Genomic DNA, 57,671 nt, shown 5'->3' on the forward strand with positions numbered 1-57,671 from the left:
CAGCGTTCGTCCTGAGCCAGGATCAAACTCTCCAATAAAGTATTGAAAAGAGCGATAAGCTCATTTTGAATCTGACGATTCATTGTGAATCAAAAGTTACTATCCATTTGTTCAGTTTTCAAGGAACTTGTATGTCCGTTTATGTTGACGTTTGTCAACCGGACAGGAATCTTATCATATCATGTTAACTAACTTACTGTCAACACTTTGTTTTCGTCATCTTTCAAATGATTATGACAATCATTCGTTTGAAGCGACAAGAAATAATATATCACGTAGTGATTTATTTAGCAAGCATTTTTAATCAACCTTCTGATATCATGATATCTTCATCTACGGTGTCTTGTTTCCAACCTGTATTCGACAGATTAGCACATGCTCTGAACAAGTGAAAGGCTACCCTTAAAGTGCATTACATATAAAAGAAATAACTCATTTCTATAAATACTCCCTTTTATAACCACAAGTAATAATGATCTAGATGAGTTTTAGTTAGAGTACCGATCGGGATAACGATCCCTGCCCTTCTGATGGTTTGAAGAAAGTGATCCAAAAACTCTATAATAAGGTATATAGATATAGAGATAAGGTTAAGCAGTCAAGTGTACTACTTTCATAAGTAGCCTATGAACAATCGTATATCCATCTCGCATTGCACCTTTACACAGATCACGTACTCCATTCACAGCTAGCTAGTACATATCAAAGTTCTGAATAAACTCATTACTAACCTATATGGGGTGATCGCACTTGAAGCAATGGTTAAAGAACAGACGGAAAGGTTACGGCAAAAAGTTGGTTTCCATCCATGCGTGGAATGCCTGGATTGTTGTGATCCTTGCTATAACAGGTCTTATGCTGGTAGGCGGCTTTTGGCGCGAGATACTCGGAATTGGACGTGTCTGGTTAAAATGGCTACATATCATCGTTGGGCTAGCTATGCTGGCACCCGTAGTATATTACTTGATTTTGGCCGGAAAGCACTGGAAACAGCTTCGTAATAGACCCTGGCAAAAGGTGAACACCATCTTTGTTCTTGCGCTGCTGGTAGGCTGGCTACTCTCGGGTATTGTATTATGGCAGTTCAAGCTAGCTGGACCTCGATGGTCGAATGCTGCACTTTTGATCCATGACCTGCTGACTTGGGTGGGCTTACCTTATATTATCTATCACTCCATCACTCGGACCAAATGGTTAAAGGACCCTGCACGTCGTGCGGTTAAAACCACTACAACTTCAACACGAACTCAAAATACAGCTGATCCATCTGATTCAATATCGGATGAAAAAGAAACTCCGGCTGCTATATCTTCTTCCCAGTTTGATCGCAGTTCCCAGAGAGATCCCCTCAAATCAGAGGAGCGACCTCAACCGTTGTATACACGACGAGCTTTCATCCGTTCTGCTGTGGGGGTTGGTCTCGCCGTGACTCTTGGTCCTACTTTTATATCCTGGGTAGGTCGAAATCTCAAGATCGATAATAGTATTGATAGCATGCTGGAGAACGATCCTAACCGTATGGTTCCTCTGCCACAACCGCTGTCTGCCTCTTCACCTCCCATTGGAGGCGGAGCTGAAGGTCATTTCCGCGTATATACGGTTACGCCTATACCGTCCTTCTCCAATGCTAACTGGTCTTTCCGAATCGATGGACTGGTTGAACGGGCACAGGTCTGGAATTGGGAACAATTCGTGAAGCTGGCGCGCACCGTACAGGTTAGTGATTTCCACTGTGTAACGGGCTGGTCTGTATATAAGAATACCTGGGAAGGCATTTCTCTTGCACAGCTTTTGAAACAAGCCGGGGTCAAACCGGAAGCTCACAGCGTGAAGTTTTATTCCGGTGATGGTGTGTATACGGATGCCATTACGATGGATCAAGCACAAATGGAAGATATTATGGTCGCTGTCATGCATGATGGCAAACCTATCCCTGCTGATCTTGGCGGTCCGGTACGGCTCGTCATTCCTCAGATGTATGCCTATAAATCAGTAAAATGGTTGAATCGCATTGAACTCATCGACAGCGAACATATCGGTTACTGGGAAGAACGAGGATATGATAAGGATGCATGGCTTACAGGGGCATCTCAGCGCATCCCTAACAATTTAAGTGGATCATGATGAGATAAGATAAGATTGGTGAGCGTTCTTTCGTTGTAAAAATAATTCAATAAACAGCAAAAGCCCCCGATCACATATTCGTGTCTTCGGGGGCTTTTTTCTTTTTCCTCATTATGAACTCTCTGATTACACTTTAACCCTGTGGGTTCAAAAGACGTACAAGTTCGTCCTCATCCTCAATCGTAGGAATGCCAAGATCATGGGCTTTGGTTAGCTTACTACCTGCCTTCTCTCCGGCAATAACCAAATCTGTCTTTTTCGACACACTGCCAGTCACCTTCGCTCCGAGCGCTTCCAGTCTTTGCGTTGCCTCTTCCCGCGTCAATTGGTGCAGCGTTCCGGTCAAGACGACCGTTTTACCACTGAAGAAGGAATCTTCCACAACAGCAACGGCTGGTGCCTCAGGTGCCTGAGCTTTCACGCCCAAGTTAAGCATTTTCTCAATTGCAGCCTGTGTAAACGGATCTGCAAAAAAGTTTACGATGCTCTCTGCCACAATACCACCCACGTCGGGTAGTTCAACCAGTTCTTCCACGGTTGCATTCATAATGGCGTGCAGATCTCGATAATGATCAGCGAGCATGCGCGTTGTCGATTTACCTGTGTTCGGAATACCCAGTGAGTATAAGAAGGAAGCCAAGTCTCTATCTTTACTAAGCTCAAGCGCAGCGATAAGGTTGTTCGCTTTCTTTTCCCCAAACCGCTCCAGCTTCACCAGATCATCAAACTGTAACGTATACAGGTCGGCAGGCTCACGTACGTTCAATTCATCATACAACTGAATCGCTGTTTTCTCACTGAACGTCTCGATGTCCATAGCATCACGGGAAGCAAAATGGGAAATACGTGCCACCGTTTGTGGTTTACACGCAAGTCTATTGTTACAGAACAGATGCGCTCCGCGTTGCTCCAGTGGGAATCCACATGCAGGACAATGCTCAGGGAAGACGATCTCCTCACCATCACTCTCCTCCGTCACTTTACCCAGAATCTCAGGAATGACGTCGTTGGAGCGACGGATAAAGACCCGTGTGCCCAGAGCAAACTTCAGATTTTTGCGCTCAATATCGCCGACATTGTTCAGAGTACAGTTCTGTACCGTTACCCCGGCAAGTTCAACCGGTTCTACGCGTGCCAGCGGAGTTACTTTGCCAGTACGGCCCACATTCCATACCACAGCGTTAAGAACCGTTGTAGTCTCTTCAGCCTCGAATTTATATGCCACCGCCCAGCGAGGGAACTTATCGGTATAACCCAACACTTCGCGGGTGCGCATGTCCGTAATTTTGATAACAGCTCCATCGATCAGATAGTCTAGCTGCCCTCGGTTCTCCTGAATCGCGGCCAGTTGTTCCATCACATCATCAAACTCATGGAAATAAGTAATCGATGGATTAACTTTGAAGCGGTTCTCACGCAGGAAATCCATCATCTGATGATGATTGGCAAACTGAATGTCATCCGAATAACCTACATTATAAAAATAAGCATTCAACCGACGCTCAGCCGTCGCCTTCGGATTCAGGTTGCGGAGCGCTCCTGCTGCTGCATTACGCGCATTCTTGAGTGGCTCTGCCGCTGTCTCATTGTATCGGTCCAAGACAGACAGATTCATGATGCCTTCACCCTGTACTTCAATCGTACCGCTTGTGTAAGGAATTTTGAGTGGAACGGATCGGATCGTTCTTACCTGTGCCAAAATACCTTCACCTACGGTACCGTTCCCTCGTGTAGAGGCTTGCACCAACTCACCGTTGGTGTATGTCAGGTTCAGCGTCAATCCGTCAAACTTCAACTCAATGACATAACCTGGTTCCGGTAAAGGCGTATCGGGATTTTTACTGTTATAGTCATTAATCAGTTTTAGTACACGGGTATTCCAGCTCCGAAGCTGCTCAATATTCTGTGCTTTGTCCAGACTCCATAAGGAGGATAAGTGGCGATGCGGGGTAAACCCCTTTAGCAGTTCGCCACCCACACGCTGTGTTGGAGAATCAGGCAGAACCATGCCGCTTTCCTGTTCCAGCGTAACCAGTTCATCGTACAGAAGATCATACTCCTTATCGCTGATCTGTGGCTGATCCATCGTGTAGTACTGATAATTATGCTGGTTCAGCTCGGTAACGAGTTGCTCCATCCGGTGCATCGGGTCCATACAGGGCCATCCCTCCGTTAATTTGATCTATGTAGAACGAACACTCCTATTGCACGTGAACTCCGATAACAGAATAACTTTCTGATCGCTGTTATCCCCGGATTTCTTTTAATCCATTTTAAAAGGTGGAAATCCGGGGATAAAGGCGAACGCTATGCTTCTTCAAGTTATTTCTGTTCTCTCTGTTATCGTACAAAAGGGGGTTTCGTTCTTATTCTACTTTTGTAATTGGGGCAAATCCGGCAAGCAAACGTTTCACACCCACCGGAGCCGGGAAGGCAATCTGCAGTTCGGTATCATTACCTGTCCCTTTGACCGCAACAATGGTGCCTGTCCCCCATTTGCCATGCTGCACTTTATCTCCTGCCTTGAATCCTGCTTCACCATCAGAAGCTACCGGCTTGGAAGCAGAGGATGGCGTAGAATATGTTGGGCGGGAGACACTTGTGGTCACACGCGAAGTTGGCGTGGATGAGGTAGCAGATGAACCGCTTTTACTTTGGTGATCGAACAGCTTGGTGCCACCACCGAAGTTACTTCCTCCACTAGAGCCTAACCCACGTCCACCATATGAGCCTCCTCCGCTACTGCCACGGCGGTAACGATCACGAGCCATGGAGGTGTCTTCCTTCAGCTCATCCGGAATTTCATCCAGGAAGCGGGAAGGCGGGTTCGCAGTTGTACGTCCAAACAACGTCCGCATCTGTGCACAAGACAGGAACAGTTGCTCTTCCGCACGGGTGATCCCTACATAAGCAAGTCGGCGTTCTTCTTCCAATTCTTCATTGTCCATAAAGGCACGGCTATGCGGGAAGACCCCTTCCTCCATACCCACGATAAAGACAACCGGGAACTCCAGACCTTTGGCGCTGTGCATGGTCATCAGGGTAACCGCGTCGCTCTGATCCTCTTCATCATCGTTCATGCTGTCGATGTCAGCAATCAATGCAAGATCGGTGAGGAACGACACGAGCGTTTTGTCTTCATTATTTTTCTCAAATTCCATCGTTACCGACAGGAACTCTTCAATGTTCTCCAGCCGTGCACGGGATTCGAGTGTGTTTTCATTTTGCATCTCAAGACGGTATTGGCTCATCTCAAGAATCTTCTCGGTCAGTTCAGTTACAGACAGATACTCTACCATCTGATGCAACGCAGCGATCATGTCATAGAACTCCACCAGCGCATTCCGCGTACGACCAGCAAAACCAAGATCATCTACGACCTGAAGCACACGGAAAATAGAAATTCCACGCTCTCCTGCCGCAGCCGCGAGCTTCGCTACTGTTGTATCACCAATGCTACGTTTTGGTACATTAATGATCCGTGTAAGACTGATATCATCGTCGGGGTTGGATAACAGGCGCAGATACGCCAGAATGTCCTTGATCTCTTTACGATCATAGAACTTGATGCCGCCGACAATCTGATACGGAATATCAGACTTGATCAGAATTTCCTCTATAACCCGGGACTGAGCGTTGGTACGGTACAAAATGGCATGGTTCTGATAGGATTTGCCGTTCTTCACATTTTTACTAATCTCAGAGGTAACAAAATACCCCTCATCATGCTCGGAATCCGCACGGTACACCTTGATCTTCGAACCACCCTCTTTGTCCGTCCACAGTTTCTTCGGTTTACGCCCTGTATTCAGGCCGATCACTTCATTCGCTGCATTCAGGATATTGGAAGTAGAACGGTAGTTCTGCTCGAGCAAAATCGTGTTTGCTTCAGGGTAATCTTTCTCAAAGTTCAGGATATTGCTGATATCCGCCCCACGCCAGCGATAGATCGACTGGTCACTATCCCCTACAACGCAGATGTGGTGGTGGCTGTCAGCAAGCATGCGGCACAGCATGTACTGTGCACGGTTCGTATCCTGATACTCGTCCACGTGAATGTATTGGAATTTCTTTTGGTAAAAGTCGAGGACTTCCGGCACTTCCTTGAACAGTTGAATGGTCTGCATAATGAGATCGTCGAAATCAAGTGAATTGTTGGCTCTTAACCGTTTCTGGTACATCTTATATACCTTCGCCACAATACCCTCGAAATAGTCTCCCGACTGCTTCTCATATTGCTCCGGACTGATCAGTTCATTCTTGGCCGTGCTCATCATGGATTGAACTGCTTTGGGCTCGAATTTCTTGGTATCAATATTCTGGTCTTTCATACAGCTGCGAATAACAGATAATTGGTCCGATGAGTCCAAAATACTGAAGTTGGAGGTAAAGCCAATACGTTCAATATCACGACGCAAAATACGCACGCACATGGAGTGGAACGTGGATACCCATATGTCGCGGCCTTGGGAGCCACCAACTAGTTGGGATACACGATCTTGCATCTCACGGGCGGCTTTGTTCGTAAATGTAATCGCTAAAATGCCCCACGGGGGTGCCTTCCGTGTTGCAATGAGGTAGGCAATCCGGTGTGTCAGCACCCGGGTCTTGCCGGAGCCGGCTCCGGCCATAATCAGCAGCGGGCCATCCGTCGCCTCGACGGCTTGCCGTTGAGGGGTGTTAAGCCGTGCAACGGCATCATGTATATTTACAGGTTGCATGCATGCATGCTCCTTTCGTTGGTTGGTTGGTCGGTATACCTGATCTATCCATTACACTTGGACTTCGATTGCAGCAGCATCTTCCGATCGTCGTTATCCCCAAATTTTTTGATTCCCTTTAATAAAGGGAAAATCCGGTGATAAATACGAACACTTCGTTTCTTCAGATTGCTTCTGCACTCTCCGTTTCCGTGTAAACATAATCCTGTATACGAATTATTGGTAAGAGGTTAAAAACCGGAAATAAAGGCGAATGCTTCGCTTCTCCAGCTTATTTCTGTCCTCTACGTTCTCGTGTAAAATTTAGTTTAGCTTATATTTAAGGGTAGTGAAATCACAAGAGAGAACACTGCGTTTCTTCAGATTGCTTCTGCACTCTCCGTTTTCGTGTAAACATAGTCCCTGTATACAAATTTCTTAGAAAAAAAGAACAAAATCAGGTAATAGAAGTATGCTTAGGATTTAGCTTTCTTACAGAAAGCTTTTAACGAGCATTTCGTTTCTCCAACTCACTTCTCTCCTCATCGTTCTCGTGTAAAAGACATTACGCTCATATAACTTCTTAAAATTAGTAAGGGCAAAGTTCTATTTTAACAGATCATAAGGGGAAAATGGGGGAATGGTAAACTAAACCGATTAATTGGTTCCTTTTACAGCCAACACTGTCTCAAGTGCCTTAGTCAAATCGCTGTACACAATGTTACCTACCACGACGGTGTCTGCCACCTGGGCAGCTTGCGTGGCTTTCTCCGGATCATCAATTCCGCCGCCGTAGATGAGGTGTGCCCGCTCCAATTGTCTGTGTGTCTCACCAACAAGTTCCATATCTCCGAACGTTCCGCTGTACTCCATATATACAATGGGAAGATTGAGCAGACGCTCCGCAGCCTGGGCATATGCCACCGCAGCTCCTGTCGTCAGATCCGTATCTGCACCAGTCAACCGCGCTACCGTGGAGTTTGCATTAAGCACAATATAACCCTCGGCAATCAGCAGATCCCAAGGGATAAGATAACCATAACGCTCTATGGCCTGCTGGTGGTGCCCAATCATCCATTTGCTGTCCGTTGCATTTAGGACCATCGGGATCAGATATCCGTCAAACCCGGGAACAACGGCCTCTAGATCGGATACTTCAAGCACACAAGGCAACTCATAGCGACGCACACGGGACATCAGGTCTACCGTGTTATCATAAGTAATTCCGGAAGATCCGCCGACGATAATTGCATCGGTCCCCGACATGCAGACCAGATCGAGTTCTTCGTCTGTAATTTCCCGGTCCGGGTCAAGCTTAAATACATGTCTCCACTGCTTAATCATGTCTATCAACGAACATTCCTCCAGAGGTTCTTCTGCATCCTAGAAAGCTTGTAAACTAAGTCTAAGTCAGCAGACAGTGAGTGTCAATGTTCGTATAAAAAGGGGAACAGGAAAACATGAATTTTTACGGTTTCCAGGCAAAACGTGTATTCATCTCATCCAGTTCTTGCTCTGTCAGCACGTCCGAGTAGACCCCGTACACGCCCCATTTCTCATAATTAGCCACTTGTTCAGTGTCATTGATGGTATGCACGTATGTGACTGAGCCTGCACTATTCAGCTTGGCCACGAAATTCTGGTTTACTTTATATTCCGGCATAGTCACGGCATCAATATCATTCTTTTGCACAAAATCAACAACCTGAGCTTCTGTATCCTGTGTGGCATATAACGTATAGATAATGGAAGGGAATGCATAGACTTCTTTCACCGTTTCGAGCATCGGTTCGTTATAGATCTGTACAACCACCCGGTCCAGCACGGATGGGTCATGTTCTTTGGCTGCATCCACGAGGGATCTTAACACCTGCTGAATATCCTCATCCTTCTGTTCCTTGGTGTCGGTTACGATATACATATCCGGATACTTGGCCAGTACATCTATAATGCCATCAGCATCCATGGGTTGATACATGCCTAAAATAGGCGTATTCATAAATTCATCATGTGTCAGTGCCCCGGCTTGTCTATCCTCCGGAAGCTCTTCGTCTTGTCCTAGCATTTTGCTCATATTAGCGGTCCATTCATGTCTGGCTACGGCTTTGCGATCCGAGGTTAACATAAAGTCGATCTCAAATACACGTGTGCCTTTCTCGTAATTGGCAATCATCGCTTCATAGGCGTTGGTATATGGTTGATCACGAATGCTGCCCATCGCATGGGCGATTAATCTATAAGCGGTAAATCCGTCCCGTTGTTCCTCACTCTCGCTTTCATAGGCGAAAAAGAGTGTGCCCACGGTAACGATCAGTAGTATTAACACGGCGGCAATGCGTTTCATATCACATTCACATCCTCAGTACCTTTTTGTTAGCTATCTACCCGAATTGATGAGGTGTAAAACAAAATAGCCGCCCGAGGCGGCTGTTAAATGGTGGGTGTAGTTTGGAAATAAAGCACGGACCCTCCACATGCTCAGTCCTTTTGCTGTACACTCAACTCTTTCAAAAACGCAATCAGCGCCTCACGCCAAGGTCTCAGAGGTTCCAGTCCGTTCGTTCGAATTGCCAAATGATCCATCACCGAGTATGCAGGACGAGGGGCTGGACGCGGAAACTGATCGGTTGTGCATGGCGTAAGTTCGGCTGTAGGCTCGAACCCACTCTGCTTATTGGCTTCTTCTTTTATTGCCTCTGCAAACTCGTACCATGTGCAAGTTCCTGAATTGGAGGCATGATAGATACCATATTTTTCACTTATGGAAAGGATATGAATGAATCGGGCAAGATCCACCGTATAGGTAGGCGAACCTTGTTGGTCATGAACAACTTGCAGTTGTGGACGTTTCTCCATAAGTTCCAGCATGGTTTTGACAAAATTACTGCCATACACGCCATACACCCATGATGTTCGAATGATAAACCATTGCGTACAAAAACTTTGAACCAGCCGTTCCCCGGCAAGCTTCGACTTGCCGTATACACTCTGCGGATTCGTTACATCGTACTCGCGGTAAGGTGTACTCCCGCTCCCATCAAATACATAATCGGTACTGATATATACCAGTTTTGCTTTCACTTTCTCGGCGGCAACCGCGATATTTCTAGTACCTGATGCATTAATTGCGTATGCTGTATCCTCATCTACCTCAGCCTGATCGACCGCCGTGTAAGCAGCGCAGTGAATAATGATGTGAGGCCGGAAGGTTGTAATCATATCTGTGCACTGCTGTTGATCGGTAATATCCATCTGGTTTTTGTCACAGGCCAATACCTGATGACCCTCTGCTTGAAAGGTCTTCACCACATCATAACCCAGCTGTCCTGCCGCGCCAGTCACCATAACTCTATAGTTCATTTGGACGAATCACCCATCCGCTTACCGTACTGAAGCTGAACATAGTCCTGATATGTGCCTGATTGAATTCTCGTCCACCAATCTTGATGTTTCAGATACCACTCGATCGTCTCCTTGATCCCTGTCTCAAAATTGTGTGCAGGTTGCCATCCGAGCTCTGTACGTATCTTGGTAGGATCTATACCATAACGTCGGTCATGTCCCAATCGATCCTGTACATATTGAATCAAACTCGCTGGTTTACCCAGTTGTTCCAATACGCTCTCCACAATGTAAATATTAGTACGTTCATTATTACCACCAATATTGTATACCTCTCCAGATTGTCCATTATGAATCACCAAATCAATCGCGCTACAGTGATCCTCGACATAAAGCCAGTCACGAATATTGAGGCCGTCACCATATACTGGAATGGCTTCATCATTTAATGCCCGGGATATAATCAGCGGAATCAGTTTCTCTGGAAATTGAAAAGGCCCGTAGTTATTAGAGCAACGTGTAATATTTACAGGAAGTCCAAAGGTTTCGTGATAAGCTCTTACGAGTAGATCCCCGCCAGCTTTACTTGCAGAGTACGGACTGTTTGGCATCAGAGGTGTATCTTCAGTAAATAAACCTGTTGCACCCAATGATCCATATACCTCATCCGTCGATACCTGAACAAATTTGGTGACCTGATACTTCTTTGCCGCATCCAGCAGAACCTGAGTCCCCATCACATTGGTACGCACAAAGATATCCGGGGACAGAATACTTCGATCCACATGAGACTCGGCAGCGAAATTCACAACCACATCGATGCCTTGAGAAAAAACAGCTTCCATCTGCTGTACATCTGCAATATCTGCCTTGATGAAGGTATATCGGGGATTGGACTCTACCGTATGCAAGTTCTCCAAGTTCCCTGCATACGTTAATGCATCCACATTGATAATTTCATAACTCGGATGTTCACGAAGCATATATAACACAAAGTTGCTGCCGATAAATCCGGCCCCACCTGTAACCAGTAGTTTCATGCTGTCTCTCTCCCTCTGCCTCCAGATACAGAAGTATCTGAAAAGTCTGATTAATTAGTCGAAATTCAGTTCAGCATCTTTCAGTAAAGGATGCTTCTGATCCTTCTCCGATAATATAGGTTTCGTCACAGGCCAATCAATGGCGAGCGCCGGATCGTTCCACAGAATTCCACGATCATGTTCAGGTGAATAATAGGCATCTACCTTATAAGTTACCCGGGAATTAGGCACCAAGGTACAGAATCCATGAGCAAATCCTTGAGGAACAAGCAGTTGCCGCTGGTTGTACTCACTTAGAATGACACTTTTCCATCGGCCAAAAGTAGGGGATGAGGTGCGGACATCCACAATCACATCATATATAGCCCCAGATATAACCCTCACCAATTTAGTCTGTGCTTTGGGCTGAAGTTGATAATGAAGCCCACGCAGAACACCTGCTTCAGCCGACAAGGATTGATTGTCCTGAATAAAGACGTGCTGTATCCCCTGTTCATGCAGAACCTGCTCATTATAACTCTCCATAAAATATCCACGGTGATCACCATAAACCTTGGGTTCCAATATGGCAGCACCATCCATAAACAGCGGAAGTACCTTCATGACATCCCTCCGTTTTGCTGTTGACATCATTTCTTCATATTGACTATGTATATGTACAGTGTCGGGTATGTGTTTGTTCATTGGCCTGTATAACCCTCATATTTACTCTTCCATAAAATAAATTAAAGCCCAGCCGCGATATCATTCTTCGGCTGGACTTCAAGGGCATGCGGAAAACCATTTATTGATTCTTTACGACCTGTTCCAAATACTTCAAGAGATCTTTCCGTAGATCCGGGCGTTGCAATGCGTAGTGAATCGATGTCTCAATAAAGCCCAACTTCTCACCAACATCATGACGCAATCCATCAAAGTGATATGCGAGAATCTGCCGCTGTTCATTCAATCGGGACAAGGCATCCGTAAGCTGAATTTCTCCCCCGACACCAGCAGATTGTTGACCTAGTATCTCAAAGATATCCGGTGTAAGAATATAACGTCCCATAATAGCAAGGTTCGAAGGGGAATCTTCGGTCTTTGGTTTCTCAATTAAGCGGCGGGCCCGAAAGACACGATCATCGGTAGGGGTCAGCAACTCTCCGTCCACTATCCCATAGCGGGATACCTCGCTCCAATCAACAGGCTGTACACCAACAATCGGAGATTGCAGTTCATCGTAGACATCGATCATCTGCTTCAGGCAGGGATGTTCCGCTTCCACAATATCATCCCCTAACAGGACGGCAAAAGGCTCGTTGCCGATAAACTTGCGGGCACACCAAATGGCGTGACCAAGTCCCTTCGGTTCCTTTTGACGGATATAATGGATATCTGCCATCTCGGAGGGTTTGCGTACTTCGTTAAGCAAGTCCCACTTCTGTTTATCCGCCAGATTCTGCTCCAGCTCAAAAGAGTAGTCGAAGTGATCTTCAATGGCGCGCTTCCCTTTACCTGTCACAATAATGATATCTTCAATGCCTGAAGCTACGGCTTCTTCAATAATGTACTGGATCGTTGGCTTGTCCACGATGGGCAGCATTTCCTTAGGCATCGCCTTGGTGGCAGGCAGAAACCGGGTACCCAGCCCTGCGGCTGGAATAATCGCTTTGCGAATACGCACACGAACCCACTCCTTTTGCTAAACAAGTTGAACTAAAGATTATTTACACTGACACTACGATGACAGAACAACCTTCCGATCGCTGTTATCCCCAGATTTTTTAATTCACTTTTACAAAGGTGAAATCTGGTGATAAAGGCGAACGCTACGCTTCTCCAGCTTTTTTTTGTCCTCTACGTTTCTCGTGTAAATGATTAGTTCAACTTGTATAGATTCATATATTTAATGATTCTTATTGCTACGATGCTTGGACTCCATTATACCATCAACAATTCGCGGATATCCTGTTCGGATAAGGTCGTCGATACTCCGTCTCCCGGTTCGATAACTTCGGCAATCAAGTCCTTCTTCCGCTGCTGGAGTTCCAAAATCTTCTCTTCGATCGTACCTTCGGTAACCAGACGGATAACTTGCACGACTTGTTTCTGTCCCATGCGATGGGCTCGCCCAATGGCCTGTTCTTCCACGGCAGGATTCCACCACAGATCATATAATATAACGGTATCTGCCCCTGTTAAGTTTAATCCGGTACCTCCAGCTTTCAGGGAGATTAAGAACAGTTCAGCTTCGCCCTCATTAAATCTGTGGCACATCTCAACCCGGCTCTGTGCAGGTGTCTGACCATCGAGGTAGAACAGATTCCTTCCCTGTGCCGCAAGGGTCTGACGAATCAAGTTCAACATGCTCGCAAATTGGGAGAAGATGAGAATTCGTTTCCCTGAAGCCAAACAATCCTCGACCGTTTCTAGCAACTGTTCCATTTTCCCGGAATCTCCTTGATATCCTTCCACAAAGAGGGCCGGATGACAACACAACTGACGCAAGCGCGTGATGCCAGCCAAAATTTTGATGCGATTCTTCTGGAATCCGTTATCCTCCATGTCCTTCGATGCTTCATCCTGAAGCTGGGAAAGGTATGCGGCGTACAGTTTCTTCTGTTCAACCGTAAGCTCTGACCGCTGTACCGTTTCAATTCGATCAGGCAATTCTTCCAACACATCCTTCTTCAGACGGCGCAGAATAAACGGACGGACCATCCGCGAGATCCGTTCCGGAGGAAGGTCGCGGAATCTTCTGTAACTTGGAAACAATCCAGGGAATACCGCTTCAAAAATGGACCACAATTCATCCAGTGAGTTCTCTACAGGCGTTCCTGTGAGTGCAAAACGACGCGGAGCTTGAATCTGTTTGACTGCCTGCGCGGTCTGAGAAGAAGCATTTTTAATTGCCTGAGCTTCATCCAGAATGAGCGTATGAAAGGTTCGGCCCAGGTAGGTATCCAAATCCCGTCTCAACAGAGGATACGACGTCACAATCACATCTGCCTCATCCATTCCAGAAAGCATATTGGCTCGCTCTTCTTTCTGACCGGCTGCGATCAGGACTTTCAGATGCGGGGCAAACCGTGCAAACTCATTAGCCCAGTTATAGGTTAGCGAGGCAGGCGCCACGACAAGTACCGGGGGATGAATGACCCTCGTTCGGATTGTCAGTCCATCCTGCTGCATCGTGGACCATAGGCCATCCGTATTCTCTGAATCCATCTTATCCAATGGGAGCCCAGTTTCGGAATCAATGTTGGAAGTCGCCAACGTTTCACCGCCCCGTAATGATCCGCTCTCCCGGTATTTATCAACGCCCGTATTGTCCATATTGTAGTCGGGCTTCTCCTGAAGAACCGCTGTGATATAGGCGATACTTTGCAACGTTTTGCCAAGTCCCATATCATCCGCCAGAATGCCGCCAAAACGATAATAAGCGAGGGTACGCAGCCACTGGTATCCACTGTTCTGATAATCCCGCAGGATGGGGGTCAGTGTCTCTGGCAATGCAAAATCCATCCGTTCGGGATCTCGCAGATCATCAAGGAAACGTTTCAGGGAGCCTCCCCACTTCACATGACCGGAAACTTCATCCCTGCCTGGCAATTGTAACGCCCGAACAGCTGGCAGCCGGATATGGCTGCTCTTGATGTCATCTGCTCCAAGTCCCAGTGAATCGGCCATATGAGCGAAACTGTCTGCACCTTCATTTTCAAGCGACAGAAAGATACCGCTCTTGAGACGGAAATACGGTTTCTTTTCCACAATGCGACGCATGAGTTCTTGAAGCTCCTGCTCGTCCACACCTTCCATCTCGAATGAAATCTCAAGCCAGTCCAGTCCTCTCCCCAAATCTGCTCGTACTTTCGGCGGTGTTGGATAGGATTGCACCATGGCCTTCACGGCGTTTGGCATATAGATGTCTACCTGTTTTTCAAGCTCAGGCAACAGATGATACATAACATCATAGATGGCATCTTCCCGTTCGCTCGCCCAGACACTACCATCACGTTCCAGGAAAGAACGATCGAGCCGTTCAATGAGATTCCGTTCTTTGTATCGATCACGCACCAAAATAACCTTTTTCTCTTCTTCATCTATTAAATACTCTGCAAGTGGATTAATAACCATGACCTCATAGTCGAATTCCAGACGCGCTGTAATACGTTCACGATAGAAGTCGATGTACAGCTTCGGTGAAAGTTCCGGTTCCGCGATCTGTTCACGCACCTGTGAATCAATGGACAGATGTCCAAGCGTACGCAGTTCTGGCACGACATGCTGTACGAATTCATCCACCTGCTGAGTCGAAATATCGATGCTTTCCTTGATTCCATACGACGTGAGCGCCCCACTCAAGTCCTCCAGACTTCGCATCTGCATCGGCTCCAACATGTGCAACTGCCCTTCCACCACAGCGGCATCATAAGCAGGGAGAAGAATCAGCTCACGCAGTCCGGAAATTTCAAGCTGATATCCTTCATTCACTCCCTGGGCGATCCGGTAAAATAAAGGAAGTACCCCCTCACCCAGTGTGAGTGGTCCATTGGCAAATCCCGTGCCCTCCATCCGGCTGTCGGCCTGTAGTAGTAATTCCAGCAATGGCTTCCATACGAGCGGAGCAATCAGTATATCCCGTCCGTCCGAAGCTCCCAGATAACCGGAGATGGATTGGCGATAGGCCTCCTCACTCTGTCTCATTCGAATAAGCATCGAGAGAATGGCCTGATCCTGCGGAGTGAAAACATGCATCAATGGATCATAGTGGAACAGTTTGGTAAATGACATGGGCTCGCCCTTCTCGATACAGTTCAGGAATTGCTTCACTTTCTGCACCACATACAGACGTTTGTTACCCACTTTCAATTCAAGAGCAAGTTTCCCACCACCCTTGTGAACCTGTATCAGCTTACATATAAACTGAACCTGCAATTCTTCCCGCAGGGAGGAACGGCTGACAGGGGCAGTGTATTTACGATCATTTCCATGCAGCGGTCTCCGATCCTTGGCAAACATGGACAGAATCTGATCCGCCGTACGGTAAGAAGGTTTATCTGCCGAGCGGCCCCACCCCGAAGCTGAGCTTGGACGACCTGCTTGGGCAAAGTGAACGGGCGGACGCTCTGGAGCATCATTCAGTTGCTCTCGTTGTGAAGCAGACTGTGGTCGCTCCCACATGCTCTCTTCGACCAACGTCCCAACTATGGACTTGGAACCTGAGCTGGAACTGGTATTGGCTCCTTGGCCTGTAGCAGGTTGAAGGGGTTTTCCAGAGGCAATCGTGGCATTACGCTCCTGCTGCTCACCCCATTCGTGAATAGCCAACAGGACAGCAGCGACATGTTTGCAATAGTCATAATGCCTGCCATCACCCGGACAACTGCAGCCTGCTACAACCTCACGCGTTCCATCTATATCCACGGTCACCTGATAGCGCTCCGATCCACGTACCTGAGCTTCATAATGAAGCTTGTCCTCACCGACCACCAGATTGGTCACCCTGCCAGATTGGTTATAATCTTCTCCGCGCTTGAATGCCGTGACCCCGCACAGCAATTTGATATCCATAATTGTGAATGGCGCCACGCTTCTTCGCCTCCTGTACATGATGTAAAAAAACCCCAAGAGCTCCGTAAAGCAGAGATTGGGGTTGCTTCATGCTTGATTGTAAATGTTGATGTAACATACAATCTGTTTATTTCACCAATTGACCACGTGTAACTCCCAGTTGGTTTGTTGCTTTGAGTGTTTTCCAAACTTGTGTACCACTGATCTCGCCGCGCAGTGCGCGGTTGTACAGATCGATAACTTCGCGTACCTGCTCCGGTGTCTCTTCCAGGAATTCCACACGGTAACGGGATACACCCAGATCCATAAAGTTGGTCAGATACTCGGCACCTGACTGTTCCACTGCATTGTACACGGTATTACGGCAACCTTCATCCACACGTACCGGGTGGGACATGCCAATCCGGTCTTGCAGTGATGCACGCTGTTCCTCACAAGGACGGCCACAGTTCGTGAAGTCCGTACCCTCACTCATGAACGTACAATACACACAGTGCTCGGTGTGGAACATCGGCAGATGCTGATGGATAACCACTTCGGTCTGACTTGTACGGGAGTGACCCAGCAAATCAACCATTTGTTGAATGTTCAGGTCATAGGATGGCGTAATCCAGTCACATCCGGCTTCCAGGAACAATTCTACTGCTTTGTGATTGGCGATGTTCAATGAGAAGTCGCCGATCAATTCCGGGTGCTTCGCATCCGGGTTTTCCATCCGGTGACGCAGGTAGAAGTACAGTGCGCCTGTATTACGTACCAATACCGCATCCGGCTTCAGACGCAAGATGTTGTTGTGATATCCGTTCTCCCCAGGCATGTGAATACGCGGTGTTGCCAGCGCGATCTTGCGACCAGCGGCATGCACAGCTTCCACGGCTGCCGGGAACTGTTTGATAAACTCGAAGTCGGCATAGATCATACCGATTCCTGCTTCAATCGCTGCCTCCACTTGTGGCAGGCTACGGCAGAGTGCGGTCAGTTCTGCTTGACCACGAGCGACTGGTGATGCCGGTTTAACCGAATCGCCGTACACATCTACCGCGCGTTTCACGTAGACGGGCGGTTTAGGACGCTCGCCCGCGAGTTGTTCTACCGCCTGACGACGAATGTTATTCAACTCACGCATCGGGATGATAACGTCACCGTGCAGATTGACGTCCATTCCTTCCAACTGGAACACAGTGCCTCCCAGACGACCGAACTGCTCTTCGAGCAATTCATGTGTCATTGGACGCTTCTGGGCGATGTCCAGTTCCATCTCGGAATCAATACGGACGGTCGTGCCTTTCTGTACGTCTGTCCACCATGTGCTAAGCGGCTGCCCCGGGCTGCCGATGACCTTCACCTTCACTGGGAATACACGGTACGGCTTCTCGGTCTCGAAGCTTTGACGCAGACGTTTGTCCAGCGCCGGGTCATTCGTTTTCCACACTTTGTCGCCAACTTTCACGCGGCGCAGATCTACGTCACTGCGGCCTGGCACAACGTCAACGATCCATCCCTCTTCGGCTTCGCCTTCGAGTTTTACACCTTTGCGACGCACATCGTATACCCGTCCGCCTTCTTCCTTCTGACTCGGGTCTCCGGCGTCAAATACAATTCCGTCTCCACGTTTCACAGGTGCATCCAGTTTCAGGACCACACCATCGCGCAACACTTGATCTACACGACCGAGGTAGACACCACGGCTTTTCGGGAACGTTCCATCCACCAGTTCTTTGTTGTTTGTACCGCTCAGGAAACCATGTGTGAATCCACGGGAGAAGCTTTGCTGCAATTCGCGAACTTCTTCCTTGCTTGGCGGTGTGTTATCTCCATCAAAATAACGGTCAATCGCTTTACGATATTTGCTTACTACGTTTGCTACGTATTCCGGCGTTTTGAGACGTCCTTCAATTTTGAAAGAAGTTACTCCTGCTTCGATCAGTTCCGGCATCAGGTCAATCGCTGCCAGATCCTTTGGAGACAACAGATAGGCTACATCACCCATCGGTTTGTGCACCCCATCCACCATCAGGTCATATGGAAGACGACAAGCTTGTGCGCACTCCCCACGGTTCGCCGAACGTCCTCCCCACATTTCGGAAGTCAGACACTGCCCCGAGTAGGATACACACAGCGCACCATGAACAAATACTTCCATTGGAAGTTTTGCCTGCTCACCGATCTTCTGGATCTGCTTCAGGTTGTTCTCCCGTCCCAGAACGACACGTTCCATATCAAACGGCTTCGTAAACTCAACCGCTTCCGGAGACGTAATTGTCATCTGTGTTGAACCGTGAATCGGGAAATCCGGTGATATCTCGCGGATCATCTTCACCAAACCCAAATCCTGAACAATTACAGCGTCCACACCTGCATCGACACAAGCGTCAATCAGTTCTTTGGCATCCGTCAATTCATTTTCAAAAATCAATATATTAAAGGTCAAAAAACCTTTTACGCCATAACTGTGCAAAAACGCCATTATCTCCGGCAGCTCGTCCATACGGAAATTGTTCGCCCGTGCCCGTGCATTAAACTTTTCGACTCCGAAGAAAATTGCATCTGCACCATTAGCTACCGCCGAACGCATACAATCCCAGTCACCAGCCGGTGCCAGAAGTTCAACGTCTTCTCTTCGTATTGTTGCTGTTTTCATGTAGATCCTCCCCATAACCGGCTATCCGCCGGATTTCATCCCTATATCCTTAAACGCCTGAACATACTAAGCCTAAGACTGCACCTTATCGGGTACACCTGCATTGTCACGGTATTACAATATCTATCTATTATGTCTGTATTGCCTGAACTCCAAGCTTACAGTCATCCTATTCATCAGATCAGTAGTCATAACTCCTGAACTAGTATAGTGTACCACTTCTGCACCGACTCTTCTACGTTTTCCTGAAAAAACCGTTTACCATTTTCATTTCCAGTACAACGAAAAAAACCGAAAGGTCTTTTGACCCTCCGGCATGCATCAATATTATTTAATAAAAGTAAATGAGTTCACTGCTTTTTCCAAGGCTGCCGCCTGAACTTCTGTCTTGTTGGCATCATTCAGCCCACTTGTGATCGTATAGGTTGTTCCGTCCTTTTCAAACACGATCTGACGACCCGCATATGGCACGCCTTTGTCCAGCTCATGATACGTAAAGGAAAATGCAGGCACACCCGCAAACGTCAGCTCTTCACTGCCAAGCAACTTGAAGTTCTTACGGGTTTTGGTGGCTTCGGCATAGGCTTCTCTCAATTGGCTGACCGTCATCTCGATCGACTTGTCTTCGCTCGCCGCAATGGAGAATTCTCCGCCAGTAAAGGTGTACACCACAGGTGAATATTCGAATCGATCACTATACGGCGTCCAGTAACGCGGAATATCTACACTGTATTTATAACGTTTGGACGTACGTGTAAGTGTCTTCGTTTTGTCTGTCAAATACGGATCTTCATCCAGCTGACCGAAATTATCGGCAACCGTATCAAAATCAATCTCCACACTCTTCATAATCCGTTCGAACCATGCCCGATCTGCAACCTGCTCCTCAGGGAACGTATACTCTGCATAATACCGATACCCATTCTTCTGCAAAAGAACATCAAACTCGGTCTGCCAGCCCCCGCCAAAGTTATAACGGAATTCATTCACCTCGGCAGTCTCTCCCGAGATATCCATCGTGTATGAGCCAATTGGCTTGTAACTCTCTGGTGTAAATGTCTCACGCATCCACTTATCCAGTTGGCCGCTCCAGTCTTTTACCGTTGTACCTGCCTTCGCCGAAGTGACACGCCATTGCAGATACGCACCATCCTTGGCTTCATAGATCATCTGATTGTTATCCATCGACCAGCCGGCAGGTATCTTCAATTCAATACCATAGTCATCGTTCCATGCGGAGCGCATGCCGTTATCTACGGTGGACAGATCCTTGATCGTTCGATCCGATTCCGCATAGGTTGGCTGGAATGAATTGAGCAGCGCTGCACGTTTGCCCAGATCTTTATAATTCAGGGCTTCATAATCCGCCAGGTACACATCATATTGACGACCTTCGCTCAGATACTGACGCATCTCCCATAACATGCCGTCTACATCTTTCACGATAATCCGTGCATAAGGCGTTTTGCCTTTCGACACCGCTTCACGATCCAGCACCGTATCTCCCGATTGTTTGGCCTCCTGGACAAGTTGCTGCAACAAATCATCCGCATCCAGAGCCACATCCTGATCGCTGACATACACTTCAAGATAATAACTGTTGTCCGCAGCGCCAAAAGTCATCATGCGCTCCTGCTCACCGGTCTGGAAAACCATAAGGTCTGCCGGGTAGTTAATGGACCAACCGTAAAAACTGTTGCCGATTCTGGTTTTGCCTTCATCCGGATGAATGCCATCCTCATCATCCACCGAATCATCGGTTTGCAACAGACGAATGACCATTTCTCCGGAGCTGGTTGGAGCTAGCGTCGCCCCAATACCGGCAGCAACCGGACGAAGTGGAACCATAAGTACGCCATTCACCATCTTGGGAGCGATACCCATCTCATGTTTTACACCATCCACCCAGGCAATTGAACTGCCAATCGTTAGAGTCACAGTGTGCGGGCCTTCCTTGATTTTGACAACATCATTTTTCTCCAGCCGGATTTCACTGCCAAATGCTTTCTTGAATACACCGACAGGTACCATCGTTACACCCTTGAACTTGTAAGGTTTGGCTATGGCCTGCTTATCGCCGTTAATGTAGGCGCTCGTGCTACCCGCTTTGACACGCAGTTCACTTGTCGTCAGATCAGATGCCCATACAGGCAGTGCCGCGCCAATGGTCAGCATCCCGGTTAATACACCTGTGCTTAGCACACGTATCCATGACTTTTTCATTCCGTTCTTTCGTCCTCTCTCCATCCGGGCTGATCGCCGGGCTTTATTGTTCTTCATCTGCAAGGAACGCCTCATCTTCCTCGTCTACGATGTCTGCGCGATCAGCAAGCACCAACGTACGGGTGACGATATCGCCATCCGATTGCATCAACAGCTTTACCTTTTGCCCAGGCAGATACTTTTTGAGCAACTCATTGATATCCACTACTGAAGAGACACGTGTGCCCGCGACACTGTAAAGGACATCGCCCTCTTTGATTTTGGCTTTCTTGGCTTCTGGAGACAATACGCCCGTAATCGTTAATGGATCATCTGTAGGCAGGCCCACAATCGCAGACCAACTTTCCTCCAGCTGCAGCCCCAGACTTGCACGTTTTATTTTGCCATATTTAAAAAACTGATCGATGATATATTGAACGGTATCCACGGGAATCGAAAACCCCAAACTCTCTACGCCGACCGCAGAAAATTTCATCGAGTTGATACCAACCACTTCACCCTTCAGGTTAACCAGCGGTCCTCCGCTATTTCCAGGGTTAATGGCCGTGTCGGTCTGAATCAACCGGTAGGTCGCCTCAACACCACGATTCAAGCCGCTAATTACCCCTACCGTTGCCGAGTTGCGCAAAGAAAAGGAAATCGGCGTACCCAAGGCAATCACTGTTTCTCCAACAGTGGTTTGTGAAGCTTTGGCAAAGCTCGCCGGTTTGAGTGATTTGGCATTGATTTTGATTAGCGCCAGATCACTGAGTGCATCACTGTATATTTTCGTAATTTTGTATGTATTGCCATCCGTCGTTACGACAACCGGATTCGTTAATCCGTCGACCACATGTGCATTCGTTACAATCCATCCATTGGACCGGATAATGACACCTGTACCATGTGCAAGATTATAACGGTCGTCTGATGTTGCACCGTCCTGCACTTCGGTAGATTTCCCAATAATGCCTACGACCGAAGGAGATACCTTTTCGATCACTTTGGGAATGGCTTCACTTCCCTTGTACGTGTACGTTCCTGATTTGGCATCATATTGTCCACTTCCACCAACTGCCTTGAGCAGATCCTTGGTGTTCACATAGACTTGACCGTCTACCACTTTCGCTTGCATCGCCGCTTTGGATTCAGCTGCACCGGCCGTTGCCGCTACACTAATCGAGAGTACAGCAGCCATCAGTATGGCTATCCCCTTTTTACCCAACACGCTCATATTCTCACCTGACCCTCTCTATACATCCTTCTTGCGCGACTCGACATCGGATTCATCGCTGAATCTATTCTCTTTTTCTCTCATCTGCAATTCCGGTATCCCTCAATGTATCATACAGAATCTGGATATACAATTGTTTTAAGTCCTATTTTAGTAGAGAAGATAGAATCTTGTTCAATCGCTCCATATAAACGAAAAAAAACACCCTCCATGTCTCTCGTGGAAAGTGTTCATCTGTAACTCTTTTGGCTTAAATCCCATTCACTTCATTGGCATTCCTACTGAGCAAACCAACCCGTTATCATCGCATAGTCTGTCATCAGAAATACCAGTAGGCTGACTACTGCAAATCCGATCGCAAACAGATTTTTCTTCGGTGCCCGAAGAAGCCGAACAACTCCGATGAAAATCAGGATCGTAAATAAGATGACAAAAATATCAAATGCATTAAAATTCGATGTACTCGCCGTGGCAGCTTCTGCAAACAGCATGGATAGACAGACCTCCTTACCATAGTTGAACAGCTAACGCATACCCTAATATCTTCCTCTATGTTATCTGTACCCTGCTTGTAATGCAAGCCCTATCATCCATAAAAATGAAAAAAAGCCAATTTGGCCGAATATTCCTGTAATGCTCGTCGCAATGCATATGTAAACACTTTCACGAAATAACCTTAGTCCGAGGGAACACTGTGCATAATTCATAATGAAAAGCCCTTCTTCTCGGAAGCAGAGCACATCAGATCGTAATCCAACGTCTTTACCTTTTCGAAAAGAAGGGCCAATACTGCCACTTCATATTGATATAACTACTGGTTAGAAGACCTTAGTCTACTAATTGCAGTGCCTTGCTCCGCTCGGTATCCCGCTCCAGAACCGGTTTCAAGTACTTGCCAGTATAGGAAGCTTCCACTTTGATGATATCCTCAGGTGTTCCAGTTGCAACAATGGTACCTCCACCGCTACCACCTTCTGGACCCAGATCAACAACATAGTCTGCCGTTTTGATCACATCCAGGTTATGCTCAATCACCAGCACTGATTCCCCGGAATCAACCAGACGGTGTAATACGTTCAGCAAACGGTCGATATCATCGACATGCAAACCGGTAGTCGGCTCATCGAGGATGTAGATGGTTTTCCCTGTACTGCGGCGATACAGCTCGGAAGCGAGCTTCACACGCTGGGCTTCACCACCAGACAATGTGGTTGCAGGTTGTCCCAGATTGATATAACCCAATCCCACATCCATCAGCGTCTGCATTTTGCGATGGATCTTCGGAATGTTCTCGAAGAATTGGGTTGCATCTTCAACCGTCATTTCCAGCACATCGGAAATATTTCTGTTTTTATATTTCACTTCAAGTGTTTCCCGGTTGTATCGTTTGCCTTTGCAGACTTCACAAGGGACATAAACGTCCGGCAAGAAGTGCATCTCGATTTTGATAATACCGTCTCCACGGCAGGCTTCACAACGTCCACCTTTGATATTAAAGCTGAATCGGCCTTTCTTGTATCCACGTACCTTGGCTTCGTTCGTCTGAGCAAACAGATCCCGGATATCATCAAAGACACCTGTATACGTAGCCGGGTTGGAACGTGGTGTCCGCCCGATTGGTGACTGGTCAATATCGATAACTTTATCGATATGCTCCAGACCACGAATCTCTTTATGTTGACCCGGGCGCACCCGAGCACGGTTCAGATCACGTGCCAGCGTTTTGTAGAGGATCTCATTGATCAATGTGGATTTACCTGAGCCAGACACACCCGTTACCGCAGTAAATACACCTACAGGAATCTTCACATTCAGATTCTTCAGGTTATTTTCTTTGGCTCCGCGTACTTCCAGCCAGCGGTCTCCTACACTTCTACGTTCTGCACGAATAGGAATGAATTTGCGACCACTCAGATATTGACCGGTTAATGAGTTCTCATCGTTCATGATCTCCTCCGGTGTACCCTGTGACATAATGGTACCTCCGTGGATACCTGCACCCGGGCCAATATCAATAATATAGTCGGCAGCCATCATCGTGTCCTCATCATGTTCAACCACGATCAATGTGTTACCAATATCCCGCATATGCGCAAGGGTTGAAATCAGACGGTCATTATCCCGTTGATGCAAGCCAATACTTGGCTCATCGAGAATATACAGCACACCCATCAGGCTGGAACCAATCTGTGTGGCCAGTCTGATTCGCTGAGCTTCCCCACCGGACAATGTTCCGGCAGCACGACTCAGTGTAAGATAATCCAGACCAACATTCACCAGGAAGCCGAGACGACTGTTGATTTCTTTCAGAATAAGCTTGGCAATCGTCTGCTCTTTCTCCGACAATTCCAATGAATCGAAGAATCGGCCAGCTTCACCAATGGACAAACTAGTCACATACGCCATGTTGTGATCATTAATCGTAACTGCGAGACTTTCCCGTTTCAGACGCTGACCTTTACATGTACCACAAGGCTTCGCACTCATGTAACCCTCAATAAACTCACGGATGCCTTCAGATGCTGTATCCCGGTAACGACGCTCCAGATTATTCACAATACCTTCAAAGGTAACCAGTGCTTCCTTCCGTTGTCCAAAATCATTCTCATACCGGAAACGGATTTTCTCCGTACCTGTACCCTGTAACAACTTGTTCATCTGCTCAGCTGGCAGATCTTCGACAGGTACATTTTGCGGAATGTTGAAGTGCTCACATACTGACTTCAGGAACTGAGGATAATAGGTGGATGTGCCACCTGTCCAAGCATCAAAAGCTCCATCTTCGATGGTCTTAGTCCGATCCGGTACGAGAAGATCAGGGTCAACAATCATTTTGACACCCAACCCATCACAATCCGGGCAAGCCCCGAAAGGGCTGTTAAATGAGAACATCCGTGGTGCCAGCTCTTCAATACTGAATCCGCACACCGGGCAGGCAAAGTTGGAACTAAAGCGCAGCTCTTCTTCGCCCATAATGTCCACCAGGAGTTGTCCACCGGACAAATTAAGTGCCGTTTCAATGGAGTCCGCCAGACGCGCCTGTACATCATCCTTAACAACGATCCGGTCAACGACCACTTCAATCGTATGCTTTTTATTTTTCTCCAATTGAATATCTTCTGAGAGGTCACGCAGTTCCCCGTTCACCCGTACACGGACAAAGCCCTGCTTGGACACATCGGCAAATACACTTTTGTGCTCACCCTTACGACCAGAGATAATGGGTGCCAATATTTGTAGCCGGGTACGCTCCGGGTATTGCATAATGCGGTCAACCATTTGTTCTACGGTTTGGGAACTGATCTCTACGCCGTGGTCTGGGCAATGCGGATGACCCACACGTGCAAATAATAGACGCAGGTAATCATAAATTTCGGTCACGGTTCCTACTGTGGAACGCGGGTTACGGCTTGTTGTTTTCTGATCTATTGAAATGGCAGGAGATAATCCTTCGATGGAATCCACATCCGGTTTCTCCATCTGTCCCAGAAACTGCCGTGCGTAAGCTGACAATGATTCTACATAACGCCGCTGTCCTTCGGCATAGATGGTGTCAAAAGCCAGCGAGGACTTGCCTGAGCCACTCAGGCCGGTCAATACAACAAAGCGGTCACGCGGGATGGTAATGTCGATATTTTTCAGGTTATGCGCTCGTGCGCCTTTAATGACAATGTTATCGCTCGCCAATAGTATTCATCCTCTCAGTGTGTTAATCCAAACCTTTAAAGCTTTTCGATCCCTCCCAAACCCTCCCTTCCAAGGGAGGGCCCCAGAGGGCGCAGCCCTCTGGACACCCGAAACAAGCGGTGCAACGGTGAGGGGTCGGGTCTTGCTATGTGAAGGGTTGTCGTGTGCCCGCGGCTCCACATAAGGTTCCGGCTCATTGCCGGAACCTTATGTGGCCGCTCTACTGCGAGGTGACGCTCTCGGCTTCGCCCTGGTCGCGACAGGGTCGCCATTGCCTTTGGCTCGGCTCCGAGGTCAACACTGGGGCACTCTCGACTCCCAATTGCTTTCCTATAAACCTTTTAACCAATTTCAACATTTCTATCAGTATAGACCTGAATTCAAGATTTCAACATCTCTTATTATCGGTAGATATCAACGATTTCCTTACTCAACAAGAGAACGGCCAATTGGCCGTTCTCTTGTTACAGATCCATCTTTACCGGAGCATATGAATGAGCTGTATCTTATTCAGCGCGAAGTTCCAGCAACGCATCGCGAAGCTCGGCAGCACGCTCAAACTGCAGGTTTTTGGCTGCATCTTTCATCTCTACCTCTAGGCGCTGAATAAGCGCCTGGCGATCTTTCTTCGACATCTTCTCGGCTGCGCCTGTAAGATAGTCTTTCTTGGATTCGGCAACTTTGGTTGCCTCAATCACATCACGCACTTTTTTGCGAATCGTCTGTGGTGTAATTCCATGTTTCTCGTTGTACTCGATCTGAATTGCGCGGCGACGCTCTGTTTCCTTTATCGCTTTATCCATCGAATCCGTTACTTTGTCACCGTATAGAATAACGCGACCCTCGCTGTTCCGTGCCGCACGACCAATCGTTTGGATCAGTGAGCGTTCGGAACGCAGGAATCCTTCCTTATCGGCATCCAATATAGCGACGAGGGAAACTTCGGGCAGATCGAGACCTTCCCGGAGCAAGTTAATTCCGATCAGGACATGGAAAACGCCCAACCTTAAATCACGTAAAATCGCCATCCGTTCCAACGTTTTGATCTCGGAGTGCAGATAACGAACTTTGATTCCAACTTCCTTCAGATAATCCGTCAGGTCCTCCGACATCTTCTTCGTTAATGTTGTAATCAACACACGCTCGTCTTTGGCAATCCGGTCGTTAATCTCACCAATCAAGTCATCGATCTGCCCCTTTGTTGGACGCAGTTCAATGATTGGATCAAGCAGTCCGGTTGGACGGATAATCTGTTGCACCATCGTATCGGTATGCTCGATCTCATACGGGCCTGGTGTGGCCGATACATAGATGATCTGATCCATCTTACCTTCGAACTCATCGAATTTCAGTGGACGATTATCCAGCGCTGACGGGAGACGGAAACCATGTTCAACCAATACCGTCTTCCGCGCCTGGTCACCATTGTACATCGCACGGATCTGTGGCAGAGTCACGTGAGACTCATCGACCACGATCAACATGTCATCCGGGAAGTAATCCATCAATGTATACGGGGTATCGCCGCGTTCGCGGAAAGTCAGTGGACCGGAATAGTTCTCAATCCCCGAACAGAATCCGACTTCCTTCATCATCTCGATATCATACCGTGTGCGCTGCTCCAGTCGCTGAGCCTCCAGCAGTTTTCCCTGTTCACGCAACACTTCAAGACGCTCCTCCAGTTCACGCTCAATGTTCACCAGCGCAACCTTCATTGTCTCTTCTTGCGTTACGAAGTGAGACGCCGGGAAGATGGCAATATGTTCACGTTCACCAATCAGTTCTCCGGTTAACACATCAATCTCCGTAATTTTCTCGATCTCATCACCAAACAATTCAACCCGAATTGCATGTTCACCCTTGGAAGCAGGGAAAATCTCAACAACATCCCCACGAACACGGAATGTACCCCGCACAAAGTTAATATCGTTCCGCTGATACTGGATCTCTACCAGACGAGACAAAATCTGATTGCGCGGTTTCTCCATGCCTACCCGAAGTGAGAGCAACATGCTTGAATACGAGTGCGGTGAACCCAAACCATAAATGCAGGAAACACTCGCTACAATGATGACGTCCCTGCGCTCAAACAACGAACTTGTCGCTGCGTGCCGCAGTTTGTCGATCTCTTCATTAATACTTGAATCCTTCTCGATATACGTATCGGAGGACGGGATATATGCTTCTGGCTGAAAATAATCGTAATAACTGACGAAATACTCAACCATGTTATTAGGAAAAAAATCTTTGAACTCACTTGCAAGCTGCGCTGCCAACGTTTTGTTGTGTGCAATAATCAGCGTCGGACGTTGCAGTTGGGCTATCGTCTGGGCTATCGTAAACGTCTTACCCGTACCCGTTGCACCCAGCAGTGTCTGGTACCTCTTCCCCTCCTGAACACCCTTCACCAATTCTATAATGGCTGCAGGCTGATCACCTTGGGGAGAAAACTCTGATTCGATTTCGAACGTTTTGTCGCTCATTATAATATCGCTCATTGCCGTATCTCACCCTATCGTCTAAAATAATAGTCACTATATATTGTAGAAGTTCCCCGAATTTTCATATGGGAAAACTTATAGTAATAGGAATATTTGTTCCCGTTTAATTATACCTCGTTCGTTTTAGTGATGCAAACGTGAAATGAAGATAGGAGTGGGTTAATTTATGGATATTGCGACACTTATCGGTATTATTGCCGGAATTGCCGCAGTCATTAGCGGTTTTTTGTGGGAAGGCGGCCAATTGTCTGGTCTCCTGCAAAAAACGGCTGCTTTAATTGTATTCGGTGGAACGATTGCTGCTGTGGTTGCCAGTTTCCCGGCGCATCGCCTTCGTACGATTCCAGCTGCCCTGCGTATGGCTTTTGGACGTAACAATAATGATTCAGGCTTGTGGGTTGAAGAACTGGTGGAGATGTCTTCAATCGCACGCCGCTCAGGTGTACTTGCATTGGAACGCAAGGTTATGGATCATCCACATCCATTTTTGCAAGACGGTATCCAGATGGTTGTTGATGGTACCGATCAGGATGTGGTTCGCCAGATCCTGGAGATGGAGATTGATTCCATTGAACAAAAACATGAGGGTTACGCCAAAATATTCGAATCCGCTGGTGGGTACGCTCCAACCATGGGGATCATCGGAACCGTGATGGGACTTATTCAGGTACTTGGCAGTTTGACCGATCCAACCGGACTCGGACCTGCCATTGCTGTTGCCTTTACCGCAACCCTGTATGGGGTCGCCAGTGCCAATCTTATCTTTTTGCCCATTGCCTCCAAGATCAAATCCAGAGGTGCCGATGAAGTGCAGACCATGGAAATGCTTCTCGAAGGTGTACTTGCCATTCAGAACGGTGAGAATCCCCAGCTTGTACGCAAAAGACTGGAGTCCTTCACCCTTACGCATCGTCAGCATATACGCCCCCTAGCAAAGGAGGGATTGGATGAGTCGGCGCAGTAAACGGCGCGGAAAACGTGAAACTATCGATCATCGGGATCGCTGGATGATTACTTATGCCGATCTCATAACGCTGCTTTTGATCTTTTTTGTCATCATGTACGCCATGAGCAATCTGGATTCAGGTAAATATGACGTCGTTACTCAATCGTTACAAAATACATTTAATGCGTCCGACTCTATCCTTGAGCTTGGTGAGGGACTCGGCGAGAAACCCGGTCAAACGATTACAGAGACTCCACCATCCGAGGTTCAGGGTGAGGATCCTTCAAAAGGTGAAGAAAATCCTTCCGATTCCGGGACTGCAACGCCTGACGATGACAACAAGCCCCTCACAGAACGGGAAGAACAGTTCAGATCACAGGAGCAGGAATTGCAAAATCTGTTCAATGTGATTACCCAATATATCGAGGATAATAAACTGGAAAATCAGATTTTTGTTGCGGACAAGCCACAGGGCCTCTCTATTACACTAAGTGACCGTTTCCTTTTTGACCAGGGACAGGCCGCTCTAAAGGATGGGGCAGCACCAACGCTCAGTAAGCTTGCCAGCCTGTTCCGCGACCTGAACACCGTTGTCAGCATTGAGGGTCACACCGATAATATTCCTGTGGGAGCAAACTCCGCCTATACCGATAACTGGCAGCTTTCCGGGGAACGTGCACTGTCTGTATTACGATTTTTTCTGGATACAGAGAAGCTTAACCCAGACGGATTCCAGTATGCCGGATATGCGGATACTCGCCCAACGGGTGACAACACCACAGCAGCCGGAAGACAAAAGAACCGTCGGGTTGAAATAACGGTCCTGCGTCAACTCCAACCTTAATCATCAATATCTCACATAATGCATCATTCCTTATGCAAAGAAAGCACGCTCTAACTGAATTCAATTCAGCAGAGCGTGCTTTCTTTTATGTCGTATTACCTTATGCCTCTACTCCTGGCTGGCTAGGGCGTAGAATCGCAGAGCCAACAGTCAGTAAAATGGCAGCCATGCCAAACAAAATCAATAGTGGCAATGTGATATCCGACAATGTACCACCAGCAGAGATCGTCTCCACCGCCTGAATCGCCCATTTCTGTGGAACAAAGTTGGCGAGCTTTTGCATATAATCCGGCATCAACGAGATCGGCCAGAAACAACCACCTATCATACAGGTTGGCATAATGACAAGTGAATTCAGCATATTGGCATTTTTGGGATTACGGATTAATCCTGCCACGGTACTTGCGATCCCTATGGAGACCAGCATGAATGCAGCCAAGATGATGAAATGAATGCCAAAAGGAATACCGGCATCATAATGCAGCAGCCACCTGCTGACTCCCAAAACCATAACAATCTGTATCATGCCAATGACAAAGCTGCCGAGGAAATTACCAAGCGCAATCTCATATGCACGGACGGGTGCCGTATATACTCTGGCCATCGTACGTTTCCTGCGATCTTCCATTATCACAGCCACTGCACTGGTCAACAGCCCCATCATAAACATGATTGTAAATCCAGTCACATTGTTCAGGCCTGGCTTGGGATAGATCTGAAGATCGGTGACTTCACCAGCAACCTGATGTTTTCCTATCTCCTGTAAAAGCTGTTCAAATGGCTTCTGTATACTCGATAGTATATCAGTCTCACTTGAGACAGGACCTGCCGCCACCTTAACAGCTGAAGCAGATTGTAACAATCCGCTCGTCAAACCTTCAACTGCTGCTCGTAGGGTATAGGAACTTTCACTTATACGCAGTTCCACCAATTGAATTTCGGTTGGCTTTCCTTGTAACAGATCCTCCGTATAATGTGCGGGAATGATAATGCCAGAACTTCCTTTTTGCTGAGCGATAGCTTCCTTCACTTCTGCTTCGTTTGTCATCGGCTTGAGCAGATACTCCTCTTTGTCAGCAAGTTCATGAATCATCCATGTCCCCGCCACCCCTCCATCCTCATTCACATAGGGAATAACAGTACGTGTAATCTGCTCGCTTCCAAAAAGAGCAACTGCTCCTGTAACCACCAGGCAAGGCAGAAGCAGAAACGTAATGAAGCCCATTTTACGGCCAAGTGTACGTCTAATCATCAACCAGGCGATGTGTAGACTATTCATATCGGTATCCTGCCTTTCTATAGATCAATCCTGAGATGAGCAGTAATACAGCGCATACTACGCCTAACATTAGAATGTTATACTGGATCTCAGCTACAGGTGCATCCAGCATCATTCTCAGAAAACTTTGGAGCGCCCAGTGGTTAACCGTAAATTGGCTAAGCCGTTGTACAAAATCAATCGGAATGGGCATGAACCCACCGCTGATGAATGTCATGGCAACGATGATACCTTGTAAGGTTGCACTGGCCGATGCTGTGCTTTTGCATACCAGTGCGACGATCACGCCAAGAGTCATGGAGGCCAATGTGATACATACACAAGTCAGCACAATATACCAAGGATGCGATCCCCAATCTACACCGTAGAGCCAATATGTCATAAGGATGATCGTCGTTGCTTGTAAGAAAGCGAGTAGACTATTACCTGCAATTTTGCCAGCGAAAATAACTCCATTGCCTATAGGCGCAGCCTGAAGGCGGATCAACGTTTTGTTATCACGCTCTCCAAAAAGGCTGGTACTGGTTGTCATGCCTGAGTACAACATGAACATCGCCAGCATGGAAGCTGCATAGTATTGGGAGGCACTATACGCCGTACCTGTCTTACCGGGATTAGTGACAGCAATGGAGGTTGAATTCGCCGCACCAGACTCCGAAGCAGAGTCCATGGCAGCAATTACTTCCGGACCGAGCACTTTGGTAATCGCCATCTGTCGGTTCCATTCATCCGTAAAACGTGTGAACAAAGTTTCACCCAAGGTATTAAGTGTATTGTCCTTTCCTCGTATCCACTGTAACCTCGCCTCTTTCCCCATCATCACGTTTTGCTCAAAATCCGAAGGAATCATTACAGCAAAGTCCAGCTTGCCGGTACGCAGCGAATGAACGGCCTCTTCTTCAGTCGTAAAGTTCTGCACCTTGACCATCTCAGCCACTTCCGGGGATTTAACAAATGTATCCAGCGCTTGATTAAGCGTACTTGATCCTCCATCAGATTCAGTGCTCAAATGGATGATTCCCACACGTACAGTATCCGGAATAACGTCATCCGCCGTACCCATCGTACTGGAAAGTGCCGTGCCCAATATAAAAATCAGTAACAACGGCAAAATGAACAGGTTTAACACTACAGATCGAATCTTAAGAATACGCCTTAATTCAAAGATGCAAATATGCCATATATTCATCTCTTGTTCCCCCTAGTCCCGAAGCGTACGCCCGGTCAGATTGAGGAACAACGTTTCCAGATCCGGCTCTTCGACCTTGAGCGACTGAATGGATACTTCATGTTTGCTGCAAATGAAGAGCAGATCCTGGAGATCCTGCTGTGCCGAAGGCAGCGTAATGGTCAGTGTATTCTCTGAAACGTCTACCATCCGCACACGGGGGTGAAGTTTCAGTTCTTCTACGACGTCGGGACCGATACCGGAAGTGGAGAGCACTACTTTTTCCTCCGATGCTACCCGTTCTCTCAGCTCTGCTTCAGTCCCACAGGCAATAATTCGCCCCTGATCCATAATCGCAACCCGGTGACTAATCGCCGCCACTTCCTCCATGTAATGACTTGTATATATGATCGTTGAACCCATCTTGTTGAGTGTGCGTACCGATTCAAGAATATGATTCCGAGATTGCGGATCAATGCCAACTGTAGGTTCATCCATAATAATGAGATCCGGGCGATGTGTAATCGCACATGCGATGTTTAACCTGCGTTTCATACCACCAGAGAAGGTCGAGGGAGCATCCTTTGCTTTATCCTGTAACCCTACAAATTCAAGGGACTCCTGCACTCTTTCCTTAAGTAATTTCCCACGCAGTCCATACAGTCGGGCAAAAAAAGTCACATTCTCGGCAGCAGACATGGTTTCGTATAAAGCCAGATCCTGCGGAACCAGTCCAATCTTGCGTTTCACTTCAAGCGGTCGCTCCTTGACCGATATGCCATCTAATCTAATTTCACCCTGATCCATATTCAGGAGCCCTGCAATCATGCTGATGGTCGTACTTTTTCCTGCTCCATTGGGACCGAGCAATCCAAAAATCTCGCCTTTGCCAACACTAAGGTTCAAATGATCCACGGACAGCTTGCTGCCGTATCGTTTCACAACATGATCCACTTCAAGTATACCCATCCCTTTTACGCCCCTTTTCCGTTTCGGCTTCCGCCGCTGGATTTCATATTTGTATTGTAACGGATCGCACTCTGTAGCGAAGGTACAAAAAGTCATGAATCGAAGGTGACTTAAGTCATCTCCTGATTCGAATGCTGCTTATGGTATAATCAAGGGCGCATCACCGAGAGATTTTCTACTCCACTTTTATAAAAAGGATGTCACAACCATATGCCGATGCGGTTTCTGCAATACGGATTAATTATCGTTCCAGCAGTGCTGTACCTGTTGATCCTGCCTCTGGAAAACGAAGCCGTCTACACCCTGTATATCATCATCGCGCTTGGACTCTCCGTATGGAAAGATTTCAACCGTTCAAGTACACAGCAGTGGCTGTTGCTTCTGGCCGAAATACTCTGGAGCTGCTGGCTGATTGCTTCGTATGGACCGTTTATGTTTTTCCTCTCTCTATCCGTGCTCTACGTGTATATATACAGACTGGAGGGAAGTACGAGATGGTTGATGTTTGCGATTCAGCTTGTCGCTAACAATCTCGCTTTGCATTGGCATTATTCTGACCCACAGGCACCGCAGCCAGGGTTAACCACACTAAATACAACCGCCACTACATTACTCTCCCCAGAGACAACTGCGATGGTTCTTGGCAACCTACTTCTGCTCATCACAGCGGCTCTGTCCTGGCAGGGATCAAGAACGGCGAGCAGCCGCGGACAACTGGAACAAGTCTATGACGAACTTCGCAGCAAACATTACGAGCTACAAGAAACTCGTGCGCAGCTGCTGTTATTTACAAAGCAACTTGAAGGAGTGGCTCAGGCAGAGGAACGTACCCGTATCTCCAGACAGCTTCATGATGATATCGGGCATCGACTGATCCGCACCAAAATGATGTCGGAAGCCGCCCTGCTGACCCTTCCCCTGAATATGGAACAAGGAACGGAAATGGTGAGACAGATTCGCGATCAATTGGCCGATAGTATGGATGATATGCGCAACACACTACACAAACTGCAACCTAATTCCTATGCATCCGAAGCCTACGCCCTGGATCGTCTCCTAGAGGAAGTGGGCAGAGATACCGGCGTGAAGACAAATTATGAAGTTCATGGCCCATCCCATGTGCTGTATCCCAGCATACAAATCGTTTTGTTCAAAAATGCCAAAGAAGCCCTGACCAATGCCCTGCGACACGGAAATGCTTCTTCGATCACAGTGGAGTTGGTATTTGGGGATCAAGAAGTGTGTATGAGTGTGAGTAATGATGGCAAAATCAATCCTCATTCTTCCAAGCGAAATGGCATAGGACAGGAAGGCATGCTTCTGCGCACACAAATGGTGGGAGGAGTCCTGGAGATTCAATCCGCTTATCCGTATACAGTGATTACACGCATTCCATTAACGAACCAGATGGATATACTCTGAAAAAGGAAGTGAATGTTCTCATGTCCGAACGGAATGATGTAAACAACAAGAATGATTCAGCCCACTCTCCGCTTATTCGGCTGATTCTCGCAGACGATGATTACTTCATTCGTGAGAGCCTGAAAGTGCTTCTCGGACTCGGCTCCGGCATTCGCGTTACAGGCACAGCCTCAAATGGACAGGAAGCGTTGGCATTGCTTGAAGCAGGGACGCCTGCGGACGTGGTGTTGATGGATATTCGGATGCCGGAATGTGACGGAGTTGAAGGTACCAGACGCATCAAGGCACGTTTTCCTGAAATCCAGGTGCTCATGCTAACTACGTTTGACGACGATGAGTATATTATTCAGGCATTACAGAATGGAGCAAGCGGTTATTTGCTCAAAAATGTTCCACCCGAGCGGATCATTCAAGGCATCAAGACCGTACATAACGGTGATATGTTAATTCATCCGGATATTGCCCGCAAATTGGCAGGCCTTCTTCGTCCCGCTGCAATTCCCCTGACACAGAATCCAATCGACGCCTATGGACTGACACGTATGGAGCTGGCGGTTGCCGAGGCCATATCGGAGGGGTTGTCCAATAAGGAAATTGCCGCCAAATTGTTCCTCAGTGAAGGCACAGTCAAAAACTACGTCACGGATATTCTCGGCAAGCTGAGCTTGCGTGATCGGACTCAAATCGCTATCTTTATGTTAAAAAAATAACAAAAAGGTATTTCCCTTGCCTGCGACGGCGTTCGGAAATACCTTTTTCATTGCTCGATTTATGCAACATACTTCATCACGTATGCTAGTTACATCTCCACGGACCCTTTATCACTGGCCACCGGGGCTGGCGGTAACGCCAAGGGAGCTTCGTCCCTTTGTGGTTTTTTCAGACGGGCAAACAATTTGAGGTTGATGATATGGAACAACGTCAGTGGACGTAACCGAATCGCCCAAACCTCGTGATTGTCCGGTGCCATAATGACCCCAAGCTGATGATGCTCCCCTTCATAGATCGCTCGTTGCATGAACTTGCTTTCACCCTGGTGATTGCGAACCTCAAGTTTGCAAAAAGCCGGGTTCATCCGCAGAGCACGATGCAACTCTTCTGGTGAATGAACCAACTTACCATTCACCTTGTACAAGGTCTCACCTGCTTCAATCCCCAAATCCGCTGCAGGGCTCTCCGGAATAACAGCCAATACCTTCAGCCCATGCTGCGGATGGACAAATACCGGACTGCGGTTTTGCTCTTCAAACGCGCTGTACCATACCAGAAATTCATGTCCAATAAAAGCGATCAGCGCAGCAACCACCATGAGTGGAGACCACCATGCAGCAAGCAAACTGAACACAAGCAATGTTGCCCCGTATATCATCAACCGCTTGGATGAGATCTTTACCTTTTGTCCCGGAAGCATACTCTGCGTTATCTCACCAAATCCGAGCATAATCGGCAACGCAACCAGCATGTAACTATGACCTGCATTCATCAGTGGATTCCATGCCAGCTCCGCGCCACCTCCTGTGACTGGAACAAGAATCAGTAGAGGAATGGCCCAGAACTGCTGCAGTTGATATCCCCCAACCAGTTTCCCCCGTTTTCCCTCGAAGAGAAGTGGTGATGCCATCGATACCCCCTGCATGCGTACCAACAAGGCTTCACCCATATGTAGAAGGGCAGCCAGGACAAGCAGTGCAGGCATATCCAGGGTACGTAGCGTTTCCGTGATAGTGCCCATCCAACCCGATGGTTGCCAGCCTGAAGCCACATTCAAACCAAATTGTAGCACACCCAGTAACCCGGCCGCATAAGCAAAGCACAGATACCGGATACGGAACAAGGATAGAATTAATGTTGCAGCCCATATGCATATCAGGCTTCCCAGTGTAAGATGTGCACCGAGGAATAGGGACACAATCGAGACGATGGTACCAATGAGTATGCCTCCGAGCACCGCACGAATCGTCTGTGTTATCGAGCTTTGCAAACGGACATGAAACAATTTACGCTCCTGCAGTAACTGACGATGATAGATCAGCGCAATCAGGATCACCGCAATATAATAAAACGGCTGAATAAACAACTGCAACAAAGCTTCCCCTAATGTAGTTAACCACGGCCATACCCATTCCATTGTGGTCGGTCACCCCTCTCTTTCAGCCGGTTCAGAAAAAAAGAAGGCTGAAAATCAGCCTTCTTTATGGCTTCGACACAGCGGACGAAATATCCTTCGAGACATTTTCGATCGCGCGTTTCAGCTGTGCATCATATTGAGGATTGGCAATACGTTCAATCAGAGCCGCTTCCAGTGATTCAGCGGTTTTCTCGTCAATCTGGCCTGTAGCCTGAATGCCTTTTTGCTTCTGGAATGCCTTGACCGCTTCTTCCGTCTTCTGGTCGTAGTATCCATCCACACGATCCGGTTTGAAATCGAGTCCTCTCAGCATCGTCTGCGCACTTTTCACATCCGAGCTATTGCTGTCATATTTCAGTGGTAACTTCTCTTTGTTAATCGGTGCCACCGAGAAATAATCCGGCTGGTCTACCGCAATATCCGGTTTGATTCCTTTTTCATGAATCCAGTCTCCGTTCGGAGTGAGCCACTTGGCAATGGTGATCTTCAGCAAGCTGCCGTCACCCATCTGCTTGTCATAACTCGTCTGGACGGTTCCTTTACCAAAGGAGTTTTCACCAATCAACTTAGCACCTGCTGACTGTTGTAATGCACCGGCCAAAATCTCCGACGCACTCGCACTGCCTTTGTTCATCAGGACTGTGACTGGGTAAGCTTTAGCTGATCCATTGGACTTGCTTTGTTCCTTTTTGCCGTTCTTGTCTTCAACTTGCACAATAACCTTGCCTTTAGGAACAAACTGTTCAGCAATATCAATAACAACTTGCAATACACCGCCTGGGTCATTCCGTACGTCGATGACCAGACCTTTCATGTTCTGCTTCTCAAGCTTCGCCAACTCTTCCTTAAAGCGATCGCCTGTATTCAAAGAGAATTGAGTAATGGCAATAACGCCAATTCCGCCATCCTCCATGTGAGCATATACGGTCTCCAGATCAATGTCATCCCGTACAATCACAAATTCAATCAGTTCTGAAGATCCAGCACGTTTGACTTGTACCTTCGCTTCACTGCCCTTTGGACCTCTTATTTTGTTAACAGCCTTGTTCAGTTCCAAACCTTGCAGGGATTCACCGTTTACCGACATAATCATGTCTTTCGCACGAATACCCGCTTTCTCGGCAGGTGATCCTTTGATCGGGGAAACAACAACAACGTTTCCATCCTGTGAGGATACCTCTGCGCCAATACCGGTAAATGAACCTTCGATCGACTCTTCAAACTGAGCAGCTGTTTCCTGCCCCATATAGTTGGAGTACGGATCACCAAGGGATTCCATCATGCCGTTGATCGCACCGTCAATCAATTTGGTCTGATCCACATCTTTATAATAGTTGCTTGAGATCAAATCCATCGCGGTTTCAATCTTCTTCAAATCGTTCTTCTGCTGTGTATTACCGGTTACACTGGCCAGCAAACCTTCGCCCGGTGTGGCCTGGCTCGCTATTCCCGGATACGTCATTAATACCAGGGTTAGTAAACTACCGCCAAGGAGACCCACAATGACAAGCAGTAGCGCCGATCTTTTCTTCATCATCCGTTCGTCACCGCCTTTAGTTTTGAAGCGTGTCAGATTCCATTGTTGCCAGAATCCATTCCCTAAACATGCCAGCTTAGTATATGTCTAGCTTGTACGGAATATGTTTTTTCCATTCGAACGATGGAGCAATAATTACAAATAGTTCATCGGATTTACAGCGGTACCGTTGTCTCTCACTTCAAAGTGCAAGTGAGGTCCAGTAGAGTTCCCTGTATTTCCTGACTCCGCAATGGTATCCCCTTTGCTTACTGTATCTCCCTTGCTGACTTTGAATCCACCTTCGCGCAAGTGACCATATAACGTCCATAGTCCACCGCCGTGGTCCACAATAACCGTATAACCATAACCGCTATACCATTCAGCCATGATCACGATTCCGCCAGAAGCAGCATGAACCGAAGTTCCCTGAGGAACAGCAAAATCGACACCGGCATGCATTTTACCCACTACGCCCGTAATCGGATGGGTACGGGGGCCGAATCCAGAAGAAATACGTCCTCCAGATACCGGTCTTGAGAAGATACCATTACCGGATGAATACGTGACCTCACTGCTACTATCCGAACTCACTCTAGTAGGCGCCTTGGCTGCAGCTTTCGCCCGAGCCGCTGCTGCGGCTTTTGCTTTGGCTGCGGCAGCCGCCTGCTGTTCACGCAATTTATTTTTCTCTTGAAGAAGTGCCGAACGTTTGCTGGCAATCTGCATTAATACATCTTCCTGCTCTTGTGTCAGCTCTTCTGACTCTTCAATTTTAGCATCATATGAAGCGAGAAGCACTTGCTTTTCCGCTTCTTTTTCATTCAATTGGGACTTACGCTGTTTCTTCTGTGCATACAGGCTCTTGGCTTCCGCATATTGCACATCCAATTCTGCCTTTTTGTCCACGACAAGTTGCTTGTCCGCTTTGTGCTCATCCAGCAGATGCTGATCCTGATCCACAATCGTTTTGAGTGAATCCGCACGGGTCAGGAAGTCAGTGAAGCTAGTAGAGGACAACAATACATCCAGATAGGATACAGCACCGTCCGTATACATCAGGCGCACGCGTGACTCCAACAATTTTTCCCTTGCAACAATGCGTTCTTCTGCCGCTTGCAGATCTTTTTTCGTTGTACGAAGATCTTCCTCCGTGTTCTCGATCTGCAAGGATACACTCGCCAGTTCATCACTAACGACATTGATCTGTTCCATAACAACCTTCAGATAAGCGTTGGTTTTGTTCTTGTAATGCTGTGCTTCCTTTTTGTTGGAAGCCGCTTTTTTTTGCTCCTGCTTGGCAGAAGCCGCCTTGCTCTCCAGTTGCTGAATCTGTTGGTCAATATCGCTGATGCTACTCTTGGCATATCCGTCAGAAGGTTGAAGCGTCAAACTGGCCAATAACGTAAAGGCCAGCAGCGAAGCGGTTTTTTTCAAAATGATGATCCCCCATCCTATGATTTCACAAGAAAGCAACCTGCACAGGTGGTGAACAGCATGTTCTTTGCTTTCTTCAATCTTAAAAGACTCCGTCTTTCCTACATATCGTCAAACAGCGTCCATTAATGAACCTGCTTTACCATTCTTTTCGACATATTCTGCAATTCGATCGTTGAAAACAAAATTAAACGTTGAGTGATTTCCGAATGGACAGTGTACTTCCCAAAATACCTACCAGCACACCAAGTCCGATCAACAGTGTTCCAAACAGCCCCCAGATTTCGCCGAGCGGAATCAAGTTAAGCATCTGCATGAAGACATCCTGACCAATCGTCTTCATCAACTGGCTGTACCCAACAAACAACACACCAACCGTAATGACCGAGCCAATAAATCCAATGAGTGCACCTTCAATAAAGAAAGGCCAGCGAATAAAGGTATTTGTTGCGCCAACCAGCTTCATAATTCCGATCTCCCGGCGACGTGCCAGAATCGTTACGCGAATCGTATTCGAGATCAGGAACATGGACATGAGACCCAGTCCCCCGACAAAAATAAATCCGATATTACGAACAAGCTTCGTAAATTTGAACAACACTTCCACCGTTTCCTTGCCGTAATTCACTTTCATGATCGGCTTCTCCGGGTGTTTTTCGTTCAAAGCTTCGATTTTTTGCGCCACAAAAGTGACGGTTTCCGGTTCAATGACCTCAACTTCAATGGTCTCCGGCAGTGGGTTGTTGTCCACATCGAAACCGCTAAGCACGTTATCTGCACTCTCTCCAAGACGCTCACGGAACTCCTTGAGTCCTTCTTCCTTGGAAACAAAACGAATCTCACTTACTTCAGGCATCGCGCTGATTTCTTTCTCCAGTGTGTTACGCAGGTTCTCGTCCACATTCAGTTCGAGGAACGTGCTGATCTCCACTTGGCTATCAACCTGATTCGCCATGGAGTTCACATTGAGCACCAGCAACATAAACACACCAAGAATAAATAACGACACAATGATGGACATGATGGAGGCCACGGACATCCAGCCGTTGCGGAATACGTTTTTGAATCCCTCCCGCAGATGGCGCAAGAGAGTACTAAAATTCATAACCGTATTCCCCTCTCATCTGATCCCGTACAATCTGTCCACGTTCAATCGCGATTACCCGTTTACGCATCGTATTCACGATATCTTTGTTGTGGGTCGCCATAACAATGGTTGTTCCCCGGAAATTTATCTCATCCAGCAGTTGCATAATGCCCCACGACGTCTCCGGATCGAGGTTACCTGTAGGTTCATCCGCGATAATAACCGACGGGTTATTGACGATAGCCCGTGCAATAGCAATACGCTGCTGTTCTCCACCCGAGAGCTGTGAAGGTTCACGATTTGCCTTACTCCGCAGTCCCACCAAGTCGAGCACTTCCATCACCCGTTTTTTGATATGACGCTTCGGCGCTTCAATAACTTCCATCGCAAATGCCACATTCTCAAATGCTGTCATCCGTGGCAACAGACGAAAATCCTGGAACACAACGCCGATGTTACGACGCACATAAGGAATCTTTCTTGGCTTTAACTTACCAATATTAAATCCGTTAATGGATATTTGTCCTTTGGTCGGAACTTCTTCTCTGTACATCAATTTCATAAATGTCGATTTACCTGCGCCGGACGGACCGACGATATAAACAAATTCATTGCGGTCGATCTTCACCGACACCCCTTGTAATGCGTGGGTCCCATTGGCGTAGGTCTTCCACACGTCCTGCATTTCTATCACATCATCACTTCCTGCTCGCATAGTTAGCCATTATCATTTCGACACAATCCCGGCATTTCCTTTAAAAAGACCTGAATTTCATCAGGAAAAAATCCACTTCGTTCCTGTTTCAATGGTGAAGCATGGATTCATATGAAGTTTATTGTAACAAATTTGTTACCTATTGAGTACCCGAAAGTTTTCCTGCATTGGATCATATATATAGAAAGTGTTACAAAGTCGGGAACAACCGAAGTATAAAGGAGCGTACGGTTATGAAAAAAATACATTTGACGGTCATTGTTCTATTCTCCATCCTCTTGATCGGCTCCGCGTCTTATGGATTGTTGTACATGTACGTGAATCAACCTGCCCTGCCCAAAAACGTTCATGTTGGCGAGATGCTGGTGGAGGGGAAGAATCGTAAGAACGTATTGCATGAATTGGATGAACAGATCCAAAAGCTGGAGGACTGGCCTGTCACCTTTGAAGTGACTGAACCCAACCCCCAGACGATGTCGTATACCGCAGCTCAGGTGGGGGTGAGTTACAACGTTAACAGCTTGGAGTCCGCAATACAGCAGCTGGAGGAAGGTAACCTGTGGGAACGCGCTTATGCACGTTATCATTTTCCGAAAGAGTTCTCTCTCGATATGACCTATAACTCAAGACCACTCCAAGGACATCTCAGCCCTGCCTGGGAAAAAGAAACCTTTGGTACACCTGCGGACGCTGTTCGCCGCATTACCACAAGTGACAAAGTCCAGTATATCCCGGAAAAGGGCGTCCGCCGCATTGATTGGGATACACTCACAAGTATCATTCAGACGAAGCTGCACAGGGATTTCAGTGTACTGAACCGGGATGAGAAACCCGCCCCATTGCTGATCCAGGTACCACTGTATACGCTGAAACCCGAAGTAACTCTTGATTCGCTGCGCCAGGAAGGCATTGACCGAAAGATCATCCAGTTCTCCACGGGTCTGGGCAATAGTAGTGAAGGCCGGATACATAATGTCAGTGCAGCAGCGGAAGCGATTAACGGCATGATCTTGCCACCAGATGCCACATTTGATTATGAGAAGGTCGTCCGTCAAGCTGAAAAGGAGTATGGGTTTCGTGAGGCCCCGGTCATTGTTAATGGAAGACTCACCCCCGGAATTGGCGGGGGAATCTGCCAGGTATCCAGTACGGTGTATAATGCAGCGCTGTTGACGGGTCTTGATATTATTGAGCGCCGCAACCATTCCCTGCCGGTCAAATATTTGCCCAAAGGACTGGATGCCACCTTTGCCTCGGGAGCCATCAATTTTCGCTTCAAGAATAATACTGGAAAATCCTTACTCATTCATGCAGAGGTGAAGAATCACCAATTGATGGTGAAATTTTTCGGCACCTTCCCCGAGAATGTCAGCTATGCACTTGAATCTCGCACCATTGAAACATTAAGTGTTCCGGTAAAGTATGTGTCCAGTACGGTACTGCCTGATGGTGCACAGCAGGTGCTGCAAGACGGACAGCCTGGATATATTGTGGAGACGGTAAGAACCAAGAGGCTGGACGGTAAAGTGGTCGAATCCAAAACGATTACAAGGGACACGTACAAAGCTCAGAATCGCCTGATTGCCCGCTCCGGTCATAGCAGCCTGCCTGACCCACAAGGGCCTTCTGTGGTCGAGGACGGGATTAGCGATACGAAACAGCCTTAATTTTTTTTCAAAGCAACCGACAACTTACAGATCACGGAATGGTACAAACAAGGTCCTGCCGTAATTCATGGATAAACATAAGCTGATCACACGAAAACAAAAAGACACACTTCACGTCCCTTTTGGGGATAAGCGAGAAGTGTGTCTCTACATTTTCAAGAAAAGTTATTCGAGTTTTACCAAGCTGAGATTAGCTTTACTACCGTAACTTACGGTTTACTGCATTACGGTTTAGTGACCGCCGGTGTATTCGCCTTGCTCTTCGCCTACAACCATCTTCTCTCTTCCCATGAAGAAGGAAGCGACCAACGCGAGTGCAGCCGGAATGACAGCCCAGGCAAATAACTGCACGATGGAAGAAGACAAGGCATGTGTGATGGTATCCAGCACCTGAGGCGGAATCGCCTGTCTGAGTTCTGGTGAGAGTAACGCATGCGGATCGGTCAGGTCCACTCCCTGCGGCACGCCACCCGCTGAAGCACCGCCTGCTTCCGCAGCTGAACCAGCGAGAGCATCGTTCATTTTACGCGTAAATACCTGGCTCTGTACGATACCAAAGATCGTAATGCCCATCGTCATGCCGAGGGACCGCAAAAAGTTAAGTGTGGAGCTTGCTGCTCCGCGCCTTTGCGGTTCAAATGCGTTCATGGCTGCATTGCTAAGTACAGAGAACGACGCACCGACACCCAGACCAACCATCACCATGTAGATACGTATCGTCCAAAGGGAAGAATTCTCATCCAGTGTGGTCAGCAATCCAAGTCCAATGACAAGTAAAGCTAACGTAGGGATCATGATATTACGATACTTGATTTTGGTCATCAGCACCCCGCCCAAGGACGCCGTCACAACGGACCCAAGCATCATGGGTAGCAGCACAAGACCGGAGTTGGTCGCTTTACCACCAAGTACCCCCTGTATGAAGATCGGAATGTACACGGATGCTGTAATGAACGCCGCACCACTGAACATACCAATAACGTTACTGGACCAGTAGACCCGGTTGCGGAACATGCTGAAGGAGATGATTGGTTCTTTGGCTTTTGTCTCTGCAAAAAGGAAGAGCAGGGCTAATGCTATAAATCCGGCAAACAAGCCAAGAATCTGCCACGAATCCCAGGCAAATGTTTTGCCACCCAGTTCCAGACCAAAGATCAGGCACACAACAGCACCGATCAGTGTTACAGCACCCAGCCAGTCGATCTGTTGGGATTGATGCTGATGGGATTCTTTATAGAAGAACGCAATAAACACAAATGCAATCAAGCCTAGCGGCAGGTTGATATAGAATACCCATTCCCATGTCGCATACTGGGTAATGTAAGCACCGAGCAGAGGTCCGAATACGCTGGAGAGGCCAAAGACGGCTCCAAACAATCCACCCAATTTACCACGAGATTCTGGTGCAACGACATCAAACATGATCGTAAAGGCAATCGGTACCAGGGCCCCCGCGCCAATACCTTGAATCGCTCTGTACATCGTCAATTCCACAATAGACGTTGCCGTTCCGCACAGCGCTGAGCCAAGCATAAACACAATAATACCAAATACAAAAAACTTCTTCCGTCCATACATATCGGATAACTTACCGAAGATCGGCATCCCTGCCATCTCAGCCACCATGTACGCGGAGGTAACCCAGACGAACTTGTCGAGCCCACCCAGCTTCCCGACAATATCCCCCATAGCTGTTGCCACGATGGTATTATCCATCGAAGCCATTAGTATGCTGAGCAGTAACCCTGCCAGCACCAATCCAATACTGTTTTTACGTGCAGCCATTGTACTCAATCTCTCCATTCACGCTCTATTCATATGACTGCATTAGTATATCCGAAAAGAAGTCTGCGTTAATCAGTCCAAGGACCGATTGCTTTGCAGCAAAACTTCCGATTGCGGATGAATTTGCAGAGATGAACGGTATTCCACTGTACCAATCCGGCAGCCAGGACCAATTTTTATTTTATCGCCACGGACAATCTCGGCCTCCGTATTCTCTAATTCAATGTCATCACCTTCGATAATCTGTGCCTTGAGAATTGATTTATTCCCCGTAAACAAGTCATTCAACCGGCCACTCTTCACCGAGATGATGGAACCACCCATTTCCTTGACCTCGGATGGACCCATGATTCTGAGCGTCATGTGTTCAGCGCTGAGCATTCCCGCTATCGTCAAACGCCCGTTCAGCTTGATATTTTCCGCCTGACAATCCCCTGACAGATGAAGTTCACCTACCACTTTTATATGCTCAGCTTTGGTATGCAGGCCAGATGCCTGGATTCCATCCTCACCATCGTTGCTGGTCTCTCGCTCTTTTAGAGTCAGGGTTCCGGTAATTTTAATATCTGTGGATTCAAGCGATCCGTATATGACCGATGTACCCGTACATTTGAATCGATCACAAGATAGATTGTCGTTAAAGGACGCGTCCCCTACAACCTTGATCTTGCCGTACACGCCACCAGAAGAACTGCCATCACCAACGATGCTGATATCCATTTTTTTGTCCAATGAACGCCCAGGATTGTTATTCATGTCGATCCCATCCCTTTCTCTCCATATCCAAACTTTAAATTCGCTGACTGCTGCCCACCTTGGCATCCTGATCTACCTCAAGTTCACCTGAATACTCAACCAGTCTGATGTTACAGCCGCGACCGATAAAAATGTTACTCCCCCGAACAATGTCAGCTTCGGTATCTTCCAGCACAATCTCATCACCCTCAATTAAGGATGTCTTAAATGAAGGGGTCCCGCCCAGACCAATACTTTTCCAAAAGCCATTCTGTTGTTCCTTGCGACGAATATCGATACGCTCTCCGCCAATCTCTTTAGCCGAAGAAGATGTATGCAGCCTGATCTCCACTGTTCCCGCATTCAGTAAGCCGCTGATCTTAATATTGCCCCGTACATTCAGGGACTCACATTGGACATCCCCTTCAATATCGATTACACCGCCAATATCAATTCGTTCCCCATCTACTCTTCCACGTACGGTACACTTTCCGTTCACTTCAAGTTCAGGGCTATGGAGATCTCCGTTAATCGTCGTCATGCCATCCACCCGGACACGAGAACTGGTCAGAGGTCCATTCAACGTACACATGCCGTTAATCGCTACACTCTCGGAGGTCAAAGCGCCGTGCATCTTCAATGTTCCATTCACTTCCATAGAGGTGCAGTCCAGGTTGCCGTTCACCTTAGCCATGCCATCAATAGATACACGGTGAAAATTCCCGCCTGCCGTTTGACTTATGCCCGCCACATTCAGATCATTCCGCTTATTTCGTTCTTCCATAGATGATCCTCTCCTTATCCCAATTTGAGTTTTAATTCTTCCATAAATGTTCCCATCGGCTGCCTAAGAACCACTTTCACACCATTGTCAAAATAAAACTCCGTTCCTGCTGTTACCAGCATGAATGAAGGAACACCCATCTTACGAATAAGCACGAGTTCGCTGGGTTTGCCTGTAAAACGATAATAATGTTCGGACATCACTTCGATCAGCAACGCACCCTCTTGCCGAGTAATATCTCCGCTCATTAACAGCTTATCAAGGACGTAGAGCATCATAATCTGCTCCAAAGCATACAGCGGTTGTTCTCGACCTGCTTCTTTTAACAGATCCAGCGATATCTGTGAAACAATGTTTCGCTCTAATAGTTGCTGTGCAGACATCTCTACTTCACCCAACGTAGGTGAGAACACGTCTGCCAGCTCATCCAGCGATAATCCGTCTTTCATATTGAGAATCTTGTCAATGCGCAGTAAAATCTGTTGTTTGGGAAAAAAGGTCTCTTGTCCGGTGTAGGACGACTTCCGAATGAACCATTCTTCCGGAATGAGATTTTTCCGCTTCCAACGGTATAACTGGCCGTATGAGATTCCTGTCAGGTCCAACAATTCTTTCTTAGAGATCAAATCATCCGTCATATATGGTCCCCCTTTTTATTGAAATGAGTGTAACATAACATTGTTACGTTGTAAACCACATTGAAAAATCGATGATCAGATTACAGATTTCCACTTTAACCACTGGTGTGAAATTCTTTGTTTTCTACTGTAGATCTTGTTATTGCAATGGAAGCGTAATGCGTATAACCTGTTACATATAAACACTTTGGAGGCTCAGGCATCCGATTTCCATCCCATCGTCTCATGTCAGAACACGTGGTTAACGAACTTATGAAAGGGGTTTCTTATACTCATGGCACTTATTAAATGTGATTTTTACTCGGATACGCTCGGGCTTAGCACCAGCATGCATGTCATTCTGCCGCAACAAACCCACAATCAGATCGGTATGGAGAATGTGACTGGCAAAGGACTGCACCCAACCCTGTACCTGCTGCACGGTCTGTCTGATGATGATTCCATCTGGCTGCGCCGGACTTCCATCGAACGTTATGTGGCCAACCTCGGGATCGCCGTTGTTATGCCACAGGTTCACCGCAGCTTCTATACAGATATGGTAGAAGGCGGACGTTATTGGAGCTTTATCAGTGAAGAACTCCCGGCACTTGCTCGTTCTTTCTTCCCACTGTCACATCAACGAGAGGACAATTTCGTTGCCGGATTATCCATGGGTGGCTACGGGGCGTTCAAGCTGGCCCTTCGCAAACCAGATCAATATGCGGCTGCTGCCAGTTTGTCTGGAGCACTCGATATGTCTGCACATATGGATAGAAACGCATCCTCAGCATTGCAACAGACGGAGTTACAGCGGATTTTCGGACCCGAGGTGGCAGGTACAGAGAACGATCTGATCCATCTGTTAAAAGAAAATCAATCTAGCGAAAGTCCTCGACCTTTGCTCTACCAATGCTGCGGAACGGAAGACTTCCTGTATGAGGATAATCAAACCTTCCGTCAAGCCTGTGAACAGACGAACTTCGAACTGACATACGAGGAAGGGCCTGGTGAACATGAGTGGGGCTACTGGGATGCTAAAATCCAGGATGTATTGAGATGGTTGCCTTTACAAAAGCGCGATTAGTGGAGAATTGCAATGGAGCTACCACGAGTAACTAAACTGGTACTCCGATAGTAGAACAACCTACCTTCCGTTCGCGGTTGAGTTCAATATATCTAGAGCACATCGCTGTACAACACAAAGAAGCAGGCCGTTGAGAACAAAGTTCTCTGGCCTGCTTCTTTGTTGTACTGTTGTATCTGTAAGGGTACCTTAATATTAACCGCGGTTCGTAATCCATTGCTCGGTGATCTCCAGTACCTTCTCACTGCGTCCGATGGCTTCAGCAACTTGACCCGAAGCTGTTCCGCCGTAAACATTACGAGCGTTCACAACCGCTTCCGGTTGCAGCACATCATAGATCCGGTCATCAAACAGTGGTGAGAACTGACGGAATTCATCAATCGTCAGATCCAGCAAATACTTGCTGTTCTGGATGCAGTACAGTACCGTTTTACCAATCACTTCATGCGCCTGACGGAAAGGCAAGCCTTCTCCCACGAGGAAGTCGGCAATATCCGTAGCGTTGGAGAAATCCTGGTTGACCGCTTGACGCATCCGATCCTTGTTCACGGTCATTGTCGCGATCATTGGAGCAAACAGTTGCAGTGCACCCTCCAACGTCGCTACCGTGTCGAACATGCCTTCTTTGTCTTCCTGCATGTCTTTGTTGTATGCCAGTGGAAGAGATTTCAGTACCGTCAGCAAACCGATCAGGTTGCCGTACACACGTCCTGTTTTACCACGCACGAGTTCAGGAACATCTGGGTTTTTCTTCTGTGGCATGATGCTGCTGCCTGTGCAGAATGCATCGTCCAATTCCACAAAACCAAACTCCGTGCTGCTCCACAGTACCAACTCTTCGCTCAAACGGGACAAGTGAGTCATGATGAGAGAAGCGGCTGCCAAGAACTCAACGATAAAGTCACGGTCGCTTACTGCGTCCAGACTGTTCTCGTAAACCCCATCAAAACCCAGTTGTTCCGCCACAAAATGACGGTCAATCGGGAATGTTGTGCCCGCGAGCGCACCTGCGCCCAGTGGCAGGATGTTAATGCGTTTGTAGCTGTCCATCAGACGCTCCGCATCCCGTTGGAACATGGATACATATGCCATCAGGTGATGAGCGAACAGAATCGGCTGTGCCCGTTGAAGATGCGTATAACCCGGTACGATGGTATCGAGGTTATCTTTCGCTTGTCCAATCAGTGCTTCCTGCAAGGAATGCAGCATGCCTACAAATCCAACGACGCGCTCACGCAGGTACAAGTGCATATCCGTTGCAACTTGATCGTTCCGGCTACGGCCTGTATGTAATTTACCGCCTACAGGACCAATCGTCTCGATCAGGTTTTTCTCAATATTCATGTGGATGTCTTCGTCCGATACGGAGAATTCCACTTCGCCCGCACGGATTTTGTGCAGAACGGTGATCAATCCTTCTTTGATCGTCTCTACATCTTCCGCCGGAAGAATGCCGCATTTGCCCAGCATCGTTACATGGGCCAGACTGCCCTGAATATCTTCCTCAGCCAAAGCCTTGTCAAAATTGATCGATGCCGTATATTCCTCAACCAAATGATTGGTTTGTTTTGTAAAACGTCCTCCCCACAGCTTGCTCACGGTGAGTACTCCCCTTTCGCTCATGGACAAAGCCGCTCCTGCCAGATGTGCAAGAACGGCCTGCCTTGTCATTTATATTGATATAGCTCTATAGATGCAGGTTGAAATTAGTTTTTGTTTTGCTCCACGCCGGAGTTTACTTTCAAACGCAGTGCATTCAGGCGGATAAAGCCTGTTGCATCACCTTGATCGTAGGCTTGCGTTGGATCAGCTTCCATCGTTGCGATGTCCGGATTGTAGAGGCTGACAGGACTTTTCACGCCTGCGCCGATGATGTTGCCTTTGTACAGTTTCACACGAACTGTACCTGTAACGTTCTTCTGGCTTTCAGTCACCAGTGCTTGCAGCGCCAGACGTTCCGGTGCGAACCAGAAGCCGTTGTAAACGAGTGTGCTGTAACGTGTGATCAGGCTATCACGCAGGTTCATCACTTCACGGTCCATCGTGATGGACTCCATTTTGCGATGTGCGGTGAACAAGATTGTTCCACCTGGTGTTTCGTACACGCCACGGCTCTTCATACCAACAAAACGGTTCTCAACCATATCTACACGGCCAATACCATGTTTGCCACCCAGCTCGTTCAGTTGTTCCATCACTTGCAGCGGGCTCAGGCGCTCACCGTTCAGTGCAACACAGTCACCTTGTTCGAATTCCAGTTCAACATATTCCGCTTGATCTGGTGCATCTTCAGGTGCACTGCTCAGCAGGAACATGTCTTTGTTCTCGTCCGCGCTTGGATCGAACCAAGGATCTTCGAGCACACCGCTCTCATAGCTGATATGCAGCAAGTTACGGTCTGTGGAGTATGGTTTAGCCGCAGAAGCGGTTACCGGAATACCATGTTTCTCAGCGTACGCGATCATCTCGGCACGTCCCGGGAATTGGTTACGGAATTCTTCCAGACGCCAAGGTGCAATTACGTTAATGTCTGGTGTCAGTGCAGCCGCGTTCAACTCAAACCGAACTTGGTCATTACCTTTACCTGTAGCGCCGTGAGCGATGGCTGTAGCACCTTCTGCACGAGCGATATCCACCATGCGTTTAGCGATCAGTGGACGAGCGATACTTGTACCAAGCAGGTATTGTCCTTCATAAAGGGCACCAGCTTGGAACATTGGATAGATGAAATCTTTTGCGAATTCATCGCGCAGATCGTCAATGTATACTTTGGAAGCGCCTGTTGCCAGTGCTTTTTCCTCCAAACCGTCCAATTCATCCTTTTGTCCAATATCCGCTGTGAAAGCGATAATCTCTGCATCATATGTTTCTTTTAACCATTTCAAAATTACAGATGTGTCCAACCCGCCTGAATACGCGAGTACAATTTTTTCCTTAGCCATGTTCAATGGTCCTCCCCAAGATCAGTTAAGTTAAACAGAGCCTTCATACACTGAATCCTACGAGCCAGAAAACCCTTCCGATCACTGTTATCCCCAGATTTTTTCATCCCTTTATGATAAAGGGTAAAATCCGGGGATAAAGGCGACCGCTTCGCTTCTTCAGGCTTTTTCTGTCTCTTCGTTTTTGTGTATGCTTCTTGTTTAATTAACTTTTTAAAGTACATTATAGATGAATCTATCATCGCGAAATCTGCGCCTAAAATCAACCCATAAAGGCAAATAGCATCTATTCGCTCATTAACGCAGCCATTAATGCTTTCTGTGCATGCAAGCGATTCTCCGCCTGATCAAAGATCAGAGAGTTCGGTCCGTCAATTACACCGGCACTCACTTCTTCGCCGCGGTGTGCTGGCAGACAGTGCAAGAACATGTAGTCCGGCTTCGCGCCTTTCATCAGTTCCTCGTCCACTTGATATGCCGCAAATGCCTGCTCCCGAATCTTCTGCTCTTCTTCAAAGCCCATGCTAGCCCATACATCCGTGTACACGATATCTGCATCTTTCGCCGCTTCCTGTGCACTGTACGTTACAGTTACTTCAGAACCGCTCTCCTGTGCGATAATGCGCGCCTGCTCCACAACTGCGCTATCCGGCTCATAACCTTCTGGCGTTGCTACAGCAACATGCATTCCCATCTTCGCTGCACCGAGCATCAGGGAGTGTGCCATATTGTTGCCATCTCCGATGTAGGCCATTTTCAGACCTGCCAGCTTGCCTTTTTGCTCCAGCACCGTTTGGAAGTCTGCCAGTACCTGACAAGGATGCGCTGCATCGCTCAGGCCGTTAATGACCGGAACATCCGCATGCTCTGCCAGTTCAGTTACATTATGGTGTCCAAAGGTACGGATCATGATGCCGTCCAGGTAACGGGACAATACTTTGGCTGTATCATGTGTTGTTTCCCCGCGACCCAGCTGGATATCATTTTTGCTCAGGAAGAGCGCGTGTCCGCCCAATTGGAACATACCCACTTCAAAGGATACACGCGTACGTGTGGATGATTTTTCAAAAATAAGTCCGATCGTTTTGCCTTTCAACGGTTGAAAAGGTACACCGCTTTTTTGCTTACCTTTAATCTCAATCGCGAGATCAAGCAGATAACGAATTTCCTCTGCTGTGTAGTCCGTGAATTCGATAAAATCCCGGCCTCTCAAATCAATCTTCTGAATCTTTTCCGTCTGTTGTGCTGTCATGTATAATGTCCTCCTTATTTCCGGTTCCCTGCACCCGCATGGGCAGAAGAGAGAGCAACATTGACACTTTGTCTTGGTGCTTCTCAAGTTTATTCTTTTCCGCCTTCTGCAAGTTTCACCGCGCGGCTACAGGGATTCATCATCTCGTTCTGCTTCGAGGCCGGTAATGGCCCCGAGACAGAAAGGTTCTCATTTTTAGGTTAGGCTTTCGCCGCTACGTGCTCTTCGATCAATGTGGCTACCAGCGATACGGCCTCGTCGATCTCTTCTTTGCTCACATACAGGTTCGGAAGCAAACGGATCACATTGGGTCCTGCAGAGACAAACAAGATACCGCGTTTTTGCCCAGCAAGCACAATATCACCTACCGGCTCAGCACATTCAATACCGACTAACAATCCCAAGCCACGAACTTCCTTCACAAAGGAATTACCCGCCAAACGATTCCGCAGGGAGCTCATCAGGTATTCACCCATCTCCGCTGCACGCTCGGGCAAACGATCTTCCAGCATCGTTTCGATTGTAGCAATCACAACGGATGAAGCAAGTGGTGTTCCACCAAATGTCGTCGCATGGCTACCTGGCGTGAATGCATCCCGCAGGAAACCTTTACCCAGCATTGCGCCTACAGGGAAACCACTGCCGATACCTTTGGCAACGGTGAACACGTCTGGCTCAATGCCATAATGTTCGTGTGCGAATAGTTTGCCTGTACGTCCCATTCCCGTTTGTACTTCATCAACAATGAGCAACAATCCATTCTCGTCACACAATTTCCGTACATGTTTGACGAATTCCGGTTCAACCGGATATACACCACCCTCGGCCTGAACCATTTCCAGCATAATAGCTGCTGTGTTGGGTCCAATTGCCGCTTCAAGTGCAGGGATATCATGCAAAGGTACAGTTACAAATCCGGCTGGCAATGGCAAAAATCCTTCTTTCACCTTATCCTGTCCGGTTGCTGTCAGTGTAGCAAGTGTCCGTCCATGGAAGGACTGGGCAAAGGTGATCACTTCATAGCGATCTGTGCCTTTCACCTTTTGGTGATAACGACGTGCAACTTTGATAGCTGCTTCATTCGCTTCGGCACCACTGTTACAGAAGAACACCGCATCAGCGCATGTATTGGCTGTCAGCAGTGCTGCTGCCTTCTCCTGGCCTGGAATCTGGAACAGGTTGGACACATGCCACAGCTCATCAATCTGAGCTTTCAGCTTGGCTCCAACTTTCTCCGGTGCATGGCCCAGGCTAGTTACAGCGAGTCCGCACATGAAATCGAGATAGCGGTTCCCCTGATCGTCCCATAACCAGCTGCCTTTACCTTTGACCAGACTGATTGGATAACGCGCATACGTTTGGAAAAGCGAGCTTTCCGTCTGTGCGGCTGCACCTGTTGCTGTTGCGCCCGCTACCGCTGTGCCAGAACCTGGCTGTTCGTTGCCTTTTGCCATGACCATATCACTCCTTATTGGTTGGTGCACGCCTAAGGTGAATAAAACATAACACTAAACCTCTTCGAATGCAGTCCATCTTCCGAACGTATGCATACTTCCACTTCGATGACAGAACAACCTTCCGATCGCTGTTATCCCCGGATTTCTTTGATTAATTGTTTAAAGGTGGAAATCCGGGGATAAAGGCGCACGCTTCGCTTTTTCAGGTTATTTCTGTCCTCTCCGTTCTTGCGTCTTTTCTTCAGATTGGCTCTGCACTCTTCCGTTATCGCGTTATGCCCATTCACAAAAAAATCGTGCACATATTTTTTTATTTAAATAAGACTATTAAGACCCTAGCGTATCGAGCAATTTTATTGCATACGGATGATTCTAGTTCCGATGATTTCTCCGCCGAGCACACGGCTCAGGATTTGGGGTTCGCTGCCGTCTACGATGACGACCTCACGTACTTGACCATGAATACAAGCGATAGCTGCACGCACTTTGGGAATCATGCCGCCATAGATTTCTCCAGTCTGGATCATGTCCTCAATCTCTTGTACAGATACGGATGGCAGTACTTTTTTCTCGCCGCCTACGTTCTTCATGATGCCAGGAACGTCTGTCACGACAATCATCCGGCTTACGCCGAGATGAGATGCCACTGCACCCGCAGCTGTATCTGCGTTAATGTTGTAGCGTTGTCCAGTTGCATCTACGCCAACCGGTGCGATAACCGGCATGTATCCCATGTTCACGATGCCTTGGATAATCTCTGCGTTCACACCAGTGACATCGCCTACCCAACCGATCTCTGCGTGGTTCGATACGGGCTTCGCCTGAATGAGACCCCCGTCCACGCCGGACAAGCCTAGTGCACGACCGCCCACACGTTGAATCAAACGTACGATCTGTTTGTTGATACTGCCCGCAAGCACCATCTCCACTACGTCCAGCACAGGTTCAGTCGTTTTGCGCAGGCCATTAACGAATTCGGTTTCGATACCAAGCTTCGCCAGGTTATCCGAGATCGCAGGACCTCCACCATGCACGATTACCGGCTGTGTGCCCTGAGACTGCAGATCACGCAGATCCGCAAAGAAAGACTCGGGCAATGCTGCCAGCGTGCTGCCTCCACATTTCATGACAAACATCTGTTTCTCTGTGCTCGCTTCCGTTGCGGTACTCTCGTTTGGCATTATTGAATTCATGAGGGCAAGCTCCTATCATAGTAAAAATTATATTCAAAAAAATATAACACTTTTATACGGTCACAAAGCCTGGTAGGAGTCCATTCCGAATTCGGATTGTTCTTTCGATCGCTGTTGTCTCCAGGTATCTTGAATTATCCCTATATAGGGGAACACCCGGAGACAAAGGCGACCGCTCCGCTTCTGCAGAATCAACTCCGTCTTCTCCATTACTATCGCTATATGTCCAACACCAAACAACAAGTTTAAATTTCATTGATAATTTTTGAAACATCTCACGAAACAGCTTCACAATAGAAGACAGCTGTTTCGCAAAACCTTTATCCCAAAAGTTTATTACGTGCGGTATGCGGCGTTAATTCGGACGTAGTCATACGTCAGGTCGCAGCCCCAGGCTGTTGCTGTTCCTTCGCCGTGGTGCAGATTCACCACGATGCGAACTGTATCAGTCTGCAAATAGGCCAATGCCAGTTCTTCATCAAACACGACTGGGCGGGACTGCGCAAGTACCGAGATATCTCCCAAACGGATATCTACGGTATCCGGGTTCACCGGCTGTCCTGCACGCCCTACGGCTGCAATAATCCGTCCCCAGTTGGCGTCTGCGCCAAACATGGCGGATTTCACCAGACTGGAACCGATGACAGTTTTCGCGATTGCTTGCGCGGAATCATCACTTACCGCACCTGTAACTTCTACCTCAACCAGTTTGGTTGCTCCTTCGCCATCGCGAGCAATGGCTTTGGCCAGCACTTGGCATACATAGGTGAATCCAGCTGCAAAAGCATCCCAATTGGGGTGCTCCATCGTCAGCTCTTCATTGCCTGCATATCCACTAGACATCGCTACCAGCATGTCGTTTGTACTTGTATCCCCATCGACTGTAATCATGTTGAATGTATGATTGGTTGCCTGGCGCAGCAAGCGTTGCAACGCTTCTGCACCAATGACCGCGTCAGAGGTCATGAAAGCGAGCATTGTCGCCATATTCGGATGAATCATACCCGAGCCTTTGGCGGCTCCCGCAATCGTAACCGTCTTACCGTTAACTATAACGGAGACGCAAGCTTCCTTTTTTACCAGATCCGTTGTCAGAATCGCTTGTGAAAATTGCTCCGCCTCATTCGACTCCTTGCCCATATGCGCTGGAAGACCAGTAATGCCTGAATGTACAGCATCCATTTTGAGCAATTCACCAATGACACCTGTGGATGCCACAGCCACGTCTTCTTCTGCCACACCCAACTCACGCGCAGCCGCCGAACGCATCGCATAAGCATCTTCTTCCCCTTGTTGCCCTGTACATGCATTAGCATTACCACTGTTAACGATAACAGCCTGAAGGCGTCCGTTGCTCAAGCTTTCGCGCGTTACTTTGAGTGGTGCCGCCTGAAACACGTTCGTTGTGTATACAGCAGCAGCTGTAGCCGGTACATCACAGCGGATCGCTCCGATGTCATTACGAGATGTCTTTTTCAATCCGCAGTGAAGTCCACCAGCAGTGAATCCCCCAGGGGTTACAATTGTTCCGTTCTCAACCACGGTAAAAGTCTGTTGCTCCACATTCGTTCCCATATCATATCCCCCGTATGCGTTCAGCTATATGCTGATGATCGCCTG

Annotated in this window: 40 protein-coding genes; 7 read left to right on the forward strand and 33 right to left on the reverse strand. The window is 47.7% G+C overall.

Features of this window, described 5'->3' with window-relative positions:
- The first annotated feature begins 750 nt into the window (after positions 1-750).
- On the forward strand, positions 751-2,124 hold the full coding sequence (locus C161_RS00200) for a molybdopterin-dependent oxidoreductase (RefSeq protein WP_036667700.1): 1,374 nt from the start codon (positions 751-753) through the stop codon (positions 2,122-2,124).
- Positions 2,125-2,257: 133 nt separating this feature from the next.
- On the opposite strand, the gene ligA is transcribed toward C161_RS00200, so the two are convergent.
- The 15 genes from ligA to uvrB all read right to left on the reverse strand — a co-directional run bounded on the left by ligA (position 2,258) and on the right by uvrB (position 29,021).
- Positions 2,258-4,279: an NAD-dependent DNA ligase LigA gene (gene ligA, locus C161_RS00205; RefSeq protein WP_036667701.1), complete on the reverse strand. Its 2,022-nt coding sequence runs from the start codon at positions 4,277-4,279 to the stop codon at positions 2,258-2,260.
- Between the two features lie 211 nt (positions 4,280-4,490).
- On the reverse strand, positions 4,491-6,845 hold the full coding sequence (gene pcrA, locus C161_RS00210) for a DNA helicase PcrA (protein ID WP_036667702.1): 2,355 nt from the start codon (positions 6,843-6,845) through the stop codon (positions 4,491-4,493).
- Positions 6,846-7,481: 636 nt separating this feature from the next.
- The gene (locus C161_RS00215; RefSeq protein WP_036667703.1) at positions 7,482-8,177 is read right to left on the reverse strand and encodes a heptaprenylglyceryl phosphate synthase; all 696 of its coding nucleotides are present in this window, start codon (positions 8,175-8,177) and stop codon (positions 7,482-7,484) included.
- A 115-nt stretch (positions 8,178-8,292) separates the two neighbouring features.
- Positions 8,293-9,168 (reverse strand): phosphatidylinositol-specific phospholipase C/glycerophosphodiester phosphodiesterase family protein, encoded by an 876-nt coding sequence (locus C161_RS00220; protein WP_036667705.1) that lies wholly within the window; start codon positions 9,166-9,168, stop codon positions 8,293-8,295.
- Positions 9,169-9,302: 134 nt separating this feature from the next.
- Positions 9,303-10,184 (reverse strand): dTDP-4-dehydrorhamnose reductase, encoded by an 882-nt coding sequence (gene rfbD, locus C161_RS00225; RefSeq protein ID WP_036667706.1) that lies wholly within the window; start codon positions 10,182-10,184, stop codon positions 9,303-9,305.
- Positions 10,181-11,206, reverse strand: coding sequence for a dTDP-glucose 4,6-dehydratase (rfbB, locus tag C161_RS00230; protein WP_036667707.1), 1,026 nt, complete (start codon positions 11,204-11,206; stop codon positions 10,181-10,183). Before rfbB ends, rfbD begins: the two co-directional genes overlap by 4 nt.
- A gap of 54 nt (positions 11,207-11,260) precedes the next feature.
- A complete protein-coding gene (gene rfbC, locus C161_RS00235) occupies positions 11,261-11,809 on the reverse strand; it encodes a dTDP-4-dehydrorhamnose 3,5-epimerase (protein ID WP_036667708.1) in 549 nt (182 codons plus the stop codon).
- Between the two features lie 181 nt (positions 11,810-11,990).
- Positions 11,991-12,869: a UTP--glucose-1-phosphate uridylyltransferase GalU gene (gene galU, locus C161_RS00240; RefSeq protein WP_036667709.1), complete on the reverse strand. Its 879-nt coding sequence runs from the start codon at positions 12,867-12,869 to the stop codon at positions 11,991-11,993.
- Between the two features lie 257 nt (positions 12,870-13,126).
- Complete coding sequence (locus C161_RS31845; RefSeq protein ID WP_162163186.1) at positions 13,127-16,777, reverse strand: DEAD/DEAH box helicase; 3,651 nt, start codon at positions 16,775-16,777, stop codon at positions 13,127-13,129.
- A gap of 109 nt (positions 16,778-16,886) precedes the next feature.
- Entirely contained in the window at positions 16,887-19,400 is a 2,514-nt protein-coding gene (locus tag C161_RS00250; protein ID WP_036667711.1) for a U32 family peptidase, read from the reverse strand.
- A 327-nt stretch (positions 19,401-19,727) separates the two neighbouring features.
- Positions 19,728-21,680, reverse strand: a complete 1,953-nt coding sequence (locus C161_RS00255; protein WP_235193699.1) for a stalk domain-containing protein — start codon at positions 21,678-21,680, stop codon at positions 19,728-19,730.
- The gene (locus C161_RS00260) at positions 21,667-22,836 is read right to left on the reverse strand and encodes a S1C family serine protease (RefSeq protein WP_036667713.1); all 1,170 of its coding nucleotides are present in this window, start codon (positions 22,834-22,836) and stop codon (positions 21,667-21,669) included. Before C161_RS00260 ends, C161_RS00255 begins: the two co-directional genes overlap by 14 nt.
- Positions 22,837-23,114: 278 nt before the next feature.
- The gene (locus C161_RS00265) at positions 23,115-23,327 is read right to left on the reverse strand and encodes a hypothetical protein (protein ID WP_017692026.1); all 213 of its coding nucleotides are present in this window, start codon (positions 23,325-23,327) and stop codon (positions 23,115-23,117) included.
- A gap of 337 nt (positions 23,328-23,664) precedes the next feature.
- Positions 23,665-26,523, reverse strand: a complete 2,859-nt coding sequence (uvrA, locus tag C161_RS00270) for an excinuclease ABC subunit UvrA (protein WP_036667714.1) — start codon at positions 26,521-26,523, stop codon at positions 23,665-23,667.
- 506 nt (positions 26,524-27,029) lie between these two features.
- A complete protein-coding gene (gene uvrB / locus C161_RS00275) occupies positions 27,030-29,021 on the reverse strand; it encodes an excinuclease ABC subunit UvrB (RefSeq protein ID WP_036612386.1) in 1,992 nt (663 codons plus the stop codon).
- Positions 29,022-29,190: 169 nt separating this feature from the next.
- Here uvrB and C161_RS00280 point away from each other — a divergent pair, with 169 nt between their 5' ends.
- Positions 29,191-29,988, forward strand: a complete 798-nt coding sequence (locus C161_RS00280) for a flagellar motor protein (RefSeq protein ID WP_036612388.1) — start codon at positions 29,191-29,193, stop codon at positions 29,986-29,988.
- A complete protein-coding gene (locus C161_RS00285) occupies positions 29,972-30,814 on the forward strand; it encodes a flagellar motor protein MotB (RefSeq protein ID WP_036667715.1) in 843 nt (280 codons plus the stop codon). Before C161_RS00280 ends, C161_RS00285 begins: the two co-directional genes overlap by 17 nt.
- A 100-nt stretch (positions 30,815-30,914) precedes the next feature.
- Here C161_RS00285 and C161_RS00290 read toward each other — a convergent pair whose 3' ends face one another.
- Genes C161_RS00290 through C161_RS00300 form a run of 3 tightly spaced genes read right to left on the reverse strand, consistent with a single transcriptional unit; the run spans position 30,915 to position 34,230 of the window.
- Entirely contained in the window at positions 30,915-32,093 is a 1,179-nt protein-coding gene (locus C161_RS00290; RefSeq protein WP_036667716.1) for an ABC transporter permease, read from the reverse strand.
- Positions 32,086-33,282 carry an ABC transporter permease gene (locus tag C161_RS00295; protein ID WP_036667717.1) on the reverse strand — a complete coding sequence of 399 codons (1,197 nt, stop codon included), beginning with the start codon at positions 33,280-33,282 and terminating at the stop codon, positions 32,086-32,088. Before C161_RS00295 ends, C161_RS00290 begins: the two co-directional genes overlap by 8 nt.
- A 12-nt stretch (positions 33,283-33,294) precedes the next feature.
- Positions 33,295-34,230 (reverse strand): ABC transporter ATP-binding protein, encoded by a 936-nt coding sequence (locus C161_RS00300; RefSeq protein WP_036667718.1) that lies wholly within the window; start codon positions 34,228-34,230, stop codon positions 33,295-33,297.
- Between the two features lie 210 nt (positions 34,231-34,440).
- Between C161_RS00300 and C161_RS00305 the strand changes: the two genes are divergently transcribed.
- Both C161_RS00305 and C161_RS00310 read left to right on the forward strand, forming a co-directional pair.
- On the forward strand, positions 34,441-35,652 hold the full coding sequence (locus C161_RS00305) for a sensor histidine kinase (RefSeq protein WP_036667719.1): 1,212 nt from the start codon (positions 34,441-34,443) through the stop codon (positions 35,650-35,652).
- A 20-nt stretch (positions 35,653-35,672) separates the two neighbouring features.
- Entirely contained in the window at positions 35,673-36,362 is a 690-nt protein-coding gene (locus tag C161_RS00310) for a response regulator transcription factor (protein WP_051449513.1), read from the forward strand.
- 89 nt (positions 36,363-36,451) lie between these two features.
- Here C161_RS00310 and C161_RS00315 read toward each other — a convergent pair whose 3' ends face one another.
- The 5 genes from C161_RS00315 to ftsE all read right to left on the reverse strand — a co-directional run bounded on the left by C161_RS00315 (position 36,452) and on the right by ftsE (position 42,514).
- Entirely contained in the window at positions 36,452-37,780 is a 1,329-nt protein-coding gene (locus tag C161_RS00315) for a PDZ domain-containing protein (protein ID WP_036667720.1), read from the reverse strand.
- A 64-nt stretch (positions 37,781-37,844) separates the two neighbouring features.
- On the reverse strand, positions 37,845-39,317 hold the full coding sequence (locus C161_RS00320) for a S41 family peptidase (protein WP_036612405.1): 1,473 nt from the start codon (positions 39,315-39,317) through the stop codon (positions 37,845-37,847).
- Between the two features lie 135 nt (positions 39,318-39,452).
- Positions 39,453-40,733 carry a murein hydrolase activator EnvC family protein gene (locus C161_RS00325; RefSeq protein WP_036612408.1) on the reverse strand — a complete coding sequence of 427 codons (1,281 nt, stop codon included), beginning with the start codon at positions 40,731-40,733 and terminating at the stop codon, positions 39,453-39,455.
- Between the two features lie 187 nt (positions 40,734-40,920).
- A complete protein-coding gene (gene ftsX / locus C161_RS00330; RefSeq protein WP_036667721.1) occupies positions 40,921-41,838 on the reverse strand; it encodes a permease-like cell division protein FtsX in 918 nt (305 codons plus the stop codon).
- Positions 41,828-42,514 (reverse strand): cell division ATP-binding protein FtsE, encoded by a 687-nt coding sequence (gene ftsE / locus C161_RS00335; RefSeq protein ID WP_024631580.1) that lies wholly within the window; start codon positions 42,512-42,514, stop codon positions 41,828-41,830. The genes ftsX and ftsE overlap by 11 nt, the downstream gene beginning before the upstream one ends.
- A gap of 254 nt (positions 42,515-42,768) precedes the next feature.
- On the opposite strand from ftsE, the gene C161_RS00340 reads away from it, so the two are divergent.
- Entirely contained in the window at positions 42,769-44,202 is a 1,434-nt protein-coding gene (locus C161_RS00340) for a VanW family protein (protein WP_036667722.1), read from the forward strand.
- Positions 44,203-44,433: 231 nt separating this feature from the next.
- Here the strand turns inward: C161_RS00340 and C161_RS00345 are convergent, their stop codons facing one another.
- The 4 genes from C161_RS00345 to C161_RS00360 form a co-directional block, all read right to left on the reverse strand.
- Complete coding sequence (locus C161_RS00345) at positions 44,434-45,987, reverse strand: MDR family MFS transporter (protein ID WP_036667723.1); 1,554 nt, start codon at positions 45,985-45,987, stop codon at positions 44,434-44,436.
- Positions 45,988-46,059: 72 nt separating this feature from the next.
- On the reverse strand, positions 46,060-46,743 hold the full coding sequence (locus C161_RS00350; RefSeq protein ID WP_036667724.1) for a hypothetical protein: 684 nt from the start codon (positions 46,741-46,743) through the stop codon (positions 46,060-46,062).
- 34 nt (positions 46,744-46,777) lie between these two features.
- A complete protein-coding gene (locus C161_RS00355; RefSeq protein WP_036667725.1) occupies positions 46,778-47,506 on the reverse strand; it encodes a polymer-forming cytoskeletal protein in 729 nt (242 codons plus the stop codon).
- 14 nt (positions 47,507-47,520) lie between these two features.
- The gene (locus C161_RS00360) at positions 47,521-48,144 is read right to left on the reverse strand and encodes a YhbD family protein (RefSeq protein WP_036612427.1); all 624 of its coding nucleotides are present in this window, start codon (positions 48,142-48,144) and stop codon (positions 47,521-47,523) included.
- A gap of 274 nt (positions 48,145-48,418) precedes the next feature.
- On the opposite strand from C161_RS00360, the gene C161_RS00365 reads away from it, so the two are divergent.
- The gene (locus C161_RS00365) at positions 48,419-49,207 is read left to right on the forward strand and encodes an alpha/beta hydrolase (protein WP_036667726.1); all 789 of its coding nucleotides are present in this window, start codon (positions 48,419-48,421) and stop codon (positions 49,205-49,207) included.
- A gap of 195 nt (positions 49,208-49,402) precedes the next feature.
- Here C161_RS00365 and argH read toward each other — a convergent pair whose 3' ends face one another.
- From argH to argJ, 6 genes are all read right to left on the reverse strand, one after another.
- Entirely contained in the window at positions 49,403-50,806 is a 1,404-nt protein-coding gene (gene argH, locus C161_RS00370) for an argininosuccinate lyase (RefSeq protein ID WP_036612430.1), read from the reverse strand.
- 107 nt (positions 50,807-50,913) lie between these two features.
- Positions 50,914-52,149, reverse strand: a complete 1,236-nt coding sequence (locus C161_RS00375; RefSeq protein WP_017692004.1) for an argininosuccinate synthase — start codon at positions 52,147-52,149, stop codon at positions 50,914-50,916.
- Between the two features lie 286 nt (positions 52,150-52,435).
- Positions 52,436-53,401 (reverse strand): ornithine carbamoyltransferase, encoded by a 966-nt coding sequence (argF, locus tag C161_RS00385; protein ID WP_036612439.1) that lies wholly within the window; start codon positions 53,399-53,401, stop codon positions 52,436-52,438.
- 200 nt (positions 53,402-53,601) lie between these two features.
- Positions 53,602-54,855 (reverse strand): aspartate aminotransferase family protein, encoded by a 1,254-nt coding sequence (locus C161_RS00390; RefSeq protein WP_036667727.1) that lies wholly within the window; start codon positions 54,853-54,855, stop codon positions 53,602-53,604.
- Between the two features lie 356 nt (positions 54,856-55,211).
- On the reverse strand, positions 55,212-56,051 hold the full coding sequence (gene argB, locus C161_RS00395) for an acetylglutamate kinase (protein WP_036667728.1): 840 nt from the start codon (positions 56,049-56,051) through the stop codon (positions 55,212-55,214).
- Between the two features lie 336 nt (positions 56,052-56,387).
- Positions 56,388-57,626 carry a bifunctional glutamate N-acetyltransferase/amino-acid acetyltransferase ArgJ gene (gene argJ / locus C161_RS00400; RefSeq protein WP_051449514.1) on the reverse strand — a complete coding sequence of 413 codons (1,239 nt, stop codon included), beginning with the start codon at positions 57,624-57,626 and terminating at the stop codon, positions 56,388-56,390.
- Positions 57,627-57,671: the final 45 nt, after the last annotated feature.

The sequence above is a fragment of the Paenibacillus sp. FSL R5-192 genome, assembly GCF_000517845.1.
In the GTDB taxonomy this organism is placed as follows: Bacteria; Bacillota; Bacilli; order Paenibacillales; family Paenibacillaceae; genus Paenibacillus; species Paenibacillus amylolyticus.

Coding starts and splice junctions, on each gene's coding strand:
- C161_RS00310 (WP_051449513.1), top strand. CDS start 35,673: ATGTCCGAACGGAATGATGTAAACAACAAGAATGATTCAGCCCACTCT.
- argB (WP_036667728.1), bottom strand. CDS start 56,051: ATGAATTCAATAATGCCAAACGAGAGTACCGCAACGGAAGCGAGCACA.
- rfbB (WP_036667707.1), bottom strand. CDS start 11,206: ATGAAACTACTGGTTACAGGTGGGGCCGGATTTATCGGCAGCAACTTT.
- C161_RS00290 (WP_036667716.1), bottom strand. CDS start 32,093: ATGAATAGTCTACACATCGCCTGGTTGATGATTAGACGTACACTTGGC.
- ligA (WP_036667701.1), bottom strand. CDS start 4,279: ATGGACCCGATGCACCGGATGGAGCAACTCGTTACCGAGCTGAACCAG.
- C161_RS00285 (WP_036667715.1), top strand. CDS start 29,972: ATGAGTCGGCGCAGTAAACGGCGCGGAAAACGTGAAACTATCGATCAT.
- uvrB (WP_036612386.1), bottom strand. CDS start 29,021: ATGAGCGATATTATAATGAGCGACAAAACGTTCGAAATCGAATCAGAG.
- C161_RS00340 (WP_036667722.1), top strand. CDS start 42,769: ATGAAAAAAATACATTTGACGGTCATTGTTCTATTCTCCATCCTCTTG.
- rfbD (WP_036667706.1), bottom strand. CDS start 10,184: ATGAACTATAGAGTTATGGTGACTGGCGCGGCAGGACAGCTGGGTTAT.
- C161_RS00320 (WP_036612405.1), bottom strand. CDS start 39,317: ATGATGAAGAAAAGATCGGCGCTACTGCTTGTCATTGTGGGTCTCCTT.
- C161_RS00315 (WP_036667720.1), bottom strand. CDS start 37,780: ATGGAATGGGTATGGCCGTGGTTAACTACATTAGGGGAAGCTTTGTTG.
- C161_RS00305 (WP_036667719.1), top strand. CDS start 34,441: ATGCCGATGCGGTTTCTGCAATACGGATTAATTATCGTTCCAGCAGTG.
- pcrA (WP_036667702.1), bottom strand. CDS start 6,845: ATGCAACCTGTAAATATACATGATGCCGTTGCACGGCTTAACACCCCT.
- C161_RS00360 (WP_036612427.1), bottom strand. CDS start 48,144: ATGACGGATGATTTGATCTCTAAGAAAGAATTGTTGGACCTGACAGGA.
- C161_RS00390 (WP_036667727.1), bottom strand. CDS start 54,855: ATGGCAAAAGGCAACGAACAGCCAGGTTCTGGCACAGCGGTAGCGGGC.
- C161_RS00365 (WP_036667726.1), top strand. CDS start 48,419: ATGGCACTTATTAAATGTGATTTTTACTCGGATACGCTCGGGCTTAGC.
- C161_RS00255 (WP_235193699.1), bottom strand. CDS start 21,680: ATGAAGAACAATAAAGCCCGGCGATCAGCCCGGATGGAGAGAGGACGA.
- C161_RS00265 (WP_017692026.1), bottom strand. CDS start 23,327: ATGCTGTTTGCAGAAGCTGCCACGGCGAGTACATCGAATTTTAATGCA.
- C161_RS00220 (WP_036667705.1), bottom strand. CDS start 9,168: ATGAAACGCATTGCCGCCGTGTTAATACTACTGATCGTTACCGTGGGC.
- C161_RS00375 (WP_017692004.1), bottom strand. CDS start 52,149: ATGGCTAAGGAAAAAATTGTACTCGCGTATTCAGGCGGGTTGGACACA.
- C161_RS00350 (WP_036667724.1), bottom strand. CDS start 46,743: ATGAATAACAATCCTGGGCGTTCATTGGACAAAAAAATGGATATCAGC.
- rfbC (WP_036667708.1), bottom strand. CDS start 11,809: ATGAAGGTACTTCCGCTGTTTATGGATGGTGCTGCCATATTGGAACCC.
- C161_RS00300 (WP_036667718.1), bottom strand. CDS start 34,230: ATGGGTATACTTGAAGTGGATCATGTTGTGAAACGATACGGCAGCAAG.
- argJ (WP_051449514.1), bottom strand. CDS start 57,626: ATGGGAACGAATGTGGAGCAACAGACTTTTACCGTGGTTGAGAACGGA.
- C161_RS00260 (WP_036667713.1), bottom strand. CDS start 22,836: ATGAGCGTGTTGGGTAAAAAGGGGATAGCCATACTGATGGCTGCTGTA.
- ftsX (WP_036667721.1), bottom strand. CDS start 41,838: ATGAATTTTAGTACTCTCTTGCGCCATCTGCGGGAGGGATTCAAAAAC.
- C161_RS00280 (WP_036612388.1), top strand. CDS start 29,191: ATGGATATTGCGACACTTATCGGTATTATTGCCGGAATTGCCGCAGTC.
- argF (WP_036612439.1), bottom strand. CDS start 53,401: ATGACAGCACAACAGACGGAAAAGATTCAGAAGATTGATTTGAGAGGC.
- C161_RS00295 (WP_036667717.1), bottom strand. CDS start 33,282: ATGAATATATGGCATATTTGCATCTTTGAATTAAGGCGTATTCTTAAG.
- C161_RS00250 (WP_036667711.1), bottom strand. CDS start 19,400: ATGAAAACAGCAACAATACGAAGAGAAGACGTTGAACTTCTGGCACCG.
- C161_RS00355 (WP_036667725.1), bottom strand. CDS start 47,506: ATGGAAGAACGAAATAAGCGGAATGATCTGAATGTGGCGGGCATAAGT.
- C161_RS00345 (WP_036667723.1), bottom strand. CDS start 45,987: ATGGCTGCACGTAAAAACAGTATTGGATTGGTGCTGGCAGGGTTACTG.